We start from the raw sequence: 57,671 nt of genomic DNA, 5'->3' as shown, positions 1-57,671 counted from the left end.
CGCGACGGGCATAGCCCATGTGCAGCACCAGCCATTGCCCGGCGCAGGTCAGTCGATCCAGCGCTTCCAGCAGGCAGTAGACGCTGGGCAGATCCGGCTGCTGGCCGGCCTGCACCAGGCGATGGGCGAGGCGAAAGACGCCGGCCTGCGTCTCGGCACTGTGTCGCAACGGACCATAGCCCGCACGCCAGCGGGCAAACTCCGGATACTGCTCGGCATGCGCCTCGAGTTCTTCAAAGCTGGGCAAAAGCTGATGAGACATGAAAGGATTCCCCGCAAGTCGTTTATGCTCAGTCTAGAACGCCTGCGCCGACTGCCGGGTACCTGTATGCCCAGCAGTGCCGGCAGGCCCTCTTTTCTTACACAAGGAATGCCCCATGGCCCTGCTGACCTTTATCGGTGCCATCCAGCAAGTCACCGGTTCCTGCTACCTGCTCGAAAGCCGTGACGGTGCCCGGGTGCTGCTGGAATGCGGCATGCACCAGGGATGCCGCGATGATGAAGCGCGCAACCGCGAGCCCTTTCCCTTCGACCCGCTGAGCCTTGATGCGGTGGTGCTCTCCCACGCGCACATCGACCACAGCGGCCTGCTGCCGCGCCTGGCCGCCAAGGGTTACCGCGGGCCGATCTACGCCACCGACGCCACCTGCGACCTGCTCGAACTGATGCTGCTCGACTCCGCCAGCCTGCAGGAGAAGGACGCCGAGTGGGAAAGCCGCTGGCGCGCGCGCCTCGGCAAACCCGCGGTACAGCCGCTGTACACCGAGGCGGATACCGAACTGGCCCTGCAACTGCGTCGTCCGCTTGTGTATGGCGCAAAGACCGAGGTCGCCAAGGGCATCAGCGTGACCTTCCACGATGCCGGGCACATTCTGGGTTCGGCGATCGTTGAGCTGGAAGTCCACGATCATGGCCTGACCCGCCGTCTGGTGTTCTCCGGGGATCTCGGCAACACCTGCTCGCCGCTGATGCGCGATCCGGCGATTCTCGATCAGGCCGATGTGGTGCTGATGGAGTCCACCTACGGCGATCGCGATCACCGCTGCACCCCGGACACCCTGGACGAGCTGGCCGATATCCTCGCCCGCGCCCACCGCGAGGGCGGCAACGTGCTGATTCCCTCGTTCTCGGTCGGCCGCACCCAGGATCTGCTGTTCTACCTCGGCCAGTTCTACCAGCAGGGTCGCCTGCCGCAGCAGGCGGTGTTCCTCGACAGCCCGATGGCCATCAAGGCCAACGCCATCTACCAGCGCTACCACGAGCAGTTCGATCCCAAGGACCGCGCCCTGCTGGCGCAAAACGGGGTCAGCCGCATCGAAGACTGGCTGCCGGTGCTGCACTGCACGCCCAAGTCAGACGACTCGATGGCGATCAACCGGGTCAAGAGTGGCGCGATCATCATTGCCGGCAGCGGCATGTGCAACGGCGGGCGCATCGTCCATCACTTCAAGCACAACTTGTGGCGCCCGGAGTGCCATGTGGTCTTCCCGGGCTTTCAGGCCAGCGGCACCCTGGGGCGGGCCATCGTCGATGGTGCGCCGACCGTGCGCGTGCTGCGCCAGCGGATTGCCGTACGCGCGCAGATTCACACCCTCGGCGGCTTCTCCGCCCATGCTGGCCAGTCGCAACTGATCGACTGGGTCAGCCATTTCACCCACCGCCCCGAGCTGTATCTGGTGCATGGCGAGCGGGAAAAGATGCACGTGCTGCAACAGGCGCTGCAGGAGCGCCTGCAGTGGACCGCGACGATCCCGGAGCCCGGCGAGCAGATCGCCCTCTGAGCAGTCCAGAACACGCAGCCCAGAACAAGGAGTTCCACCATGCCTTACGACAACAACGATTACCTGTCCCGCCATTTCCAGACCACCGCCATTGATCTGGGTGACAAGCTCGATGAGCTGATCAGCATGAGCGTGCCGCCCGGCAGCCCCAACCAGGCGCTGTACCGGGAAATGCTCATGACCGTGGTGCGCATGGCCGAGGCGGATCGCAACCGCTGGGACGCCAAGATCATGCTGCAGACCCTGCGCGAAATGGAAAATGCCTTCAGCATGCTCGAGCAGTTCAAGCGCCGCCGCAAGGTCACGGTATTCGGCTCAGCGCGCACCCCGACCGACCATCCGCTCTATCTGCTGGCCCGCGAGCTGGGCAAGCTGTTCACCCATCATGACCTGATGACGGTGACCGGTGCGGGGGACGGCATCATGGCCGCCGCCCACGAAGGCGCAGGGCTTGAGCACAGCCTCGGCCTGAACATCGCCCTGCCCTTCGAGCAGCGCGCCAACGAGGTGGTGCATGGCACCGGCAACCTCTTGTCCTTCCACTTCTTCTTCCTGCGCAAGCTGTTCTTCGTCAAGGAAGCGGATGCGATGGTGCTGTTCCCGGGCGGCTTTGGCACCCTCGATGAGGCGCTGGAAGTGCTGACCCTGATCCAGACCGGCAAGAGTCCGATCGTGCCGGTGGTGATGATCGATGTCGAGGAAGGGCGCTACTGGAAGGACTTCCTGCACTTTGTCCGCCAGCAGCTGGAAGATAACCGCTACATCCTGCCCAGCGACATGAGCCTGATCAAACTGGTGAGCAGCGCCGAGGAGGCGGCGGTGGAGATCACCCATTTCTACCGCAACTACCATTCCAGCCGCTGGCTCAAGGGGGACTTTGCGATCCGCATGAACCGTCCGCTGACCACCCATGCCCTGCAGCAGCTGCACGAGGGCTTCGGTGATCTGTGCGTGGAGGGCGGATTCAGCCAGCAGCCCTACTGCGAGCTGGAGCGTGACGAGCCGGAGTTCTGCCACCTGACCCGCCTGACCTTCCGCTTCAACGGCCGCGATCAGGGCCGTTTGCGCCAGCTGATCGACTTCATCAACCTGCCGCAGAACTGGCAGCGTGAGGGCGCGACCGGTAGTGTCTGACGCATTACGCTGATCGAAGGGTATTCGGAAAGGCCTGCACCGGTATGCACTTCGAATACCCGTCGATTGCTCAACCGTGGTGCTGCAGATACTCGCTCAGCGCTTGCCGGGTGAGGTCATTCAAGCTCATGCGATGCCGATTGGCAGCTAGGCTCGCCGCCAGATGCAAATCGTGACCGACCCGTACATTGAAAGAGCCCTTGCAGGGCGTTTCGGGCTCTTGGCCCAACGCTTGGCAGGTGGCCAGGTAGTCATCCACGGCCTCACGGAAGGCCGCCTGTAACTCGGCCACCGTCTCGCCCTCGTAATTGACCAGCGCACGGATGAAAAGCAGCTTGCCGAACAGGCAGTTGTCTTCAGTGCTGGCCTCGATGGAGCCGTAATAGCCCCGATGTTGCAGCAAGTTGTTCACGGAATCAGTCCTCCTGCCTTGGGGTGTCCAATGACCTGGCGCCGGATATAGGTTTTTAGCTCGTTGCCCGGGTGCGGCTTGTGCAAGCTAATCAGCGCCTGAGGGTCACCGTTATCGAACTTGACCCGGCTGCCCGCACCCTCCAGTTGCCGGTAGCCCAGCCGGCGCAGCAAGGTCACTAGCTCCTGCCACGTAAAGCTGGCCCGCTCGTTGAGCAGCTTTTCCAGTAGCTTTTCATTTTTGGACATAGCCCCTCCTCTTGCAACTGGGGATAGTTGCAAGCCCGATCCCGATCAACCACCTATTTCTGTGACTGGGCCGTGCCTCAACAACACTGAGCGACTGCTCCCCAAATCCATCAACGAAAAAAGCCTGCCACCGAGTACCTCGGGGCAGGCTTTTTCCATTTCGGGCAACCACCTCAGTCGAGCGTAGTGCCGCCGCGCAGCAAGCGGCTGATCCGCTCGCTGGCAAAACCGCGATAGAGCAGAAAGCGCATCTGCCGCGCCTGCTCACGCGAATCGCGCGGTCGCTCGCCGAAGCGGCGCTGCCAGAGCGCGCGCAGGTTGTCATCCCAGTCGATCCCGGCCTGCTCCAGCGCCTGGGCAATCTCGCCTTGCGGCAGGCCACGCTGCTGCAGCTCGTCGCGGATGCGCCGCGGCCCGTAACCAGCGGCGGCGCGGCTGCGCACGAACACTTCCAGAAAGCGCGCATCACTGAGCAACCCTTCCTCGCTCAGCCGCTCAAGCTCAGGCTCGATCAGCGCCGCCTCGGCACCGCGCTGGCGCAGCTTGCGGGCCAGCTCGGCGCGGCCGTATTCGCGCCGAGCCAGCAGGTCCATGGCGGCCCGGCGGATGGCCGCCGGGCTGTCGAGCACAGTGGCCATCGAATCAGAGATCCGGATCCAGATCGTCTTCTTCTGCCGCAACCGGCGCCGGCTGCCCCGGCTGGTTGAGCAGCTGGGCGCGGATGGCCGAATCGAGCGCCTGGCAGACTTCGGGGTTGTCCTCCAGGTAGCGCGAGGCATTGGCCTTGCCCTGGCCGATCTTGTTGCCCTGATAGCTGTACCAAGCGCCGGATTTTTCCAGAAGGCCCAGCTGCACGCCCAGGTCAATGATCTCGCCGTTGCGGTAGATGCCCTTGCCGTAGAGGATCTGGAACTCGGCCTGACGGAACGGCGGGGCCATCTTGTTCTTGACCACCTTGACGCGGGTCTCGCTACCGACGATTTCGTCGCCTTCCTTGACCGCGCCGGTACGACGGATGTCCAGACGCACCGAGGAGTAGAACTTCAGCGCATTACCGCCGGTGGTGGTTTCCGGGTTGCCGAACATCACCCCGATCTTCATGCGGATCTGGTTGATGAAGATCACCAGGCAGTTGGCGTTCTTGATATTGCCGGTGATCTTGCGCAGCGCCTGGGACATCAGACGCGCTTGCAGGCCGACGTGCATGTCGCCCATCTCGCCCTCGATCTCAGCCTTGGGCACCAGCGCCGCCACCGAGTCAACCACGATCACGTCCACCGCGTTGGAGCGCACCAGCATGTCGGTGATCTCCAGCGCCTGTTCGCCGGTGTCCGGCTGGGAAACCAGCAGGTCATCGACGTTCACCCCCAGCTTGCCGGCGTAGTCCGGATCCAGCGCATGCTCGGCATCGACGAACGCGCAGGTCGCGCCCTGCTTCTGCGCCTCGGCGATCACCGACAGGGTCAAGGTGGTCTTGCCCGAGGATTCCGGGCCGTAGATCTCGACGATCCGCCCCTTGGGCAGGCCGCCAATGCCCAGCGCGATGTCCAGGCCCAGCGAGCCGGTGGAGATCGCCGGAACGGCTTGGCGCTCATGGTCCCCCATGCGCATCACCGCACCCTTGCCGAACTGACGTTCGATCTGCCCCAGGGCTACCGCCAGGGCGCGTTTCTTGTTCTCGTCCATTGATATCCTCTCGTGCCGGGCAGCCCTTCGACTGCATTTAGCTGTACAAGTAGCCAGCGATTATTCCACAGGCGACGGTCTGTCGCCTACCGGTTAACGTCCTGCCGGCAGCGGCTCACCGCCGGCCAGCGCCAGCAGTCCCTCAAGAGCCTGCTCGATGGTCTGCCGACGAATCGCGGCGCGATCCCCGGAAAAATGACAGCATAGACTCCCGCACCGCGTCTGGTCGGCCCAGGCCAGCCAGATCGTACCGACCGGCTTGTCGGCCGTACCGCCCCCTGGCCCGGCAATCCCGCTGACCGCCACCGCCAGTTGCGCGCCGCTGCGCTGCAGCGCCCCTTGGGCCATGGCCTCGACCACCTCGCGGCTGACCGCCCCGACCTTCGCGAACAAGTCCGCCGGCACGCCAAGCTGTGCGGTCTTTTGTGCGTTCGAGTAGGTCACGTACCCGGCCTCAAACCAGGCTGAGCAGCCGGCGATCCGGGTGATCGCCTCGGCAATTCCGCCGCCGGTACAGGACTCGGCACAGCTGACCTGCAGCCCACGCTCGCGCAGGCGCTGACCTAGGCGCTCGGCCAGGGCAGTGATCGATGGCATAACAAGGCTCCACAGTGACAGGCGATGAAGGTGGCCCGGGCGATACCGTACACTAGCCGTTTTCTGGATCGAAGCCGAACCGCCATGAGCCAGCATGATTTCTCGGCGCACACGCCGATGATGCAACAGTACCTGAAGATCAAGCAGCATCACCCCGAACAGTTACTGTTCTACCGCATGGGCGATTTTTACGAGCTGTTCTATGCCGATGCGCAGAAGGCCGCCAAGCTCCTGGACATCACCCTGACCGCCCGTGGCCAGTCAGCCGGACAGCCGATTCCGATGGCGGGGATTCCGTTCCACTCGGCAGAAGCCTACCTCGCCAAACTGGTCAAGCTCGGTGAGTCGGTGGCGATTTGTGAGCAGATCGGCGATCCGGCGACCAGCAAGGGGCCGGTGGAGCGTCAGGTTGTGCGCATCCTCACACCGGGCACCGTGACCGACGAGGCGCTCCTTGATGAGCGGCGCGACAACCTGCTGGGCGCGCTGCTCGGTGATGAGCGGCTGTTTGGTCTGGCGATCCTCGACATCACCAGCGGGCGCTTCAGCGTGCAGGAAATCCGTGGCTGGGAGCCGCTGCTCGCCGAGCTTGAGCGCCTCAATCCGGCTGAACTGCTGATCCCCGATGACTGGCCGCAGGACCTGCCAGCCGAGCGGCGCGGCGGCTGCCGGCGGCGGGCCGCGTGGGATTTTGATCAGGCCACCGGCTTCAAGGCGTTGTGCCAGCAGTTTGGCACCCGTGATCTGAACGGCTTTGGCTGTCAGGAACTGACTCTGGCGATCAGCGCGGCCGGCTGCCTGCTGCTCTATGCACGGGAAACCCAGCGCGGCGCCCTGCCTCATATCCGCAGCCTGCGCCACGAGCGGCTGGAAGAGGCCGTGGTGCTGGATGCCGCCAGCCGGCGCAACCTGGAGCTGGACACCAACCTGACCGGCGGGCGCGACAACACCTTGCTGAGCGTGATGGACCGCTGCATGACCGCGATGGGCAGCCGCCTGCTGTGCCGCTGGCTGAATCGCCCGCTGCGCCAGCCGGTGCAACTGGCCGCGCGCCAGCACGCCATCGCCGCGCTGCTTGAGCAGTTCCGCTTCGAGACGCTGCAGCCGCAGCTCAAGCACATCGGCGACCTGGAGCGCATTCTGGCGCGGATCGGCCTGCGCAGCGCCCGCCCGCGGGATCTGGCCCGGCTGCGCGATGCCCTCGCTGCCCTGCCGGCCCTGCAGGAGGCGCTGGCCCCCTTCGACACCCCGCATCTGCAGCAACTCACCGCCAGCGTGCGCACCTATCCGCAGCTGGCCGAGCGGCTGATGCGCGCCATTATCGACAACCCGCCGGCGGTGATCCGCGAAGGCGGGGTGATTCGCCGCGGCTTTGATGCCGAACTCGATGAGCTGCAATTGCTCAGCGAGAACGCCGGCCAGTACCTGATGGACCTGGAAGCCCGCGAAAAGGCCCGCACCGGCCTGCCCAACCTCAAGGTCGGCTACAACCGCGTGCATGGCTACTACATCGAGCTGCCCCGAGTACAGGCCGAGCAGGCCCCGGCCGACTACATCCGCCGCCAGACGCTCAAGGGCGCCGAGCGCTTCATCACCCCCGAGCTCAAGGCCTTCGAGGACAAGGCGCTGTCGGCCAAGAGCCGTGCCCTGGCGCGCGAAAAGCTGCTCTACGAGGAACTGCTCGACACCCTGATCGAGTCGCTGGCCCCGCTGCAGGACAGTGCCGCCGCGCTGGCCGAGCTGGATGTACTGAGCAACCTCGCCGAACGGGCGCTGACTCTGAATCTCAACTGCCCAGTGTTCGTCACGGAGCCGTGCCTGGAGATCACCCAGGGGCGGCATCCGGTGGTCGAGCAGGTGCTCAGCACCCCGTTCGTGGCCAATGATGTGCATCTGGATGACAGTACGCGGATGCTGATCATCACCGGGCCGAACATGGGCGGTAAATCCACCTATATGCGCCAGACGGCGCTGATCGTGCTGCTGGCGCATATCGGCAGCTTCGTGCCGGCCGATGCCTGCCGGCTGTCGATGGTTGATCGGATCTTCACCCGGATCGGCTCCAGTGACGATCTGGCCGGCGGGCGCTCGACCTTCATGGTGGAGATGAGCGAGACAGCCAGCATCCTGCACAACGCCACCGCCCACAGCCTGGTGCTGATGGATGAGGTCGGGCGCGGCACCAGCACCTTCGATGGCCTGTCGCTGGCCTGGGCGGCCGCCGAGCACCTGGCCGCTCAGCGGGCCTTCACGCTGTTCGCCACCCATTATTTCGAGCTGACCGTGCTGGCCGACGCGGAAGCCGTGGTGGCCAACGTGCACCTGGCTGCGGTCGAGCACAACGAGCGGATCATCTTTTTGCACCATGTGCTGCCGGGCTCAGCCAGCCAGAGCTATGGTCTGGCGGTCGCCCAGCTGGCCGGGGTGCCGGGCAGCGTGATCGCCCGCGCCCGCACTCACTTGCAGCGCCTGGAGGACAGCAGCCTGCCCCATACGGGTAGCACGGTGCCGGGCGAGGCGCCTGTCCACCCAGACGGCGTGGCCGAGCACGCCGCCCCCGCCTACCGCCCATCACCCGCGCCTAACCCGGCTGACACGCCAGCACCGGTCACAAGCCCTGCGGCCCCGCTGCAGGCGGATCTGTTCGCCAGCCTGCCCCACCCGATTCTGGAGGCCCTTGGCAGTCTGGAGGCCGACGACCTCACCCCGCGTCAGGCGTTGGAGCTGATATATGCTTGGAAGACCCAGATATAACGCCACTTCGGGCAAGCTGCTAGAATCGCGCCCGCCCTGCCGCGGCGGGCACCTGCCTGAGGAGAGATAAGAACATGACCTTCGTCGTTACCGACAACTGCATCAAGTGCAAGTACACCGACTGCGTGGAAGTCTGCCCGGTGGACTGCTTCTACGAAGGCCCGAATTTCCTGGTCATTCATCCCGATGAGTGCATCGACTGCGCTCTGTGCGAGCCGGAGTGCCCGGCACAGGCGATCTTCTCCGAGGATGAGGTCCCCGAAGACCAGCAGGAGTTCATCGACCTGAACCGTGATCTGGCGGAAATCTGGCCGAACATCACCGAAAAGAAGGAAGCCCTGGCCGACGCCGAAGAGTGGGATGGCATCAAAGACAAGCTCCAGTACCTGGAGCGCTAAGCTCCGCCAAGGTGCCAAAGCCCTGCCTGCGTGCAGGGCTTTTTTGTGTCTGCCCAGCCGCGCCGCCGCCAGACACAACAACGGGCCCGCAAGCCCGTTGTTATCGCGCGGTGGATCAGACCTTGTGGTAGAGCTGCGAGCCCTGGGCCTTGAACTCGGCGGCCTTGGCCTGCATCTCGCGCTCCAGGTCAGCGACGTTGAGATCAACCTCCAGTGCATCGATGCGCTCCAGATTGGCGGCGTACTCGCGCACATCCTGGGTGATCTTCATCGAGCAGAACTTCGGCCCGCACATCGAGCAGAAATGCGCGACCTTGGCCGACTCCTTGGGCAGGGTCTCGTCGTGGTAGCTGCGCGCGGTGTCCGGGTCGAGGCCGAGGTTGAACTGGTCCTCCCAGCGGAACTCGAAGCGTGCCTTGCTCAATGCGTTATCGCGGATCTGCGCACCCGGATGACCCTTGGCCAGATCCGCCGCGTGGGCGGCGATCTTGTAGGTGATGATGCCGGTCTTCACGTCGTCCTTGTTCGGCAGGCCGAGGTGCTCCTTCGGGGTGACGTAGCAGAGCATCGCACAGCCGAACCAGCCGATCATCGCCGCGCCGATGCCGGAGGTGATGTGGTCATAACCGGGGGCAATATCGGTGGTCAGCGGGCCGAGGGTGTAGAACGGCGCTTCGTCGCAGCATTCGAGCTGCTTGTCCATGTTCTCCTTGATCATGTGCATCGGCACATGGCCCGGACCTTCGATCATGGTCTGCACGTCGTGCTTCCAGGCGATCTTGGTCAGCTCGCCGAGGGTTTCCAGCTCGCCGAACTGTGCAGCGTCGTTGGCGTCGGCAATCGAGCCCGGACGCAGGCCGTCGCCCAGCGAGAAGCTGACGTCGTAGGCCTTCATGATTTCGCAAATTTCCTCGAAGTGGGTGTAGAGGAAATTCTCTTTGTGGTGCGCCAGGCACCACTTGGCCATGATCGAGCCACCGCGCGAGACAATGCCGGTGACGCGCTTGGCAGTCAGCGGCACATAGCGCAGCAAGACGCCGGCGTGGATGGTGAAGTAGTCCACGCCCTGCTCGGCCTGCTCGATCAGCGTGTCGCGGAACAGTTCCCAGGTCAGATCCTCGGCGATGCCACCGACCTTCTCTAGCGCCTGATAGACAGGCACGGTGCCGATCGGCACCGGCGAGTTACGAATGATCCACTCGCGGGTTTCATGGATGTGCTTGCCGGTGGACAGGTCCATGACGGTGTCCGAACCCCAGCGGATACCCCAGGTCAGCTTGGCGACTTCTTCCTCGATACTGGAGCCCAGCGCCGAGTTGCCGATGTTGCCGTTGATCTTCACCAGGAAGTTGCGGCCGATGATCATCGGCTCCAGCTCGACGTGGTTGATGTTGGCCGGAATGATCGCGCGGCCACGGGCAATTTCCTCGCGGACGAACTCAGGGGTGATTTCCTTCGGGATAGCCGCGCCGAAGCTATGCCCCGGATGCTGCTGATCGAGCAGCCCCGCCGCACGGGCCTCGGCCAGCTTCATGTTCTCGCGGATGGCGACGTATTCCATCTCAGGGGTGATGATGCCCTGGCGCGCGTAGTGCATCTGGGTGACGTTGGCACCGGCCTTGGCGCGGCGCGGGTTGCGCACATGGGCAAAGCGCATGGCGGAGAGCTCGGCGTCATTCAGGCGACGGTTGCCGAACTCGGAGGTCAGGCCGGAGAGCTTTTCGGTGTCGCCGCGCTCGTCGATCCAGGCGCTGCGCACATCCGGCAGCCCCTTGCGCACGTCGATCTGTACGGCCGGGTCGGTGTAGGGACCGGAGGTGTCGTAAACCAGCACCGGGGCGTTCTGCTCGCCGCCGAAGTCGGTCGGGGTATCGGCCAGGGAAATCTCGCGCATCGGCACGCGGATGTCCGGGCGCGAACCCTCGACGTAGACCTTGCGGGAATTGGGCAGCGGCTGGACGGACTGCTGATCGACCTGGGCGGATTCGCTCAGGTTCTGGTACGGGCTGGCACTCATCGATGCGACTCTCCACGGACAGCGGGAATTGCCGGAGCGAACCTGAGTGGCAGGAGAACCCCCGCCAGACGGCGAGGACATCTTGTTCCCTACGCGGGTACTAACCCGATCAGGTTCAACGGGATTCGGACCCTTCCGATCTCAGCCTGCAACATCAGGCACCCCGACAAGAAACCCGCAGAGTCTAAACGGCGCCGGGCGTGGCGGCCAGCCCTGTCGCAGCGGGCTGCCTGTGCCGCCCGTAGGCAGATCGCCCGCGATGGCGCTGTACTCAATAAACCCCAAGCAGCGCCCGCAGGTTTGGCGTCAGCTCCAGCTGCAGACTGCTGCTGGCCAGTACCAGGGCACTGCCGACCTGCACGATCCGCACACTCAGATACAGATGGCTCTGGCCGATGGCATAGGTGCCAACCAGCATCGAGCGGGCGGCGTGCTGGCGGGCCAGCTGCTCGACTTCACGCGAGAGCAGCAGCTCGCCGACGCTGGCCTCGATGAACAGGCTTTCCCGCAGCTTGACCTCGCGCACCAACATGCCCTCGCGGGCCAGCGTGCCGGCGAACAGCTCCGAGGCCATGCGCCCGAAGGTCGAGGAACTGCCCAGCCGGTCGATATCGACAAACGAGGCGGCGATCAGCGGGCTGTGCTGGAACAGCCTGGGGTGTGCCGCCACCATGCGCCGCGCCTCGCGCTCGATCAGGCTGGCCAGCCGGGCATCGGGGCTGGCCAGTCGATCGACCGTGCGCCAGGCGGTGTGGGGCGAGTAGATCGGCTCGCAGGCTGCCAGCGGCAGGGCCAGCAGTAGACAGGTCAGCAGTCGGACAGGGCGCACGGTTTGCGACTCCAGGGCGTGGGCCGCTTACCAGCGGTCGGTGACGGGGACGATCGGCAGCAGGCTGGGCGGGGCAGACGGCCGGGCATAGTGATCACGGTCAGCGCGGTTGATGTAATAGAGGTTCGAGGCCGAGTAGAGGATGCGCTGATTCTCGATCACCTGGGTGGTGATGATCACCTCGTCATTGCCGGTATAGGTCCAGCTGCCACTGAACAGATCCGCCAGCACCGCACCTGGAATCAGCGCCAGCGCCGGTTCGCTCCAGTGGTTATAGGGCAAGGTAGCCACCGCAATGCCGGCGGCCAGCGCGGTGAAAGCGCCCTGCGGCGGCCGCACGAAGCCGCGCCCGCGATGGCGCACGGTCTGCACCCCGAAGCGCACCTCGGCGGCCTGCTCGGCCACCGTCGAAACCCGTGCCCCGCCTGCAACCAGCTCGCTGGTCAGCAAGGCGTGATAGCCGCGGTGAAACCCATTGCCCTCCCCTCCATCCTCGGGGCCAGCCACATACAGTGGCAGCAGACGCAGGCGCGGGTTTTCCAGGATGCGCTGCGCCTGGTCGCGGGCAAGGATTTCCCAGTGCCAGGCCGCCTGCATGCGCTGCTGCTCGCTGAGGGGATAGGTGGTGGCAATCGGTGCCTGGCTGGTCTTGGTGGCAAAGCAGCCACCCAGCAGCGCGAAGGCACACAGCGCGCCGAGCCGGACAAGTGGACGTGTGCGCACGGCAGTTACCTGACTGGGGAGGATGCCCCGGATTATACACGCCACATCGCGGGGCTAGCCCCACATCGCCCCGTCGTTGTCGAGGATGATGCGCTCGGCCGAAAGGCGGATCACCCCCTCGCCAAACCGGCCACCCACGGGGTTGAAGATGTCGAGGAAGAAGTTTTCACTGCCCTCAGCCCGGGTGTCCGCCAGAATCTCCACGGCAATCACCGCCTGATCCTCGCCCGGATACAGCACCAGGGTGCCATTGACCGGCAGGTAATCTTCGCCGGCGCGGGCGCTGCCATCGCGGGTGGCGTAATCGACACTGACGCGCTGCTGCGGCTCGCTGCGCAGACCATTGAACTGCAGCAGAAAGTAGGTGAGCGTGGTGCCGCGATCGCCCTCGATCACGGTGGTGCTGACCTCATCGGCACGGGTCGGGGCGTCACGGTACTGGGCGCGCTGGGTCTGATCGATCCACTGCTGGTAATGGCTGACCCGCTGCCAGATTGCCAGCTCGCCAAAACTGCTGTTGAGCAGCGTGTCGACATCCGGCTTGATGTTGCCGCGATTGACGGTGGCGGTATAGCTGGCGATGCCGGCCACCTGGTTGCCGATGAAGGCCGGACCGCCACTGTCACCGGGGGTCAGTGAGCCCTCCTCGCGCCCAAGGCCTGTACTGCTGCGACCGATCAGACGGCCCAGCGCATCCTGCGCGGCCTGCCCGTTGTCGAAGTCGGCGAGCAGCTGGCTGCCGGCCAGCGGCGCCCAGCTCAGGTTGACCTGGCTTGTCAGGCTGCCGACATCGGCATCGAACTGGTTGCTGGCCTGCTGGCGGATCGGCGCACCGCTGTCGCTGCGATCAATCCCGGTATCCCCCAGCCCCGGCCGGCCGTAGCCGACCAGCTCAAAGCGCTGACCGATCTCGTCACTGGCGCGGTAAAGGCCGTGGCGCAGGGCCTCACGCGGCGCCGCCTCGGGCAGCCAGACCAGCGCCAGGTCGTTGTTATAGTTCACCGCATCATAGCCGGCATGGAAGATGATCCGCTCGCTGACCAGCGACTGGCGCCCGCTGGCGGTCTCAAAGTGCACCGTGGCACGCTGCGGATCCTTGAAGATGTGGGCGGCGGTCAGTACCGCGCGGCCATCAAACAGCAGCACACCGGTGCCGTAGCTGCCGCCCGAGGAGATGCGTACCACGCCACCCAAGGCATCTACCGCACTGACACTGCCGGTCGGGGGATTGTTCGGGGCATAAGCCAGCGCAACCATGATCCACCTCCACACCCTCTGCCGAAGTACCTGCCGCCGCTCGCGGGTGACGCTCGTGTGCGCGGCCCGTTCGCCGTTCAGGCCTCAGGGTCACAACAAGGGTCATCAAGGCAGGTAGAAAGGGCGCTGCGCCGAAAAACCTGTACAAGCGCAGCGCCATTCGTACAGGTTATGAGCAGAGGCTAGACGCCTATCTGTACAGATCAAATCATCCTGTACAAATATTTTGCGTACTGCGGGGCATCAGGTGGCAAAGGCGCGGCGCAGAGCCCTGCCGCTGCCCGGCAGGATTGGCCGGGCACATGACAGTGGCGCGGAAGATGGCGGGGGACGCAGGCAATGCTCAGGCAAACAGGTCGTCGTTAAGAAGAGTGCGCATGGCCGACAGCTTGACCACGCCCTCACCAAAGCTGCCACCGATCGGGTTGAAGACATCAAGGTAGAAGACCTCATCCGGCTCGCGGCGGCTGTCGCCGATGATCTCCACAGCAATCACCGCTTGGTTCTCGCCGGGGTACAGCACCAGGGTGCCGCTGACGGCCAGGTAGTCCTCACCGGCCACGGCAGTGCCGTCACGGGTTACATAGTCGACACTCAGCCACTGCTGCGGATCGCTGCGCACTCCGGTGAACTGCAGCAGGAAGTAGGTCAGCTGGGTACCGATATTGCCCTCGGCGAGGCTGGTCTTGACCTCCTCGGGACGCGTCGGCGCATCGCGGTACTGGGCACGCTGGCTCTGGTCGATCCACTGCTGGTAGTAACTGACCCGCTGCCAGGAAGCCAGCTCGCCGAAGCTGCTGTTGAAGGTGGTGTCGATGTCCGGATGGGCCAAACCACGGCTGACCGTGGTGATGTAGCTGGCGATGCCGGCCACCTGGGTGCCGATGAACGCCGGGCCACCGCTGTCGCCGGTGGTGATCGAGCCCTCGGAGAGCCCGAAGCCCATATCGCGGAGCCCCAGAAGCTGCCCAAAGGCATCGTTGGTCACCTGGCCGCTGTCGAAGTCGGCCAGCAGCTGACTGCCTGCCAAGGGCTGCCAGCTCAGGCCAATCGCCGCATCCAGGGCATCGATTTCTGCCTCGAAGCGGTTGATCGCACGCAGGCGCATCGGACTGCCGGTGTAGCTGGCATCGATGCCGGTGCTGCCGGTACCCGGGACCCCATAGCCGATCAGCTGGAACGCCTGGCCGACCTCATCGGATTCGCGGTACAGGTCATGGCGCACGGCGGCAACGGGCGCCGCCTGCGGCAGCCAGATCAGGGCCAGGTCGTTGTTGAGATTGATGTTGTCATAGCGCGGATGCAGGGTGAAATTCGAGCTGGTCAGCGACGAGCTGCCGACCGTGGTCTCGAAACTTACCTTGGCCGAGGTATAGCCCTGCAGCAGGTGCGCTGCCGTGAGTACTGCGCGGCCATCCAGCAGCAACACACCAGTACCGTAGTAGCCACCGGCCGATACCCGCACCACACCCCCATATCCCAGCTCTGCCGAGGCCTTGTAACGGGTATCGGTATAGGACAGCGTCGTAGCAACCATCAGTGACCTCGCACAAAGAACACCCTTCCCGAAGGCCGCGACCGGCGTCAAAAAACCCTCAGGAACCAGTGCTCAATTTTGCCAGACAAAGTCACCACGGAAGTACATTTCCAGACGCAGGGTCAGCGCCCAGCGCGGATCAAAGTTGGCCTCACGGGGGAAGTGCAGCTCCGGCACCACGTCAGCGAACACGAAGCCGCGGTGGATATCCCGGCGGTACAGCGCTTGCAGATAGTAGTCCTCGACACGCGGGCTGGACAGGCTCTGCGCCACCGCCACGGCGGCGTAACGGATCGCACTGCGACTGTCGATGATGCGGTTGATCTCGGCCGACTGCGACATTTCCAGCTTGTCGAGCTCCTCCTGCCACTGGAACTGGGTGACAAAGCGCAGATGGTGGACGTCATCCAGCGGGCGGCCGATATCCCAGCGGCTGCGCGCCGAATAGCCGTCACTGTCGAACCAGGACAGGCGGTTATAAGACGACAGCTCCCACGGCCCCTCCCCCAGCGACCAGAGCCGCTCGCTGGTAAAGCGCAGGAACGGATCCAGCGGCAGACGGAACTTGACCCCACCGGTGAAGCGGTTCTCCCAGCCACTGCGCTTGTCGGTGCGCCCGCGCTGCTCAAGGCCCATCACCGAACTGCGCCGGTCGCGCAGATCGCCACGCAGGCGGTTGGCACCCTGCTCGCTCAGCGTACCCTGGGCCTCCTCGGGGTCACTCTCGATGATCAGGCGCAGGCGCTCACGCGTGGTCGGCACATCGAGGCGAAAGCGCAGGTTGAAGTCATGGCTGAAGCCTTCCGATTCGAGCCACTCCATTTCCTCGCTGACCCGCAGGTAAGAGCGGTTTTCGACCGTCAGGCTGTCGTTGGTGCCGAAGAAGCCATCGATGCTGCGGGAGGCATCATCCACCCAGCCTGTCAGGCTGGCATGCACCGGATCAATGCGTGCACCCAGCCACTCGGGCAGATCGCTGACGCTCTGGCGGTCGGCGGCCTGGAGGGCCGGACTGCAGCAGAGTCCGGCACACAGCACTCCCAGTATCGATCGGTTCATGGCCTATCCCCCCTTGCAACATCGGCTATCTGGCTAGTGTAGACCAGAGGGCCGGCCATCACCGCGCTGCAGGCCGGCGGCAGCGCGGTGCGCCTCAACCGAAACTGATGGTCTCGCTACGGTTGAGGAACTCAAGATCCAGCTCGGCTTTGCCCGTCTGCCCGGCGGCCTTCTGCGCGGCACGGGCATGGGCGTCAGCCAGCGGGCCAAGCTGGGTGATGTGCTGCATCGACAGCAACTGGCAGTAAGCCAGCGACAGGGCATCGGCATCGCGCAGCGCACCCAGCGCCTCGGCCGGCAGCGCCTTGAGGGCCGCCTCGTCGATGCAGTAGAGGCCGGCCAGCTCCTGCTCGCCGCTATCCCCCCGCAGCTTGATCGGCCAGCTGCGGATCAGACCATGAGCCTGCAGCACCGCACAGGCCCGCTCGGTGGCCTCGCGGTTGTTCTGCACCTGACTGAGGAAGGCCAGCACATCACTGATGGCCTGCACGGGCTTGCCAGCCTCATCGAAAAACGGCTCGCCTTCGGAGGCACTGAGCAGACCGCTGTCTTCGTCAATGCACAGCACCCGCTGACCCTCGGCGGTTCTGCCCAGACTGAACGGATAGCCCCGATAAGCCGCCGGAATGTAACTGGTCAGCCAGCGACCATCCGGGGCGACCAGCAGGTTCTTGCCCGGTTGCAGCCCCATGATCGCGGCCGGCAGGAAGCCGTCTCCCACCTTGATGAAGCCGATCGGCAGGCTCATCAGCACCTTGGGCAGCTCCTGGGCCACCAGCGGGCACAGCGCATCGCCGCGGGCAAAGGCATAGCTGGTGTAGCGCTGCCAGCGCTGACCGGCATGACGGGAGACAGAGACGACCTGAAGATTAGGCATGAAAAGACAACACCTTGCGCAGTTGAATGGAGCGCCAGTATGCACCGGAAAAACGGGATCTTGAAAACACAGCAAGCGTGAAGATCTTCACAGATCGAAGTGGAGCCCATAAGCAGATTTGAACTGCTGACCTCTCCCTTACCAAGGGAGTGCTCTACCACTGAGCTATATGGGCACTTCGCAAGAACGCTGCAACTTTCTGCTGACCGGGAGGCCGGCGTTGCAACGGCGCGCATTCTAGCGAAAGTATGGGGGATGTCAAACAAAAATAAGGTCACCTCCACCAAGGCGCGTCGCATTAAGGCATGGTTAAGATGATGCACCTAGCGTTGGGCCTCCCACCACAGGAGGCAACACGCCATGTCTGCAGATGACTTCAAGCGCTTCGAGATCCAGAACGGGCAGATCGTGCGGGTCTACGAATTCGACGATGGACGCTGGGAACTCGACCCCATCGAAACCGATGAGCGCTACAGCCTGTCCGGTCGCGATGTGGTCAAGACCGAGTTCGACGATGGCTGGCTGGAAACGTCGATCTATCGTGATCTTGGCGGCAACGGCATCTATCAGGAAGTTTCCGAGACCTACAGTCGCCCAGGCAGCACCAGCACCACCCTCCCCCAGACCACCCTCACCAGCGCTGCGCCGACCCAGAGCATTGCGGCAGCCCGCGCTGAAGACCAGGGGCTGGTCCGGCTCTACATGGCGGTTTTCGATCGTCGGCCGGATGAGGACGGCTTTCGCTACTGGGACCAGCAGCTCGAGCGCGGCATGCGTTTTGAGGAGGTCATCGACAGCTTCCTGATCAGCCAGGAGTTCCAGACGACCTACAGCACGCTCGACAATGCCGGCTTCATCAACCAGCTCTACCTGAATGTGCTCGATCGCCAGGCCGATCAGAGCGGCCTGAACTGGTGGATGAACCAGCTCGACAGCCAGCAGATGCAGCGCCAGGACGTGGTACGCGGCTTCAGCGACTCGGCCGAGTTCATTCGACTGACCGAGGCAGAGGTGAACAGCTTCATTCAGAGCGTTGGCTCTGCAGATGACTTCAAGCGCTTCGAGATCCAGAACGGGCAGATCGTGCGGGTCTACGAATTCGACGATGGACGCTGGGAACTCGACCCCATCGAAACCGATGAGCGCTACAGCCTGTCCGGTCGCGATGTGGTCAAGACCGAGTTCGACGATGGCTGGCTGGAAACGTCGATCTATCGTGATCTTGGCGGCAACGGCATCTATCAGGAAGTTTCCGAGACCTACAGTCGCCCAGGCAGCACCAGCACCACCCTCCCCCAGACCACCCTCACCAGCGCTGCGCCGACCCAGAGCATTGCGGCAGCCCGCGCTGAAGACCAGGGGCTGGTCCGGCTCTACATGGCGGTTTTCGATCGTCGGCCGGATGAGGACGGCTTTCGCTACTGGGACCAGCAGCTCGAGCGCGGCATGCGTTTTGAGGAGGTCATCGACAGCTTCCTGATCAGCCAGGAGTTCCAGACGACCTACAGCACGCTCGACAATGCCGGCTTCATCAACCAGCTCTACCTGAATGTGCTCGATCGCCAGGCCGATCAGAGCGGCCTGAACTGGTGGATGAACCAGCTCGACAGCCAGCAGATGCAGCGCCAGGACGTGGTACGCGGCTTCAGCGACTCGGCCGAGTTCATTCGACTGACCGAGGCAGAGGTGAACAGCTTCATTCAGAGCGTTGGCCAGGCACCCGCCAGCGAGCTGGCGTTCTGATAAAAAGGCGGGTGACCCACCGAGTCACCCGCCCGCTCCTGTCGAGGTTGCTCAGGGTGCCAGCGCCAGACTCTCGGCGGACTCACTGATCCCCAGCAGTACCAGTGCAGCACTCTTGCCCTCCTGCAACTCGCCTAACCAGTAGGCCTTGCCCGCTTCATCGGCACTGCGTTGCAGACGATTGGCATAGAGCAGATCAATAAACGCCTCGCTGCCGACCGGCACCTGCAGCGCCGCAAACTCCGCAGACGCCAGGAAGGACTCCGCCACCTGCAGCAGCGACAGCTCGCTGCGCTGATCCAGCCAGTAGCCAAGCCCCGTACCGTCTGCCCCGCGGTTGAAGGCGGCATCATAAAGACGCAGCAGCGGATCCACCGGCGCCTTGAGCACCTGATCATCCCGCAAGGCCAGGTTCTGGATGCGCATATCCTCGCTGGCGGGCGTTTCCGCCACCTCATAAGGCTGCTCGGCATACTGGGCCAGCAGGTACTCGGCAAAGGCATCCTGCTCGCTACCATCGACTGCAAAGGTCGACTGTCCGGAACGGCCGTCCAGCGCCGTCTGCAGATCGACCCGCTGGCTGTAACGCCCCTCACCCAGCGGATAACCATCCCCGCCATCAGCGAGAAAGCCCAGCGTTACCATGCGCACCTCGGCCGCGGCATCCCCCACCAGACGCGCATTGGCCACAAGCACATCCAGGGTGTTGCCCGCCTCATCGACGATCGCCGCGTTCTGGATCCGGGCGCCCGCCGGCTGGCTCCAGTCGAAGCTGTAGCGGATACCGGACACCTGGGCAAACGCGCCTGGTGTCAGGCTCGGACCGGTGGCCGCCACCGCATGTTCGAGTACCTCGACCAGCGTGGCACGGGTGACACTGATCACGGACAGATCGTTGTTGAAGCGCAGCGAGGAGGCGATATCCAGCTGGGAAATCCCCCCCTCAGGCTTGCCGATCGCAGGATTGGCGCCCGGCGCCTGCTTGTCGATCAGGCCATCGGCGCCCTCGATGACGACGCGCCCGATCGGCTCGCGGATACCCCCGCCATTCTTGATCGACACCATCACGCTGGCATCGGTCTGCCGTGCATACCAGAGATTGGCATCGGCGGTCAGGTTACCGAGGTTGGTCTCCTCGCTGCGCACCGCGCCACGCTCGCCGACTAGATAGACGCTGCTCAGCCCCAGCACATTGCCGTCCTGGGTGGCGACAAAGCCTGCCACGGCATCAACCAAATCACGGGCAATCGCCCCCTTGGTGCCCTCGACGAACGCGGCCTCGGTGCTGCCCCAGAGAGCCGCCACCTGCGCATCGGTGCTGGCGTAGACCCCCGCCGAAGCCTGGGAAATCGAACCGGCCAGCAGCTTGCCGGCCGCATCGAACTCCACATTCAGCTCGCCGACATAACGCCAGCCACCATCGGTGTTGACGATCGCCACATCGTTGCCCGCCGCATCACGGGTGAGGATCGGATAAGCCTTGTAGGGCTGCGCAGCCCCGGGGAACAGACCATCGGCCTGATCCTTCTCGTTGGCCAGCAGTGCGTTGGAGCCACCGGCCATGATGATATCCACCCCACGCAGAAGGCCCGCCAGCTCCTCCTCGAACTGGATCTGCTGCAGATGCGAGGCAAGGATGATCTTGTTGACGCCCTGCGCCTCGAGCTGATCGATCAGCGGCTGCAGCAGATCCGCCAGCGCGCGCATGTCATTGCGCCCCTCACCGACCACCTTGACGCCACCTGGCGAGGAGATACTGGCCAGGATCTGCGTGGTCAGGCCGATGATACCGATCTGCTCGCCCCCCACCTCGCTGACCACCACTGGCGCAAAGCGTGAGGGGGCGGCGCCTTCGAGCAGGCTTTGCGGTGTGGTCACCAGACTGGCACTGGACACGATGCCGGTCGTGGCCAGCGGAGCCAGCGTGCGGTCACCGGACAGGTCCAGGTTGGCGGACAGATAAGGGAACTGCGAACCCACCCACTGAATATCCGCCAAGGTGGTGCCGGAGACCACCGGAGCGACCATGCCTGCCAGAAGCCCGGTCCCCAGATCGAACTCATGGTTGCCCAGGGTCACGGCACTGGCATCCAGCAGATCCATCAGCAGGGTCTCGACACGTCCCGAGGCGGCCTGCAGCCCGCTGAGACTGCCCGCCGGCAGGCCATAGAGCTGTTCTGCGGCACTTTGCAGGGCCGGCTGGATACTGGCATCGGCTGCGGCACTCAGGTACGGCCCGGGCAGCACCAGGTCACCGGAGGAGATAAACAGCGTATTGGCCTGCTGATCCTCCAGATGATCGACGATCGCAACAAAATTCGGCGCATTGAGCAGGTCACCGCCACCGCCTTCCATATCCGAGGCATGCAGCAACTGCAGACGAAAATTCATGGGAGCATCCCCTTCAGGTGATTGATCGCTGCATCAAGCCAGCCGCAGGTGTCAGGGGAATGACAGTGCTGCGTGTACAAAAAACGTCACCGCGATGCCATGGGCATGCCACCGGCTGTTCACAGGCCGGGCATTAAATGCAGGGCACCTTAGCTGCCACAGGGCATTGCCTGCCATGAACCGCCTGAACACCACGGGACTGAGCCAGTCACTCAGCACCCTGAGCACTTCGATTCGCAGCACGCTGCAAAATACGCTCAACACCAGTCTGGGCCGCCTGGACAACAGCCTTGAGCTGTTCAACAACCGCCTGCGCGACATCAATACCGAGCTGCAGGCGCGTCTGCCGCAGATCGGCCGTCCAGTCCCCGAGCCGGTACCCGAGCCCACGCCACAGCTCCCGCAGGGGCCGCTGACCTACCGCCCACAGCCCGGCAGCGACGAAGGCGCCTCGGATGCCTCGACCGCCATCGCCTTGGACAAGCACTTCATGGTGGTGGGCGATGACGAGGGCAGCGTACTGCGGGTCTACCCGCGTGAGGGCGGCGAGGCGGTGGTGGAATGGAATCTGCGGGAAGCACTGAACACCGATGCCGAGCTGGACCTTGAAGCCAGCACCCGCCTGGGGGATACGCTGTTCTTCATCGGCTCCCACAGCAATACGAAAAGCGGCAGCGATGCCGACAGCCGCGAATTCCTGTTCAGCGTCTCGATCAGCGGCCAGGGTGCGGCCACCGCCTTTACCTTCCAGGGTGCTTACAACGGCCTTGAAGCTGATCTGGCACGCTGGGACAGCAGCAATGGCCACGGGCTTGGCGCGCATTACTTCGGTCTGGCCGCCGCCGTGGCCGATGGGCGTGCTCCCGAGCGCAATGATGGCTTTGCCATCGAGGGCATGACCCTTGCCCCGGACAACAGCACCCTGTGGCTGGCCTTGCGGGCACCGCAGAGCATCCCGGACGGGATGGCACTGATCGTGCCGCTGCAAAATGCCGCCGCCCTGCTTGCAGGCAGCGCTGACAGCGCCGCCTTCGCTCCCCCCATCCAGCTTGATCTGGGCGGACGCGGCATCCGCTCCATCGAGCAGGCCGCCGACGGCTCGGGCTACCTGATCATTGCCGGCCCCGCCGGTGCAGCCAGTAGCGAGGTAGCGCACAACTTCCGTCTGTTCAGCTGGAGTGGCGATCCGGCCAGCCGGCCGCTGGAGCATGCCAATGATCTCGACGCCCTGCTGCGAGAAACAGGCGGCAGCTTCGAGGCGCTGGACAGCGTGGCCAGCCTGCAACCGGGCAGCAGCCTGCAGCTGCTGCAGGACAATGGCGATACCCTCTGGGCCGGAGAGACTCGCGCCTCCAAGGATCTGCCGGTCGCTGAGCAGCGCTTTGTCGGTCAGTACCTGACACTGGGCGAGGTCAGCGACTATACCCGCCTGCCTGCTCCGCTGCCCCCCGTACTGCCCGAAGGTCCGGCACCGGTCTACCACCTGCTGATCAGCGAGGTGAATTCCAACGCCAGCGGCGGTGATTTTGTCGAACTCTACAACCACGGCAGCCATGCCATCGACCTCAGCGGCTGGCGCCTGACCGATGAAAAGGCCACCTTCGACCAGGCCATTGCCCTGCCCGATGGCCTGCTGCTGGAAGCCGGCCAGACGCTGGTGATCGCCCTGGTCAAGGACGCCGCCGCCCTGCAGGCCTTCAAGGCAGCCTGGAACCTGGACGACAGCCACGCGGTGATCGGCATCGACGGCCCGGGCCTTGGCAAGCAGGATGCCGTGGTGATCTTTGATGCAAAGGGATACGTCGCCAGCGCCTTCAACTACGACCTCAGCCCCGTACAGGCCAGCGATGGCAGCCTGATCGAGACGGCCGCGTCCGGCACCGGCATTACCTTCATGGACGACCAGCATGCCGGTGCTGCCTACGGCGGCGGTGCCAAGGCCTCGGTCGTGTGGGACGGCCTGAGCACCGAAACCCCCACCTGGCGCAGCGCCGTGGTCGGCGAGCAGCAGGCCTATGGGCAAAGCAACGACCCCAGCAGTATCGGCTCTCCCGGCAGCACCGGCCTGCGCCCACAGGATCCGTCCGTCACACGGATTTCGCAGATTCAGGGCCATGGCGACAGCTCGCCGATAATCGGTCAGAACGTCACCGTCGAGGCCCGCATCACCGCCTGGCTGCCGCACCTCAACACCTTCTACATCGAGGAGGAGCGCCTTGATCACGATGGCGACGTGCTGACCTCCGAAGGGGTGGCCGTGTTCTACGCTGGCACCAATCCGGGGATCGATGCCGAGAGCATCGGCGACCTGGTGCGCTTTGACGCGGCGGTCGGCGAACACTTCGGGCTGACCCAGCTGAGCGCGATCAGCAACTTCAGGATCATCGAAACAGGCAGCACCGCCGATCTTGATCCACCCACCCGCGTATACCTGCCGATCGCCAGCGGCGAAACCCTCGAGCGCTTCGAGGGCATGCGCGTGGAGATTGCCGCCGCCAGTGGCGGGGCACTGCACGTTGCCGACACCTATACCCTCGCCCGTTATGGCGAGCTGACCCTGTATGCCGATGCTGTTCCCTTCCAGTACACCGAGCAACATGCCCCGAGCGCAGCCGGCTACAGTGCCTATCTCGACCAGCTGACGCGCAGCAGTATCCAGCTCGACGATGGACGCAGCAGCCAGAACCCCTCCCTGACTCAGCTCAACGAAGGTACCCGCCTGCTGCGCGACATGAGCGATGACGGCGTGGACAACGGTACCGTGCTGGGCGTGCAGGCCGATGGCAGCGTCAATTTCGTGCGGGTCGGCGATACCACGCAAAGCGTCAGCGGCGTGCTGGGCTACAGCTTTGGCCACTACGAGCTGCATCCCACCGAGCATGTCCAGCTCAAAGCCAATCTGCGTCCGGACAGCGTGCAGGGCCTTGGGGATGCCGAGGTCATTGTCGGCAGCTTCAACGTGCTCAACTACTTCAACTCGGTATTCGGCAGCGCCAGCTTCACCACCCCGGCCGGCAACAGCATTGCCGGAAGGGGTGCCAGCAACGCAGCGGAGTTTGCCCAGCAGCAAGCCAAGCTGGTCGAGGCGATTCTGGCTACCGGCGCTCATGTGCTCGGTCTCAACGAGCTGCAGAACAACGGCGACGGCCCGGATAGCGCCATTGCCTCACTGGTCGGGGCGCTGAACGCGGCCGTGGGCAGCGAGCGCTTTGCCTGGATTGGTGGACATGCCACTGGCAGTGATGCCATCCGCGTCGGCATCCTCTACGATCAGAACGTGGTCCAGCCGCTGGGGCTGGCTGCCACCCCGGATACTGGCCTGTATGACGCATTTGCCAGCGCCAACCGCCTGCCGGTCGCACAGACCTTTGCCTATCGTGACGATGCCAGCAAGCAGTTCACCCTCGTGGTCAACCATCTCAAGAGTAAAGGCTCGGCAGCCGGCTTGCCGGGTGATACCGACCAGGGCGACGGGCAAGGCAACTCCAATGCCACCCGTGTCGAGGCGGTCAAGCAGCTGGATGCCTGGCTGAACAGCAACCCCACCGGTGCCACCGATGGCGACTACCTGTTGGTCGGCGATCTGAACGCCTATCGCCTGGAGGATCCGGTAACCACCCTGGAAGCCGCTGGTTACACCCACCATGGCAGCGCCGATGGTTACAGCTACGTATTCGACGGCCTGAGGGGCTCGCTGGACCATATCCTCAGCAAAGGTCTGAGCACAGCGGAGGTGACCGGTGTCAGCCATTTCAACATCAATGCCGACGAGCAGCTTGCCCTGGACTACAACGATGAATTCGGGGATGGCTCGGTTACCGCTGACCTCGACCGCAACGATCCGTACCGCTCCTCCGACCATGACCCGGTACTGATCGGCCTGAAGCTGCAACGTGAGGATGGTAGCCCTGCCCCGGTGGCCACCCCGCCAGGCGAGACACCGGTGCCACCGGCACCGCTCACACCGGAAACCGGCACTTCCATGCAAAGCGCGGTATTCATCAGCGAGCTGCACTACGACAACGCCGGCACCGATGTGGATGAAGGTCTTGCCATCAGTGGCACCGCCGGCACTGACCTCACGGGCTGGAGCGTGGTGCTCTACAACGGCACCAACGGTACTGTCACCCCTTACGGCACCCTCGCACTCAACGGGATGATCGACAATGAGGGTCAGGGCTTTGGCGAGCTGTGGTTCGGCCTGCCAGTCAATGGTCTGCAAAACGGCGCCAATGATGGTCTGGCGCTGGTCGATGCGGACGGCCAGGTGGTGCAGTTCCTCAGCTATGAAGGCCGCTTCACGGCCACCAGTGGCGCTGCAGCAGGCATGACCAGCCTCGACATCGGCGTCAGTGAAGATGGCAATACCGCCATCGGCCACAGCCTGCAACTGGTGGGCAGCGGTCGCTACTATGAGGACTTCAGCTGGGTGGGCGCGCGCGAGGCCTCGCCGGGCAGTCTGAACAGCGACCTGCTGTTTGTCTGATCCTCGGCACTGGCCAGCGGGTGCATACGCTGGCCAGTGCCGGACTCAGTGCATCACAACCGACACCGCCGGCCCGGGTGCCTCCTGCATCCAGGCCGGCCAGGCCTGCAGTGACCACTCGGCACGCCGGTACTGATCGGCGAGGATGTTCAGCCACTGACGCAGCAGCGCATCCGAAAGGGTCAGCCGAGCTATCGGCTCCTCTCCCTCCTTGAAGCTCAGCCGCAGATACTGTGCATGGCGGCCAAGCTCGACGGTAGTCACCAGCCTGGCGGCAGCCTGCGCTGACTCAGGCACCTCGACCGGCCGCTCGGGGGTTGCGCGGTGATGCTCGCGGACCGCCTGCTGGGCAAACGCCTGCAGGGTGTCAGCCTGCCCTGCCTGCCCGGCGGCCTGAGCGTGAGGCAGGCCTTGCTGAATCAGCCACTCCCACAGATGCGGCAACAGGCGGTCGAGCAAGCGGCGGGTCAGCCACAGCACGCAAGCCTGCCCATCCGGCAGCTCACCACTCAGGCGGATGCGGTCGTCACGCTCTGCATAGAGCGTGGTGATGCGTTGCAGTTCGATCATGTCCGTCTCATACAAGCAAAGCCCCCACGCCACAGGACGCAGGGGCTTGTTAACAGTCAGGGCCAGATCACACTCAATCAGGTCGCAGTGCCATCGAGATCCAGCAGACCAGTCCCTCCGACGCCCACCAGCACCAGCGCGAACTCCCCCGACCGCAGAATAGCATCGCCATTCAGATCAAAAGCATATCGCCGGCAACGCCAAGCAGCGTGATCTCGGGCTCAGGTTCAATACTCGCTTCGTCCCACGAGGGCTCACGCGCCGAGGTCAGGCGAAAATCCGGCGATGCAGAGGGCGCCTCGTTGCCCGCAATACGGGCCATCGCGGCATCTACCGAGTCCTGGGTACCGTCGACATCATCGATCGCTGCGGCCGCCTCGGCTTCATTGAAGCTGTCCGGATTGGCGGCGGTGTAGGCCTCGGCTACCGCCACCTTGTTATCCACTACCTGCCGATCACCCGGTGAGGCGGCACCGAGAAAGGCCACCAGCAACTGATCCACCGGCACTCGACCGGCATTCACCTCACCCACCCAGTAATCACGGCCCGCCGGCTCGGCTGCCCGCTCGAACAGGTTTTCATAGATGCGCGCCACCGTCTGAGTCACGCTCAGACCGCCATAGATGCGGGCATATTCGGGCTGCTCGTTGACGAAGTTGGCCCGCAGGTTTTCCAGCGTCAGACCGGATGCGGGATTGTTCAGCTCGCCCAGCCAGTACTCAAGCCCCGCCTTGTCGGCCGCACGGCCCAGATAGGCCACATAGAGCTCCTGTACCTGTTTGGATGTCACGGCCATGCGTTGCGACCCTCTGTCAGAAAAAGGACGGCACCATCACCGATAGATGCGCCAAATAGTTGGACACCTTGCCCGCTCGCACGGTTTCAGGCAACTACCGGCGAGCCCGATCGCCGCACAGCGGCGGGCAGCTTTTCGGGTATTCTTTGCGCCCCGCGCATAACGGATTCCCTTGATGAACTGGAACCTGATCTTCAACTTTACCCGCCAAGACCTGATCGACCGGCACTCGGCCTCGATGCTCGGCGCGGCATGGACCTTCCTGCTGCCACTGGTGAACATCCTGATCTTCACCCTGGTGTTCTCCAACATCATGGGAGCGCGTCTGGGTGGGCAGGCGCAGGATCTGGGTACCTATGGCTACAGCATCTACCTGGTCAGCGCCTTGCTGGCCTGGAACTGCTTCTCTGCCACTCTCAACCGCACCACCCAGGTCTTTCATGACAAGGCCCACCTGATCGGCAAGGTACGGCTGTCACTGTGGTCGCTGCCGGTGTATGTCTCGCTGAGCGAGACCGTGCATTACCTGATCGCCACCGGCTTCTTCATGCTGTTCCTGCTGGCCATCGGGTTCGACTTTTCATGGTCGCTGCTCTGGTGGTTGCCGATCTTTGTCTGTCAGCAACTGCTGGCCTACGCGCTGGGGCTGGGCTGTGCGATCCTCTCGGTGTTCATCCGCGACATCAAGGAAGTAGTCGGCGTGCTCACCCAGCTGTGGTTCTGGCTGACACCCATCGTCTACACCAGCAATATCCTGCCGGACTACCTTCAGACGGCAATGGCCTACAACCCCTTCTATCCGCTGGCCAACGCCTATCGCGCCACGCTGATCGAGGGCACCGCTCCGCACCTGCCACCGCTGCTGATGCTGGGGGGAATCGCTGCCCTGCTGCTGACCTTGGTGATCTGGGTGGGCCGGCGCCTGGAGCGGGATATCCGCGACTTCCTGTGAGCCGACCTGCGCAATGATCTTCAGCTCGCTGTCCTTTCTGCTGGTCTTTCTGCCGGCAGTCTATCTGGCCTTTCTGCTGCTGCGCAGCCTGCGCCTGGAGCAGGCGGTCACGGCCTTGCTGGTGGTCGCTTCACTGGTCTTCTATGCCTTCTGGGACTGGCGCTACCTCGGTCTGCTGCTCGCCTCGATGGCGGGCAACTACTGGCTGGGCCAGCAACTGGCCAGACAGCGCCAACGCCGCTGGCTGGCGCTGGCGGTCACGGCCAACCTGTTGCTGCTGGGCTATTTCAAGTATGCGGCCTTCCTGCTCGGCTTCCTGCCTGCGGCCGGGGAATGGCAGATTGTCCTGCCGCTGGCGATCTCCTTCTTTACGTTCCAGCAGATCGCCTGGCACTGCGACCTGTACAGTGGCCGCCTGCAGGGTACTGGCCGACCGCTGGAGTACGCCTTTTTCATCAGCTTCTTCCCGCAGCTGATTGCGGGCCCCATCGTACATGCCCGTGAACTGCTGCCGCAGATTGCCCGTGGCTGGAGCCGCCGGCCGTTGACCTGGCAACTGGGCATGGCACTGCTCAGCGTGGGCCTGCTGAAAAAGGTACTGCTGGCCGATCCTCTCGCGCCCGGTGTCGAGGCGCTGTTCGGGCGGGCCGCCGCCGGTGAGGCACTGGGCAGCGCCGAGGTGCTGCTGGCCAGCGTGGCCTATGGACTGCAGCTTTATTTCGACTTTTCTGGTTATGCCGACATGGCGGTCGGTCTGGGATTGATGTTCGGCATCCGCCTACCGGTCAATTTCCGCTCCCCCTATAAAAGTGCCTCCATCGTCGAGTTCTGGCGGCGCTGGCACATCACCCTGTCGCACTTTCTGCGCGATTATCTGTACATCCCACTGGGCGGAAATCGGCATGGCCGCGCGCGGCGCAGTGCCAACCTGCTGATCACCATGCTGCTGGGTGGTCTGTGGCATGGCGCAGGCTGGCAGTTCGTCGTCTGGGGTGCTCTGCATGGCGCCCTGCTGAGCCTCAACCATCTCTGGGCGCGTTACAGTCTCTGGCGCCTGCCCCGCCTGCTGGCACTCCCCCTGACCTTGCTGTGCGTGATGCTGGCCTGGATTCCGTTTCGTGCCGACTCGCTGGATACCGCCCTGCGGATGTACGCCGGCCTGCTGAACTGGCAGGGTGGCTGGCCCTTCGAGGGCAAGGTACTGCTTGATGAATGGGCGGCGCTGCAGGTCACCCACAGCCTGCCCTGGGCCTGTGCCGTACTGCTGGTGATCGCCCTGACCCTGCCCGGCAGCCGGCGACTGTGCCTGCGTCTGGGCAGTCGTGGGCGTGGTCTGCTGGTCGGGGCCAGCCTGTTCCTGGTGCTCAAGGCACTGAGCGGGCAGGCCGATCGCGCGTTCCTGTACTTCAACTTCTGAGCGGCCGTACCGCAGAGCAGCACAGCATGCCCCGCATACCTCCTGCACGTCGCAACCGGCGCTTTCTCCTTGCTCTGCTGAGCGGCCTGGTCGGCAGCGGACTGCTCTGGGCAGTCCTGCTGGCCGGACAGCTTGGCAGCCCACCGGCTGCCACCGCCTGGGTCGAGCAGGCCTACGCCCACAAGCTGGCTCGTGCGGCGGCCATTGACGGACCGCGCCTGCTGATCGTGGGTGGCTCAGGCGCCATGTTCGGACTCGATTCAGCACGCCTTGAGGAGGCACTGGGCCGCCCGACCATCAACCTTGGCGTGAATGCCGGCATCCAGTCGCTGTTCATCAGTGCCTATGCCCGGCAAGCCATCCGTCCGGGCGACTGGGTGTTGCTGCCGCTCGAATACCCGCTCTATCACGATTACCAGCGCATCAACTATGCCACTCTCGACTACTGGTTGAGCCATCCGGGTGCCCGTCAGCTGGGCCTGACCGCCTGGCAGGCGGCGCAGCTCTACTGGCAGATCTCGCTGGCGCGCCTGCTGCGCGGCTACCGGCCCGTTCCGGCAGAGATCAGCCATGGTCTGTATGGCCCGCACAACCTGGATGAGCGGGGCGATCAGCGCGGCAGTGAAGCGATCAACCAGGCGGTGTGGATGCGCGAAGCCGTCGAACGCAGTGCGGCCGAGCGCTACAGCGAGGGCGTTTCGGACTTCCAGGCCAGCTGGTCACGCTGGCGTGAGCTGGCCGAACACATCGACGGCCTGGGTGGCTGTGCGGTCTTCATCCCGGCCGCCCTGCTGCAACACGCGCAATACCTCAAGGGCCGCGAGCGCGACTACTACCAGCGCCTGCCTGAGCGGGCCCGCCGCGCCGGACTGCGCTACGTGGGCGAGCCCCATGCGTTCTTCTACCCTCAGGAGGACTTCTTCGATACCAACTACCACCTCAACGCCGAGGCCCGCACCCGGCACACCGAGCGGGTCATCGCGCTGGTGCAGCCGGTGTTCAGGGCCTGCCGCTGAGGGTGGCTTGCTGCATCACCTCCGCGAGGACTGCAGATGTCCGCTCAATCTCCGCTGGGCTCAAGGTCGGGTGCACCAAAAACATCAGGCTGGTCTCGCCCAGCTCACGGGCCACCGGCAGACGTTCGGCCGGGCGCCAGCCGGTGTCGTCGAAGGCCTTTTCCAGATACACCTCGGAACAGGAGCCGGAGAAGCAGGGCACGCCGCGCGCGGCGATCGCGTTGAGGATGCGGTCACGATCCCAGCCCTCGGCCAGTTGCTGCGGTTCGACGAACACATAGCACTTGTAGGCGGCATGCAGGCTGCCCTCGGGCGTCACCGGCACGCGCAGCCCCGGCAACGGGCGGGCACGGGCCCAGATCTTCTCGGCATTGGCCAGGCGCCGGGCCTGCCAGTCGGCCATGCGGCGCAGCTGGATGCGGCCGATCACCGCCTGCACCTCCATCATCCGCCAGTTGGTGCCGAAGCTCTCGTGCAGCCAGCGGAAGCCCGGCGCATGCTGGCGCTCGTAGACCGCTTCCCAGCTCTTGCCGTGATCCTTGAACGACCACATCGCCGACCACAGCGCGCGGTCGTTGGTGGTGACCATGCCGCCCTCGCCACCGGTGGTCATGATCTTGTCCTGGCAGAACGACCAGGCGCCGACATGGCCGATGGAGCCGACCGAGCGGCCCTTGTAGCGGGCGCCGTGGGCCTGGGCGCAGTCCTCGATGACCTTCAGGTCATGCTCGGCGGCCAGTGCCATGATCGGATCCATGTCGCACGGCCAGCCGGCCAGATGCACGCAGATGACCGCGCGGGTACGCGGGGTCAGTACCGCGCGGATGGTTTCGGCGGTGATATTCTGCGAGTCGCGATCCACCTCGGCAAATACCGGCACCGCACCGGCATTGACGATGCTCGACACCGAGGCCAGGAAGGTGCGCGGGGTCACCACCACCTCGTCACCGGCTCCGATGCCCAGCGCCTGCAGGGCCAGATCCAGCGCCACCGTGCCGTTGGCCAGGGCAATTGCGTACTCGCTGTCCGCCCAGGCAGCGAATTCCTTTTCAAACGCGCGGCACTCCTGCCCGGTCCAGTAGTTGACCTTGTTGGAGAGGATCACATCGCGCACGGCATTGGCTTCTTCCGCAGAGAAGGAGGGCCAAGGAGAGAACGGCGTATTCAGCACTTCAAGTTGCCTATGTTGCGGTAAAAGACGCTCTGTCGGTACTTGTGCAGGCCGCGACAGAGCACGCGAAGAACAAGAATCAGCGCAGTGCCCGTGCCGGAACACCCACTACCGTCAAGCCATCGGGCACGTCAGCCACCACCACTGCGCCAGCACCGGCTTGTACGCCACTGCCGATGCACACCAGCTGGCGCACGCTGGCGCCGATGCCGATCCAGCTCAGGTCACCGACCCGCACCCCGCCAGCCAGCCGGGCACCGGGACTGACATGTACGGCATCGCCCAACAGGCAATCGTGATCGATGCTGCAGCCGGTGTTGAGAATGGCGCCCATGCCAACTATGGCATCGGCATTCACCACGGCTCCGGCAAACATCACTGAGCCGGCGCCCAGCCGCGCATGACGACTGAGCGTAGCGGCTGGATGCACCAGCGTGACAAGGCGTGCGCCGGCAGCCTGCAGCTCGAGCAGCTTGGCTTGCCGAATGCGATTGTTGCCAATGGCCACCAGCACACCATCAAACTGCGTCAGTCGCTCCAGCAAGCAGGCCGTATCACCTGCCACCGGCCAGGCACCGTTGTGCTGACGCGGTGGCCAGGCATCATCGAAGAACTCCACCACCGACCAGCCGCAGCACTCGGCGGTATCGGCGACCACCTTGCCATGGCCACTGGCGCCAAGAATTGCCAGGCGCCTCACGACGGCTTCCCAGTGAACTTGCTCATGGTCGCCTCACCCTCGGCGCTTATGCCCTCGCGCACCACCACCTTTTTCAGGGTCAGGAAGATGATCTTGAGGTCCAGCCAGAACGAGCGGTTGTCGACGTACCAGACATCCAGCTTGAACTTGTCTTCCCAACTCAGCGCATTGCGGCCGTTGACCTGCGCCCAGCCACTCACCCCGGGGCGCACTTCGTGGCGGCGGTACTGCTCGGGGCTGTACAGCGGTAGGTACTCCATCAGCAGCGGGCGCGGGCCGACCAGGCTCATGTCGCCCTTGAGCACGTTCCACAGCTCCGGCAGCTCGTCGAGGCTGCTGGCGCGCAGGAAGCTGCCGAACGGCGTCATCCGCTCGGAATCCGGCAGCGGGTTGCCGTTGGCATCCACGGCATGGCGCATGGTGCGAAACTTGATCATCTCAAAGGGCTTGCCGTGAAGCCCCGGGCGCACCTGGCGGAACAGCACCGGCGAGCCGAGCTTGCGGCGGATCTGCCAGGCAATGATGACGATGACCGGGGCGAGCAGCAGCAGACCAAGGCTTGATGCAAGGATGTCGAACCAGCGTTTACTCATGGCCATTGCGCTCCATAAAAGTCCAGCAGACGTTGCCAGTATGCCGCACGCTCGAATCTGGCCTCGATGCGCTGACGGGCCTGTATCCCCATCTGATTCAGCGCAGCACCGGGCATGCTATGGACTTCCCGCATGATCCGGCCGAGCGCAGGCACATCACGGGGCGGCACCAGCCAGCCGTTCCGGCCCGGGGTGATGACCTCATTGCAACCACTGATATCCGTAGCAATGACCGGCCGCTGCATGGCACCAGCCTGCAGCACCACATTGGGGAATCCCTCGCGGTAACTGGGCAATACCAGCACATTGGCCAGCATCAACGCGGGCCGGACATCTTGCTGAAAGCCCAGCAGATGGACTCTTCCATGCGCTGCGAGCCTGTCGAGTACCTCGGCAGACACTGGAGCCGACTCATCGACATCCCCCACGATTAGCAAATGAGCCTCGGGCATACCCTGAAAAAAAGCCTCGGCCAGCTCGTCGATGCCCTTGTCGCGATTGAGCCTGCCGACAAAGCAGAAAACAAAGGCCTGCTCGGGAATCCCCTGCTTGCGACGCAAGGCGACGGCAGCCTGGCGTACATCCTCATGCCAAGGGGCAAAGAAGCAGGTGTCCACTCCGGCGATATTGCCAAAACCAATCACCTCCAGCGGCTTGCTGGTAATCGCATACTTCTGCAAATCACGCCGGACCCCCTCTCCCTCCGGGACAACCCGGGTTGCACAGGCGCAGATCAGCCGATCGATCTGGATCAATAGACGCTGTCTGAATCCACTGGCCGTGGGAAAGATCAACCCGGTAAAGGTATGGATACGTACCGGAACCCGGCATATAAACCCTGCAAGCATGGCAATAAGCCCGGCTTTTGGCGTGTAAGAGTGGATCGCGTCTGGACGCAGTTTCAGCAGCAGCCAGATCATGCGCACCAGCGACAGAAGATCATGCAGAGGACTGATGCCGCGGCGCATGGAAACCGTCTGCACAGGTACCCCTTCGCGGGCGGCAATCTCCTCACAGGATCCATCAGGCGAGGTCACCAGCGTCAGTGCAAAGTGCTCCCCCAGAAAGCCTGGCTGGCCACGCAGAATCGTACTCAGGGTCTGTGGAACGGTCGTCACCAGTACCAGATGCTTGTGCTTCACTTGAGAGGAATCCTCCATCACCGAGACGCCGCCTGCTCGAGCACCTGGCGCAGTATCGATGCCTGGGCCTGCAAGGAATAGCGGCTCTGGACCGCCTGCCAACCCGCCGCCCCGAAGCGCTGGCGCACCGCAGGCGAGGCAGCCAGCGTATGCAATGCCTCACACCATTGCGCGGTCGAGGAAGCCAGCAGACCTGAGCCACTTCCCTTCACGATATCCACATTCACCCCTACAGGTGAGGCCACCACAGGTACGGCGCACGCCATGTACTGGATCAGCTTGTAACCGCATTTTCCCTGCTCCCAGGGTGTATCCAGCAGCGGCATGATGCCGATATCCATCTGGCGGATCAGCTGCGCCTCGCTTTCCTCACGCCATGGCACGACGTCGACATCGATCCCGTGCAGCTCCGCGGCAATCTGCGGCGAAGCACCGACCAGCAGCAGACGGGCGGCATGGCGCTGGCAGATCGTTGCCAGCGCATCACGGATGGAGACCACATACTTCTGGGTCGATGGGGAGCCCATCCAGCCGATCGTCAGAGCGGCGTGATCATCACCCTGGCGTGGACCATAACGGTGATGATCAACCACGGTCGGAATGATGGAAACCCGGGCAGCGCCCGCCGCCCTGGCACGCTGTGCCAGATACTCGTTACCCGCAACCACATGGGCCGCCGCCTGCATTACCACATCGATCTTGCCCGCCATGAAGCGACGCACCAGCGGATTACCGGACAGGTCATAGCGATGGAATACCGCATCGTCATAGTCCACGACAAAGGGCTTGCCCAGCCGGCCCAGCAAACGCTCGAACCATGCCGGAGCCCCGGGAAACAGTTCGCACTCGATCCACAGCAGGTCATACCGATAACTGCCCAGCAACTGCAGGAGCCTGCGCATGTAGGAGGTCAGCACCTGCGCAGGGCTGCGGGTGCCATGGGCATACAGCGTCTGCAGATAGTGATCATCAAACAGATTCAGGACCGTCACCCGAATACCGGACGCCTCGAGCTCGGGCAGGTACTGGAGCGTGCGCAAGCGGCTGCTGGCCCCAAGCCGCGAGTATCTGGACAGCAACAATACATTCATCAATGACAGCTACCTTGTTTCATCGCGCAGGATCCAGCGTGGCCACCAGCGCAGGAGCATGGCATAGGCGGCAGCGGTTTCCTTGATGCTGCCCCAGGAGCCGCGGAGTGTCGCCAGCAGAGTGCGGTTAAGCGGCTCGACCAGCAGCGTCACCAGCAACACCGACAGCGCGGCAGGGCGGGAAAAATGCTTGAACACATACAGCAACCGACTGCGTAGCGAGTAGAACAGTCTTCGGGCCTTGACCTGGCTGGACGTGCCTCCGCCGGCGTGAAAGGCCTGCACATCAGCAAGATACAGACTGGACCAGCCGGCTTTGCCCAGACGCTGGGAGAGATCCAGATCCTCCAGGTACACAAAGAAACGCTCGTCGAATCCGGCTACCTGCTCGAATGCAGCACGACGTACCAGATAAAAGGCGCCGATGACATGATCAACCGGACGGCTGCTCTGGTGATCCCAATCGGCCATCACATAACCGCAGCGCAGCAGGAGGCGATCAATACCCAGTGCATGGCTGAGCATGCTGGCCGGCGTGGGGAATCGTGCACAGCTGCGGGCTATCCGGCCTTGCTCATCAACCAGCTGCACGCCACAGACAGCGGTGCGGGCCTGTTCGGGACGATCCATACAATCGAGCGTGCGCGCAAGGGTCTGCTCATAGAGCAGAGCATCGGGGTTCAGAAACAGGACGAATTCTCCCTGCAAACCCTGCGCGCCCAGATTGCAGGCACGGGCAAAGCCCAGATTGGCGCCGGTACGCAGCAGACGTACATCGGTGCTGTGCTCGAACGGCATCTCGGAGCCATCTGCCGAGCCGTTGTCGACCACCACAATCTCTCCAACAAGACCATCGGCAAAGCGGCGAATGGAATCGATACAGTCGGACAACTGTTGCCCCGCATTCCAATTCACGATAACGATATCAACTCTTGCCTGACGCATATAAAAACCCGACCAGTGTTGCCCCAGAGAAACCATGGGATTATCAAGGAAAATTCTCTACGCAAAATCCCAGCTATCGAAGTCATCTGCAAATAACGGATCCACATATATCATGTGATAGTTGACATAGATCCCTAATCCCAGAAGCACTGCAAAGGCCAGCGCACGAAACCCATGCGGAAGACGGCAGGCCATGAGCAAAAGCGGGAACATGGATATCTCCATGAATCGATGCGCAAAAACCGGAGCCCAAGCCAGAAAGAAGTAATTAGACAAACCAAAAAATGAGATCCAAAGCAAGATACGCGTCAAGCTATCAAGCCTTCTGTAACAGATCAGCCCAAGCATGACGACCAAAATGAAGGCAATACTGCGCGAGGAAAAAAGGTTCACCTGCCCCTCAAGCCCATTTTCAAAGTATGCTGAAATTAATGGATTAAGCAACGCTGTAAGGTGCAGACCAAAACCCATGCAGAATGAAATAGTCGTCAGAAGAACAGCAGGGATGATCATCCGATCGCTGCGCACAAAAAATTTTATATAAAAGAACGGCAGCAGGATGAGAATGCTTGACTGAAAAAAGGCCCCAATTAATAAGAGCAGCAATGCCTTAATGCTAAGTCCACCCGCTGCACTTTCCCGAGCAGCCAGGAAAACCCCTAACATAGCCAAACCTATTGCAATCGAAATCCTGATCTGAGTCATCTCATGCAGGGGCAAAAGGATCAGGACATACAGTAGAAGGCAAAAAAATCCAGCCGGGCCACGGCTTATGATCCAGAACTTCAGGTAAAGTGAAGTTGCGGCGCACACCAACAAGAAAATGAGAAAGTCATCCCCAGCCAGAAAGATCACCAGCTTCGTGAGCCATACAAAACCCAGCTCAAACCTGGTATCAAAATTCGGCTCAGCAACAAGCTGCTCAAAAAACTCCAGGTAGTATCTGTAGTCTCTGTCAAACCCATACACTCTGAAGCCAACCAAAGGTACAAGCAGACAAAAAGCCAGAAGCCAAAAAGCCTTCCGGAGAACTGCCAGGATCTCTGATGTACTCATCATCGCGCCGAGAGCTCCCGGACACCCCAGAACGCCAGCACCATGCAATCAAGCAGGACGCGCAGCATCCAGGCCGTGGCAGCGCCCAGCACCCCCAGCGGCGGAATCAGCAGCAGCAAAGCCAATACGAATAACGGCAACTCCAGCAAATGCAACAAGGCTGTACTGCGAACCTGAGCGCGGGCATGCAACAGGGCATAAAACATCGAGGCCAGTGCATTGAAAAATACACCAAGGCACAGCATGCGCCCGACCTGCACCGCCTCATCAAGATCATCGCCCAGTTGTGCACCTACCCAGAGGTCAAGAATGTGAGGCAAGAGCATCGCCAGCAGAGACATCCCGACCAGCATCAAAACCGCGACCCGTCGCAGCCAGCGCCAGAACAGGGCTGCCGCCTGCCCCGCATCCACCATGACCAGACGGGCAATCACCGGAAACGCCACCGTCGAGATCGCACCAACCAGAATCAGTGACTGAATGGCCAGCTCATAGGGGATCACATACAGCGTCACCGCCGAAGCGGACAGCAGAAAGCCGACAAAAAAGCGGTCAGCCTGTACCAGAAACGGACTGATGACCCCGCTCAGGGTCACCCAGCCACCAAAGCGCAGCAGCGTTGCCGCCTCATCCCTGCTGAACACTGCCGATGACGCCGGTACCGGCAGGCAACCGTGCGCCAGATGACGGAACACCAGTAACGCCAGCATCCGTGAACCGACCAGTGTTGCCATCAGCCAGGGCAGTTCCTGGGTGTACTGCGCCACCCAGAACGGCCCGGCAAAGTTGGCAACCCCCAGCGCAATACGCAGGATGCTGATCCACTTGAAGTTCAGGAAGGCCTCATTCACCCCGCGGTAGACCACGCTGAGCGCCTGCAAGGGCAAGGCAACACCCAGCAGCAGCAGTGCTGTACGCAGCTCCTGCACGCTGACCGCCTCATGGGGAATCGCCGCGGCTGCGCCAGCCAGGGCCGCCAGCGCGATCAAGGCCAGCCCCAAAAGCCCGAGCAGCATCGTGATGGTCACCGCCGTGGTCAATGCCACAGGAATGTGCGATTCATTCACCGAATCACGCAAGGCCGAGATCCGCTGGGTCAGCGCCCGGCCCATGCCCAGATCGAGAATGCCGGCATAACCGATCAGCCCCCAGGCCAGGGCCAAAAAGCCGAAGCGCTCAGTGCCAATGGTGCTGATCAGCGCAGGCACCGTCAGGGCAGCCACCAGCAGCGGCAGGCCAAGACCCAGGAAATTCCAGAGGATATTCCTGAGATTCATCAGGCATGCTCCCGGCGTACATCACAGCAGCAGACAGCGCGCATCAGGCCGCAAAGACCTCGGCATCGGCCAGCAGTACGCCCTCACGATCCTTGTCAGACAGCTTCAGCGCCACGCCGGACGGCCAGGCGATGGCGATACGGGGATCGTCGTAGCGGATACACCGCTCATCGGCCTTGGTGTAGTAGGCCGTGGTCTTGTACAGAAAATGCGTGTTGTCCTGCAGTGCGACAAAGCCATGAGCAAACCCTGCGGGTATCCACAGCATGCGATGATTTGCCGCCGACAGCTCGACGCCTACCCACTCACCAAAGGTCGGTGAGCCCTGACGGATATCCACCGCCACATCAAAGGCTGCACCTGCCACCACACGCACCAGCTTGCCCTGGGCATTGGGCGGCAGCTGATAGTGCAGGCCACGCAGCACACCCTGCTGCGAGCAAGAGTGGTTATCCTGCACAAACTCACCCGGCGATGGCAGGCCTGCGGCAGCCAGTGCTGCCTCGAAGCGAGCCGCATTGAAGCTCTCCATGAACCAGCCGCGCTCGTCGGCAAACAGCGTCGGTTCGACCACCACGACCCCTGGGATCCGAGTCTCGATCAGCTTCATGGATGCACCTCACGCAACAGCGCCATCAGATATTGCCCATAACCGGTCTTCTGCAACTGCTGCGCCTGCTCCTGCAACTGCGCGGCGCTCAGCCAGCCCTGATGGAAGGCAATCTCCTCAAGGCAGGCTACCTTGAGCCCCTGGCGCTGCTCGATGGTATGGACAAAATGCCCTGCCTCTAGCAGTGACTCATGGGTGCCGGTATCCAGCCAGGCAAAGCCACGGCCGAGCATCTCGACGTTCAGACGCTGCGCCTCAAGATAGATACGGTTGACATCGGTGATCTCCAGCTCGCCGCGGGCGGAGGGACGGATCGAGCGGGCGATATCCACCACCTGATTGTCATAGAAATACAGGCCGGTCACCGCATAGTGGGATCTGGGCGATCTGGGCTTCTCCTCGATGCTGATGGCCCGCCCGGCAGCATCGAATTCCACTACACCAAAGCGCTCGGGATCGGCCACCCGATAGCCAAAAATGGTCGCGCCCTGCTCGCGCTGGCTGGCAGCTTGCAAGTGCGCCGAGAAATGCTGGCCATAGAAAATGTTGTCACCGAGGATCAGGCAGACATTATCAGTGCCGATGAACTCCTCACCGATGAGAAAAGCCTGCGCCAGACCATCGGGCGAGGGCTGCTCGGCATACTGCAGCGAGATGCCAAAACGGCTGCCGTCTCCCAGCAGGCGACGAAAGCCTGGCAGATCATCCGGGGTCGAAATCAGCAGGATCTCGCGAATCCCCGCCAGCATCAGCACCGACAGCGGGTAATAGACCATCGGCTTGTCGTAGATCGGCAGCAACTGCTTGGATACCCCGAGAGTGATCGGGTGCAAGCGACTGCCAGAACCTCCGGCGAGGATGATTCCCTTGCGCTGACTCATAGCGGCACTCCTTTGAGCTCATCAAGCATGCGCCGCACACCGGACTGCCAGGCAGGCAGCTGCAGACCGAAGGTGCGGGTGAATTTACAGGTATCAAGGCGCGAATTATGGGGACGCGGCGCGGGCAGCGGATAGGCTGAGGTCGGGATCGGGCGGATCTCGCGCACCTGCAGTGGCTGACCAAGGGCACGCCAATACTCGATGACCTGACACGCATAACCGTACCAGCTCACCTCGCCGGCTGCCGCCAGATGGTAGGTGCCACTGCGCTCGGGGGCAGCCGGCAAGCTGCGCAGGGCATGGGCCGTGGCATCGGCCAGCAGCTCGGCGCCGGTCGGCGCACCGTACTGATCATCGATGACCTGCAGCGTCTCGCGCTCACGCGCCAGACGCAGCATGGTGCGGGCAAAGTTGTTGCCATGGCCGCCATACACCCAACTGGTCCGCAGGATCAGATGCTGGCAGCCACTCTGACGGATCGCCTGCTCGCCTAACCACTTGCTCAGGCCGTACCGATTGAGGGGGGCGGTAGCATCCTCCTCACGCCAGGGCCGTGTGCCGGAGCCATCAAAGACATAATCGGTCGAGTAATGCACCAGCCAGCCACCCAGCGCCTGCATCTCCTCGGCCAGCAGGCGTGGCGCCTCGGCATTGATCAGTGTGGCCAGCTGCGGCTCGGCCTGCGCCTTGTCCACCGCCGTATAGGCTGCAGCATTCACGACTACGTCCGGGCGCAGATCACGCAGCGTCGACCGCAGGCCGGGCAGATCACTCAGATTTCCGCACAAGCCTGCCTCCCCATGGCGATCCAGCGCTACCACCTCCCCCAACGGGGCCAGCGCGCGCTGCAACTCCCAGCCCACCTGGCCTTGCTTGCCAAGCAACAGAATCTTCATGGGCTGAGCATCCGCGTGGTGTAGTGCTGATCGAGCCACTGCTGATAGGCACCGCTCTTGACGTTGGTCACCCACTCGGGATTGTCCAGATACCACTGCACCGTCTTGCGGATACCGCTCTCGAAGGTCTCCTCGGGCACCCAGCCCAGCTCGCGCTGGATCTTGCTGGCATCGATGGCATAACGCAGGTCATGCCCCGGACGATCCTGCACATAGGTGATCAGCTCGCGATAATGCCCGCCCGCCAGCCCGCGGGCGCGCATCGCGTCACGCACGGCGGGATTGGCCGATAGCGGGCGCAGCTCGTCAAGCAGCGCGCACAGCACCTGTACAACCTCGATATTGCGCTTCTCGTTGTGGCCACCGATGTTGTAGGTTTCACCGATCTTGCCGCCGGTGAGTACCCGATACAGCGCCCGAGCGTGATCCTCCACGTACAGCCAGTCGCGTACCTGATCACCGCGCCCGTAGACCGGCAAGGGCTTGCCCTCCAGCGCGTTGAGGATCATCAGCGGAATCAGCTTCTCGGGGAAGTGGCACGGGCCGTAGTTATTGGAGCAGTTGGTCACCAGGGTCGGCAGACCATAGGTGCGCTGCCAGGCGCGCACCAGATGGTCGGAGCTGGCCTTGCTGGCACTGTAGGGGCTGCTGGGCGCATAGGGGGTCTGCTCGGTGAACAGCCCCTGCGCGTCCAGATCGCCATACACCTCATCGGTGGAAATATGATGGAAGCGAAACGCCTGACGCCGCACCCCCTCCAGCGTCTGCCAGTACTGGCGTACCGCCTCCAGCAGACTGCAGGTACCGACAATATTGGTCTCGATAAAGGCGGCAGGCCCGGAGATGGAACGATCGACATGGGACTCGGCAGCCAGGTGCATTACCGCATCGGGCTGATGCTCACGCAGCACCCGTTCGACCTGCACCTGATCACAGATATCCACCCGCTCGAAGGCATAACGCGGACTGAAACGGGCCTCGGCCAGCGACTCCAGGTTACCGGCATAGGTCAGCTTGTCGAGATTGACCACACTGTCGCCGGTGTGGCGGATCACATGACGAATCAGGGCCGAACCGATAAAGCCGGCCCCACCCGTGACGAGAATCTTCATAGCAAAGGCATCCTTGAAAGACACGGCAGACCGAGCAGACCAGTGATGACCTGCGGCCGCCAGCAGGCGTTGGCCAGCGCCCGGAAATCGATCAGCGCGGCTGCAGCCGACCACGCAAAAGGTCGCGCAGCAGCACCACCAGCGCGCCCAGCAGCAAACCAAGCACGATGCCTACCGCAACGATCAGCGCACGTCTGGGCTTGATCGGCTGCAGTGGCTCGCTGGCCAGCTGGTCGATGCGCACCAGGTTCAAACGGGTAAAGTCGACCTTGAGGGCCCGCAGGCGACCCGCCTCCTCACGCAGCTCACCCAGCTCCTTGAGAAACAGGTCATCATTCTCACGTGCCTGGAAAGCCTGCACAGTACGGTTCTGTTCCAGCAGGCGCAGTTCCTTGTGGATCTCGGCAATGCGTGGCTCGGTGAAGTCATCGGAGGTGCGTTTACGCAGCGCGTTGCGCTCGGCGCTCAGCGCTTCGGTCCCCATGAAGTGCAGGGGAATATCCTGATTATTGACCTCGGTACGGATCACACTGCCCTGGACCGTACGCGGCGTCTCACCCAGTGAAGTCGGATTAGTCGGCTTGTGAATGCCCAGAGCACGCGCAATGGCAATCGCCTCTTCCAACTCTGCCAGACGGTCATCACGGCGCGTACGCAGCATCTGGCGCAGCGCCTCAAGTTCATCTTTAAGCAGGGCGCGCTTGATGGTATCGCCCTCCAGCAGTCGGGCGATCTCGGCCTCTTTGACCGCATCGTAAGCCGCACGAGCCGCCTGGATACGCCGATCCAGTACCGACAGACGGTTATTCACTACGGTGCGAAAGTCCTCTTCGATACGAGCCCGCTCACGCGCAATAGCGAACTCGACCAGACCATTGACCAGCGCCACGCCATCGACTCCGCGTGGGTAGGTCAGGCTGAGACCGACAAAGGACGTCAGTGCATCCTGCTTTTTCGGATCAGGCTGCAGCATGGTGAAGGCGCGATCGTTGAAGTACTCGAAGGCCTGGGCGAAGGTACGGCCAGGCTTTGCAAGGGCATTGCTCAGGGCCTCGCTGGAGCGGACGAACTCGTAGCGGTTCTCGTAGGAGGCCAGTGCCGCGCCGACCCGCTTGAGGGCATCCTCGGGAGACAGCTCGTAGACATCCGTGCCGTTGAGCTCATCCAGATCCTTGATGGCGGCCGGGCGCAGCAGGCTGCGCACTTCATAATACGGGGTGGCCAGCACCGCATAGAGGATGGCGCACGCCGTGATCAGCAGCGTGACCAGCAACAGCAGACGGCGGCCGTTCCACAGGCTGACACACAGGGCGCGAAGGTCGATGGCTTCATCCTGACGGGTGTAGGTGCCGACGGGTTCTGTCACGATCACTCTCTTGCTGAGTCTGCATGTCAAGGCGGGGCCGCCATGTTAAGCATGGTCCGTAACGCAGGCAAGGCAGGAAAGCTCAGACATCTCGCTGCGCGAATGCCGAATAAATAAAAACCCCGCCTCCCAGGCGGGAGACGGGGTCTTGCTTACAACATACAGCGCTCACCGAGGTCAGGAGAGCCGATGAACGGTTCCCCTGACCTTGCATCAGACCAGCGCGTCGAAGGGCTGCTCGGACACACCCACCAGGGCCAGCTCGGAACCGGTGTCGGCCGGCTCGTCCATGGCGCCTTGCTCGGTGCCTTGCTCCTCGACCGGCGACTGCATGGCCAGCAGCGCTTCCAGCGACAGGTTGGCGGCAGCATCTGCAGTCAGTGCGACCTCCACCTCGTCACCCGCTGCAGCGTCAGCGGCCTGGGCATCCGCCAGCTCAACGCCGGCAGCTGCGTCAGCTGCCTGAGCGTCAGCCAGGGCAGCCAAGGCAGCATCGTCAGCCAGCAGGGTTGCCAGTGCCTCAGCCGCCTCAGTAGCCGCCTCTTCGGCAACCAGCAGGGCCGCATCGGCCTCGTTGGCGGCGAGGAAGGCAGCACCTACGACGACTTCTGCAGCAACCAGTGCAGCGTCGGCCGCATCGAGTGCCTCGACGGCCTCGATTTGTGCAACTTCTGCCAGCTCCAGCTCCGCCTGAGCGGCGGGCACGCCTTCGGCTGCAGCACCGACCGCCAGCTGGGCGGCTTCTACCACCTCAAGGGCAGCTGCGTCGTCGGCTTGAGCGGCGGCCAGCTTGGCGGCCGCCAGTTCAGCGGCTGCCTCAGCGGTTTCCAGCGCAGCAGCGGCAACCGGAATAGCTGCAGTGAATGCGGTTCGAGTCGACGATGGCACGGATCAGCGCATTCGGAACCTCCCGGTAGTTGGCCAAAAGCTGCCGGGTATCCTTCGGCAGACAGTAGCCGCCGTAACCGAAGGAAGGGTTGTTGTAGTGCGTGCCGACTCGCGGATCCAGGCTGATGCCCTCGACAATCGCCCGGCTGTCCAGCCCGTGCGCTTGTGCGTAGCTGTCCAGCTCGTTGAAGTAGGCCACACGCATGGCCAGATAGGTATTGGCGAACAGCTTGATCGCCTCGGCCTCGGTCGGCCCGGTCAGCAGCATGGGCCAAGCCCCACGACCGCGATGATGCCGCGCTCCAGCGCCGCTGAAGTCATCTCAGCAGACGGCATCGACCACCCCGCGAAAATGCTCGATGGTGCGGATCAGGCCTTCGCGCAGCGCAACCGTCGGCTCCCAGCCAAGCCGTGCCCGAGCCAAGGCGATGTCCGGCTGACGCTGACGCGGGTCGTCCGCCGGCAAGGGGCGGTATTCGAGCGTCGAGGCGGATCCGGTCAGCTCCAGCACCTCATGCGCCAGCTCGCGCATGCTGAACTCGCCCGGATTGCCCAGATTGACCGGCCCGGCAAAGCCGGGCGGGGTTGCCATCATGCGCAGGAAGCCCTCAAGCAGATCATCCACATAGCAGAAGCTGCGTGTCTGTTCGCCATCACCGTACAGCGTGATCGGCTCGCCGCGCAGCGCCTGGACAATGAAGTTGCTCACCACCCGGCCATCGGCCGGGTTCATGCGCGGGCCGTAGGTATTGAAGATTCGTACCACCTTCACATCCAGCCCGTACTGACGGTGATAGTCGAAACACAGGGTCTCGGCACAGCGCTTGCCTTCGTCGTAGCAGGCACGCGGGCCGATGGGGTTGACGTTGCCCCAGTAGCTCTCCGGCTGGGGATGCAGCGCAGGATCGCCATACACTTCGGAGGTGGAAGCCTGCAGCAGAGGAATCTTCAGGCGCTTGGCCAGGCCCAGCAGGTTGATCGTGCCCATCACCGAGGTTTTGGTGGTCTGCACCGGATCGCGCTGGTAATGCACCGGAGAGGCCGGACAGGCCAGGTTGTAGATGGCGTCCACCTCGACATACAGCGGGAAGCAGACATCATGACGCAGGAACTCGAAGCGCGGATGGGCGAGCAGATGGCGGATATTGCGCTTGTCGCCCGTGAAGCAGTTATCCACGCAGAGCACTTCGTGGCCCTGCGCCAGCAGACGCTCGCACAGGTGCGAGCCGAGAAAGCCCGCCCCGCCCGTCACCAAGACCCGCTGCCCCGTAGAGGCTCTGCCGGTCACGCTCCCACCCCCTTCGCAGAAGCCTGCAAGGCTGACAGCACCCGCTGCCGGGCCTGGCCGATCTGCCGTTGCAGCTCGGCACGGTCCTCGCCGAAAAAGACCCGCTGCTCACCCAGCGCCTTGTTGCACGCCGCCACCAGCTCGCAGGCCTCCAGCATGTCGAGGCTGAGCTGCTGGCACAGGCCACGCAGCAGAATGCGTGCCTCCCGTGCGGTCAGCTCGGGGAAGAACAGCGGCCACAGCGCCTCGCGCACGCGGGTCTTCTCCTCATCCACCCCCTCGCGATTCTGGGTGATGTTGCCCTCATGACGGCGATAGAGCAGCAGCTCCTCCTGCAGCCCATGGAACACAGCCCCCTGACGCAGCATCTCGACATAGAAACGGTGGTCATGATCACGGGGGAAGTTGGCGTCGTAGCGCAGGGCGTGACGGTGGACGAACTCGCTGCGCAGCATGGCTGTCGGGTTGAGAATGGCCGCATTCACGACCAAAAGGCGCGACTTGATCAGCCCGTCAGTCTGCGGATAACGCATGGGGACACGGCGCCCATCCTTGAGCAGTTTGATTGAATTACTGCCGCAGACGGTGACCTGCGGGTTGGCCTGCATGAAGGCATACTGGCGGGCAAAGCGCTCCGGCAACGCCACATCATCCGAGTCCATCAGCGCCAGATAAGGCGCCCTGGCTTGCGCGATCGCGACATTGCGCGCATTGCTGACCCCCATGTTGAGGGGCAGGTCAATGCAGCGGATACGGGCATCCCCATAGCTGGCCACGCAGGCGCGTACCGGCTCGGACACCCCATCGAGCACCACCAGCAGCTCGAAGTCGGTGAAGGTCTGCGCGAGGATCGACTCAATGGCTTCGGCCAGAAACGGCAGCCGGTCACCGACGGGGAAAATGACAGAGATCTTGGGGGACATACTGTTCCTTTCAGGCTATGACCAGACTTGAATTGGACAAGCAGGCAGCATGACCTGCCACGGCTCCTGCATGCCAGGATAACGGCTCACCCTCGACCTACCAGGGCCGCTGCGCGACCATTCATGCCTGCGGGGCAAACACCCGGCCCAGCTGGGCCGTCCAGGTCCAGCCATCCTGCACGTGCTGCCAGCCGCGCAGGCCGCGCGCCTGAGTGGCCTCGTAGTCGGCCACGGCACCACGCATCAGCTCGATCAGGTGCTCCTCGCACGGCTCGCTCCAAAGCCCCGGCAGATGGGGGAAGCAGCGCGTATCGGCGGCAACCAGCCCTTTGCTGCGAATCAGCCAGGCGTTATCGGCATTACAGAAATCCAGATGCCCGCTGTAGTCGGTGACGATCACCGGCAGCCCCGTGGCCATGGCTTCAAGGATCGGCATGCCAAATCCCTCCAGGCGCGTCGGCAATACAAAGCAGTCCGCCTCCTGATACAGCTGCGCCATCTCGGCATCTCCGGCACGCAGGCGGGTATCGAGCCACACGCGCTCGGGGTCGCGAATCAGGCTGCGCAGCTGCGAGGCATCATGCACACCGGTCTTGAGGCGCAGGCGTACGCCGGGTGTGGCGGCAAAGGCACGCTCGAAGGCGCGGATCAGCATCGGCAGGTTCTTGCGGGCCGTGTGCTCGGCCACACAGAGGAAGGTAAACCACTCCCCACGGGCACGCGGCACATAGCGGTACACCTCGGGATCAAATCCATGCCCCAGCACCTCGACGGGCACCGTCACGCCGTGACGCTTGAACACCGATGCAACGAAGTGGCTGCAGGCATATACCCGATCGTTGCTGTTCAGCGCCTGCACACAGGATGCCGGCAGCCCGTCCACATCATGGAAAAACCAAGGGGTGACCTCATGCGCCAGACGCCGCTGATGAGCCTCGCGCACCGAGCAGAACTTGATCTGCTGATCGAACATCCGGCGCTCGGGCCGATAGTCCACGCAGCGGGCAATCCACTCCGGCCAGCGGCCCAGCATCGGCTCCTGCTTGAACGGCAGCAGTCGCGCCTCGATGCCCGGACAGGCCTGCAGGTGGCGCAGCAACGCCTCGCCGACCCGCCCCATCGAGGTAGGCCCGCCGATCAGGCTGTTGAGCAACAGACGCTGGCGGGGACGCGACGCCTCTACGACAGGCTGACGGGGCTGCAGCGGTGAGGAAAACCGTACCGGCCGCGCCTCCCGTTCGGGTATGGCGCAGTCGACGCCCTGCGACAACAACAGAGGGCGCAGCGTCGCCAGCAGCTCAACGGCAGGCTCAGCCGCTACAGGCTCGCCGGACGCTGACGCGGTGAGCGGTGCGGCGAATGCAACAGCACGCACGGTCAGGTTGTCGCGCTCAAGGCAGCTTGCAGCGACTTCGGGGCGCTCGGTCAGGATCAGATCCACATCCCGGCACCAGCGCTGCCCGGCCGAGACTTGATCACCGAGCAAGGCCACCACCTTGCTCCCGAGGCGGCGTGCCTCAGCGCTGAGCAGCATGTCCAGCACCTCGCCCGTCGCTTCACACAGCACCAGATCGGGGCGCAGGCGCTCGCAGGTGCTGACAAAGGCATTGAACAGACTCAGCGACTCGTCAGACCCCATCTGCAGGCGCTGCGTGTCACGGGTCACATGAACGCGATGACTCAGGGCCGCATCATTGATCGTGACCCACCCACCGCGCTGAGCCACGACAGCCGCCCAGCTGGCCTGCAGGGACAGGCGGCCTTCCGGACGCCCGAACACGGTGGCGCCCAGGATTTCCACCTCCCAGCCGAGCCTGGCCAGCTGCTGCAACAGCTGGCGCGCCCGAATCGCTGCAGGGCTGGAGGTATCCAGCAGGCAACGAGGGCTGACCCATAGCAGACGCGGCAAACGGGCGGGTGTAGCGGGATCAGATCGGCTCATGACACGGGTTCCTTGCAGAGTGCCGCCCTTCAGCGGGCCACTGCCTCGCGTTCGGGCCGTAGCTGCTTGTGCCCGCGCAGCGTCGCCGCAGGATCACGATCCCCCGCCCGCTGGGCGATCAGCGGTGCGAAGGCGTCGAGCAGGCGCTGGGTACTGACCTCAATGCGGTGGTGCTGGCCCTGTTGCAGGGCGCGCTCGGCGTAGCGCTGGTAGAACGCCGGATCGTCATGGAAGCGCTCGATGCAGGCGATCAGCGGTTGCAGCAGTTCCGGGCTCGGCAGCTTGGTGTAGGGCGCTTCGTAGCAGTCGGCCGGGAAGTCGACCTTGAGGCCGCCGTTACCGATCACCTCCGGCAGGCCACCGCGGTTGCTGACCAGCGCCGGGATGCCGTTCATCATCGCCTCGGCCGCCACCCGGCCAAAGCTCTCCCACCACAGGCTTGGCGCCAGCAGCAGGCGGGCGCGGCCGTAGATCGGGCGCATGTCGGTGGTGTTGGGGGTGACGATGACATTGCGCAGCGACTCGCGCGGCTCACCCAGCGCGCTGCTGATCTGGCGCACCAGCTGGTGCCAGTTGCCACGGGATTCGACCACCTCAAAGGTGATGTCGGGCCGGCGCTTTTCCAGCTGCAGCGCCAGCTGGATGACAATCCCGGCCCCCTTGGCCAGCGACGGGTTGACCAGCAGCACATGCTGGCGGCTGTGCTGGCTGGCCAGTACCGGCGCCGGGTCGATGAAGGCGCCGACCGGTACGGCACGAAAGCCCTGCCTCTCGGCATACATGTCGGACGTGGCCTGGCTGTCGGTGATGATCAGATCGACATCCCGGCACCAGCGCGTGGCCTGATAGTTGCCGTTGGCCAGATAGGCTGCGACCGGAATGCCACGGGCATGAGCCTCATCGGGGATCAGCATGTCGAGGGTCTGGCCGCCGTAGAAGTACACCAGATCCGGCTTGAAGGTCTCCAGCAACTTGAGGTAAGCGGTATACCAGGTGCCCTCCTCCTGTGCGGTCATCTGTTGGCGGACAATGCTGCGGGTCGCCAGCAGACGGTGTACCAGCGGGCCATCATTGACGGTAACAATGCTGTTATGGCGCGCCTCGAAGGTCGACCAGTGCGGCCGCAGACGCAGTGTGCCCTTGTCGGCATCAAAGATGGTTGCCCCCAGCACCCTCACCTCCCACCCCTGAGCGACCAGCTGCAGCAGCATCTCGCGCACGGCCATCGACGCCCCGCTGGAGGTATCGAGCAGGCAGAACGGGTTGGCCCACAGCAGGCGGGGTTTGCGAGCGGCGGCGCTGGCGGATGCCTGGGCGTTCGTCTGGCCCGTCGCCTTGCGGCGGGCGGCGGCGGGCTTGGCCTTGGGCGTGGTCTGGGCGTTACGGGCAGAGGTGGCCGGCTTGGCGGTCTTGCGGTCCATGATGGGGTGTCCTGTGATTGAGCGCGGGCCAGCATAATGGCTCAGGCCCGGCAGACCAACATCCCCGGCGCACGGCGATGGGCAGCGCAGGCCGGGGCTCAGTGGGCCAGGCGGCGGATCAGGTTCTGCTGCAGGGCGTTGAGGCGGTCGAACGAGGCCGGATCATCGATCAGCGCCTTGAGGCGGGTCAGCTCGCTGGCCAGGGTGAACAGCAGCTCGCGATCGTCCGCGCGCGGCACCAGCGACTCGATCCAGCCGACGACCACCAGACGCTCCCCGGCGGTCACCGGGCAGACCTGATGCAAGGTGCCGGTCGGGTAGACCAGCAGCTGCCCGGCCTCGCCCTTGACCCGCACCTTGTGGTGACCGTGATCGAGCTCCAGCTCACCGCCCTGGTAGCTGTCCGGCGCACTGACAAACAGCGTAAAGCTCAGGTCAGAGCGCTGGCTGCCCATCACCGCCTGATCGACATGCCAGCCGTAGGCATCCCCCACCCCGTAGCGCGCGGCACGCAGGTTGAGCAGCGCACGGGGCCAGGCCAGCTGGCGCAGCGGCTCATGGTTGAGCAAGAAGGTGCGCAAGCCACGAAACAGGCCGCCCAGCGCCGGGTCGGCCTCGGTCACCTGCTGGTTGCACTTGCGCTGGCGGGCGCTACCGTAGGCAGTGGCCGTGCCATCCTGCCAGTCGGCCGCTGCCAGGGCGGTGCGCAGGCGTTGCAGGTCATCGGGGGACAGGGCGTTGATCAGGTGCATGGGGGAACTCGCAAAATGATTGCAGGATAGCCTGCCACTGGGCAGGTGAGCGTACCGTATGGAGTGCCTCGGCATGGCGCGTCAGCACCTGCTGCCAGGCCTCGTCCAGCTCGCCCGGCCAGATGAGCGCGCCAGTCAGGGCAGACAGCGGCAAGCCTTCGCGCAGCTCGGCGGCGCTGCAGACCACCAGCGCCCGCTCGACGCACTGATGGCGCAGCAGCATGGCCACGCGTTGCGCCAGCGACCCGGTAACCGGCCAGGCGGCGGCATTGACCGACAGCTGCTCACCGCACAGCCAGCCGAGCGCCGGTCGTGCAGACCGCGCCGCCAGCCAGTCTGCACAGGCCACACGCTGAGCCTCAGGCAAGACCAGCAGCAGCACCGGAATGGCTGCCGGCTCAGCGCCCAGCGCCGCCAGCCCCATCTGCAGCAGCTGCTCGCGACTGACATCCAGAGCCGGTACCGCGTTGATCTCGATAAAGCAGCCGCCCACGGCTTGCCAGGGCTGGCTGATGTCCGGGGTGATGTAGTCCAGACCGAGCATGCGCAGGCCCAGCGTGCGCGCCACGGTTTCAGCCGCTGCACGGATCTGCGGATGGACCTGTATGGTTCGAATTGGACTCAAAGAACACCCGCGAGCGCTGCCCCCAGCCGAACTGCCACAAACGCAGCGCAGCATCGAACGGCAGCACCGGTACGCCACGGTGCCGGGCGGCACTCATCAGGATGTGCGCCTGGTAGTCCGGGTGGCGCTGTCGACACTGCTGCCACAAGGCCTGCAAGGCCGGCTCTGCCATCGCGGGGGAAAAGTCCGCCTGCACACTGCGCAGTGCGGTCTGCAGCGCAAGCTGCAGGGCGCTCTGGCTGAGCTGCGGATCGTGAAACCCCACCCACAGCTGCACGCCCTCCTCTCCGGCGGCGGCACCGGCCTCATGCAGATAACCACGCACCTCGTTGAGGGCCGCCAGCGCCCAGCGCACCGCCTGGCGGGCCAGCCGCTCAAGGCCGGCCAGGCCAGGCTCGCCCGGTGCCACCGCCGGCAAGGCGCTCTCCTGCAGCATGGCGCCGGCTGGCGATGGGTCTGGCTCAGCCCCCAGCCAGTGAGGGTAATGGCGCTGCAGCGCAACCGCCGCCGACGCGGCCTGCTGGCACTCTGCAGGGGTGGCGCGCAATTGCCCCACCACCACCGGCTCCGCCGCCAGCGGACTGGCGCCGTGGTAGGCCTGTGTCCAGCTCAGTTGCATGGGCGCCTCTCTGCCTGCGCCTGCGCGGCCTGCCACTGCTCGATCAGCGGCAGGGCCACCCAGGGCTTGACCAGCATCACCACCTGATCCCCCGGCTGTGCGGCGGCCAGTGCCCGGGTGATGGCAGAGGCCGGATCCGGGTCGGTGATGATCGCCTGCGCGGCAACACCGCGGGCCTGCAGATAGTCCCGCCCATGCTCGAGCATCGCCGCCAGCGGATCGGATGCCGACCGCCAGTCGGCCGAGAGACGGGTCACCTCGTGGCGACCGCTGAGCACATACTGCCCGAACAGCGGCAGTGCGCCTTCCAGCAGATGCTCCAGGTGCTGACGGAAGCGGTTGCCGACCATCATGTTGACCAGCCAGCGCCGGCCACGGGGGGGACGCTGGCGCAGCAGCGCCAGCAGACCATTCACCCCGTCGGGGTTATGGGCAAAATCGACCAGCAGCTCGAACGGCAGCCCCTCGATCAGGTTGTAGCGCCCGGGATTGTCCCGAACGCTGAGGCCAAAACCTGCCAGTGCCCGGGCGATAGTGGCCGGCTCGATGCCTTGCGCCCAGGCCAGCGCCACGGCAAACAGCGCATTCTGCTCGTTGTAGGGCAACTGGCCCGCGAGGGTCGCGGGGATGGCGGCCAGCGCCAGCAACGGGGTCTGGCGGGCGCCTTCGGCCAGCACGATCCACGGCTGGCCGGCATGAGGCTGAACAAACACCCCCTCGCCCCCCACCGCCAGATGGGCCTGCAAGGCTGGGGAGTGAGCGGTACGGGACACCAGCAGGTGGCGGCTGCAGGTGGCACGCGAACGCATTGCCAGGCACAACGGATCATCGGCATTGATCACCACCGCGTGGCGGGCGCGCTCGAGCACCTCGGCCTTGAGGGCGGCCATCTGCTCCAGGGTGTCGATGCCATCGGCGCCGATGTGGTCATCCTGCACGTTGAGCAAGGCGGCGACGTCGTAGGCGTCGCAGGGGTGACCAAAGACCAGCAGTCCCTTGCGCGGCAGCTCCAGCACGGCGGCCTCCACGGCCGGGTCGTCCAGCAGCAGGCGCGCACCGGGCAGGCCGGAGAGGTTGTCGCGGCTGATCAGCGCCTCCCCCACCCAGGTGCCGGCGGTGGTGGTCACCCCGCAGGTGCGGCCGCTGGCCTGCCAGATGTGGTGCAGCATGCGGGCCGTGGTGCTTTTGCCGTTGGTACCGGTGATGGCGGCGGTGGGGATGCGGCCATCACCGCCCTGCATCAGCCAGTCGACAATCTCGCCATTGATGTCGCGCTGCGGATCACCGAGCCAATGCACGCGAAAACCCGGCTGGGCATTCACTTCGCAGATCGCCCCGCCCACCTCGCGCCAGCTGCGGGTGATGTCCGGGCAGAGAAAGTCCACCCCGGCAATGTCCAGCCCGATGATCCGGGCGGCCCGCTCGGCCAGCAGACGGTTGTCGGGGTGAAGCTGTGCCGTGACATCCTCGGCGGTGCCGCCGGTGCTGATGTTGGCAGTCTTGCGCAGGTAGACAAAGCGCCCGGCAGCGGGCACCGATGTGTGGCTCAGCGCCTGCTCGGCCAGGCAGCGCCGGGCCTCGGGGTCATCGAGGTGCAGGCAGAGCAGCAGGCTGCGCTTGTCGTGGCCGCGGCGCGGGTCGGCGTTGGCCTGCTCGACCAGCGCCTGCAGGCTGTGCTGGCCATCCCCGGTGACCCCGGCGGGGATGCGCCGGGTGGCCATGCGCAGCCGGCCACCGACCACCAGCAGGCGGTAGTCGGCCCCCTCGATGTGCTTCTCGACAATCACCGCCCCCGGGCTCAGGGCCTGGGCGGTGGCAAAGGCGGCCTCAAAGGCCGCGGCATCGCGCAGGTCAGGCGCGACGCCGCGGCCCTGATCCTCACTGGCGGGCTTGACCACCACCGGCCAGCCGAGCTGTTCGGCGATCTGGCGGGCGGCCTCCAGGGTGGCGACCTGCGCGCCGGCGGGCACCGGCAGGGCATTCTCGGCCAGCCGCCGGCTGGTCTGGATCTTCTGCCGGGCCAGACGGGTGGCGATCACCCCGGTGGCATCGGTGAAGCTGCTGTCGAGCCGGCGGCTGTGCCGGCCCCAGCCCAGCTGGATCAGCCCGTCGCGCTGCACCAGCGGAATGCCCCGCGCCCGGGCGGCCTGGGCAAAACGCAGGGTATTGGGTGGCAACCCGCCGCCCTGCTGGCGGATCAGCCAGGCCTGACGCTCGGTGTGCAGCGCGCGGACGGTCTCGCTGGGGATGGCAGGATGGCTCCAGAGCAGCAACAGGCGCAGGGCGTGATTGAGGGCCTCACGGCAGGTCGCCTCGCGCTGCCAGGGCAGCGCCAGCTCGACGCCGCCCGGTTGCTCGCTCAGCAGCCGGCCAGCACCCAGCGCATCGCGGCTCCATTGCTGCAAGGCACAGGTCAGCGCCAGCACCCAGTGGCCCGGCGTGCCGGGCGTACTGCCGGGCACCGTGTGCGCAGCGGCCGGGTGCCTGCCCGTTGCCTGCTGCGCCGCGGGGCTGGGGATGGAGATGGGCGCTGGCTGGCACCAGGCGTGGGGCCAGTCGCAAGCCTCGGGGCGCGGCAGCACCTCGGGCGGGCACAGCGCCAGCGCCTGCTGGCGCCAATGCGCCTCGGTGGCGGGCCAGTCGTCGGGATGGCCGTCCCAGCGCAGGCTCAGACGGGCGGTGGGTTCGGCCAGACCGGCGTGGCCACCACGAAAGAACTGCAGGCGCTGGATATGAAAGGCAGAAATCATCAAGGGTATTCCCAGAAGGCATGGACACGAGCGGGCGCCCAGGGAGCAGTCCCTGAGCGCAGCGCTGTCGTGGTCTGTCCCCTGCTGGCCCTGGCTGACTCAGTAGAAGAGGAAGTCGGCCGCCGTCACAGGCCCGCTGGCGCCAAGGAGCATGCCCAGCAGCTCCAGCTCCCCCTCACCCACTACGCCGTCTGCTGCCGTGGAGACGAAGTGGTAGATGCCGTAGGTGCCACCGTCATCCACCAGCACAAAGTAGGCTTCGGCGCCTTGCGCCTCGTTCTGCAGCGTACCGATGGCCGTGCTCACCGTGGTGTAGTCACGCAGATTGCCGGCGTTGGCGCCGGTGATGAAGGCGCCGGCGATGGTGCCGTTCAGATCGAAGGTGCCGGTCGCCACATCCGCGAAGGCGCTGCCTGGCGTCTGCACTACCCCCACACCGCCCAGCACCACACTGCTTGCCGCGCCACTGACCGTGAACTGGTCGGTGCCGCCGACAAACTGATACACACGATCAACCGCCTCATGGGCTGGCACGGCTTTCGTCAGGATGACGCCATCACCCTCGGCCGCGCGCACGGTGTCAGTGACGCTGTCCACGCCCAGATACAACATATCGACCCCGGTACCGCCGGTGAGGATGTCACTGCCCATAGCACTGTAGAGGGTATCGTTACCCGCGCCGCCAGACAGCTCAGCCCCACTGGTCATGGTGCCGCCGTAGACCCTAATCCAATCGTTGCCATCCCCCCCCGTGATGACGACCGGTGCAGACGGCTCCCCAAAGTAGTACCAATCGTTGTACAGATCGATCCCGTCATCACCGGCACCCATGTCAATCACCAGCTGTGCATCTTGCAGGCGCGGATTGAACAGCCACAGGTACTCGCCGAACTCGGTGCCCTTGATGCTCAGCACCTCGGTCTCACCGCCCGCCGTCCCCTGCACCGTCAGGGAGTCGTAGTAGTGATCTCTAAACTGCGCCACCGAGAACAGCGCCTCCTGCCCTTCGGCGATCTCGATCCGGTCCAGCCCCCACAACCTGCCGCCACCGTAGACATTACCGTCTGCATCGGTCTCGAAGGTGGTCAGCGCACGAAAATCGGTGGAGCTCTGCACGCGGAAGGTATGGGTGGCATCGGGACCGTTGTAGAGGTAAACCGCCTCGCCCGCCTGCACATCGCCGGTATTGAACAGGTAGACATTGTCGCCGGCGCCACCCTCCAGACGGTCCGCCCCGGCGCCGCCGGTGAGGGTGTCGTTACCCACGCCGCCGGTGAGGGTGTCGTTACCCACGCCGCCGGTGAGGGTGTCATTACCGCTGCCGCCGGCAAGGTCGTCGTTACCCACGCCGCCGGTGAGGGTGTCATTACCGCTGCCGCCTACGATCGTCGAAGCGCCGCTCGCAAAACCCTGGATGATGAAGCCTTCTGTCTGGGCGCTCAGGTTCAGCGTCAGGCCATCCGCGGCCAGGGCCACCTCTTCGATGTTGACCAGCTGTGTGTCGCGCGCATCGTCGAAGCTGCCCTCCATTTTCAGCACGTCATAACCGCGGCCAAGGTTCAGGCTGCCGACGCCCTGGGCCGGGTTCTGCAGGGTGACGATGTCGGCACCGCTGCTGCCGCGCACGTTCTCGATGTTGCGCAGCAGGTAGGTGCCTGCGTTGCCGAGGGTGATGCTCTCGATCCGCGAAGTGCCCTGGTAGAGGATATTCTCGCTGCCGTCAGTGAAGGTAAGGCGAGCGCCGTTTTTGAGGTTTTTGACTGCTATGCCCATCTTGCTTCCTGCCTTGATGATAGACCGGCGCACCGGTGTGCTGACGGGGTGCCCAGGGTGCGGCACGCTCGCCGTATTGTTTACCAGCATCACGCACAGACCCCGCCTTCGGGAAGACGGGGTCTGGCGTATTACGACGAATGGAGGGGTACGGCCTGCGGCGGCATCTGCCGGCCGCGAAGGCCGTCACCGCCCAGGCTCACCTCACACCATCACGAAATCACCCGCAACGAAGGCGCCCGTCGTGACGTTCTCGAAGGTGCCCACCAGGGTGATATCACTCGCCTGCACATAGCTATCGCCGGTAGCCCGATAGAGGTAGGCGTTGCCGTTATCGTAGGCGAGCAGATACAGCGCAACGCCAGTCTCGGCAACGTCAGTCTCGAACTGCAGCGAGGTAATGCTAGTGCCCTCGCTAACGCTCGCTGTCGTGTAGAACATCTTGAGCAGCTCGCTGCCATTGGTTGCGCCTGACAGATCAGCCCGGTCCTGGTCCAGGTCATTCAGCGCGATTACATCAAGGGTGTTACCCACCAGGTTCATCTTGTAGTCAGCCGTCGGCGTGTTACCCGTGTTTGTCGCGCTGAAAGCATGCTCGAAAAATGCCGCAGGATTATCCACGGCTGTTTCTGCCAGCGTGAGGCTCGCATCCAGACCCACCCGGTCGGCCTCGATGAAGCTGAAGTCCTTCACCACATCCCGGTCTGCTGCCGTGCTGACCCCTTTGAGGCTGAACAGATCATCGCCGCTGCCGCCGGTCAGGGTGTCGGCGCCGCTGCCGCCGGTGAGGGTGTCGTTGCCTTCACCGCCGTTGAGGGTGTCGGCGCCGCTGCCGCCGGTGATCGTGTCATTGCCGGCCAGGCCATTGACGACTAGCGCACTGGTCACGCCGGTGAAGTCCAGCGTGTCGTCACCGCTGGTGCCGTTGTAGGTGATGATGTCCTCGCCGTTGGCGGCATCGATCTCGTTGATGTCGTCAACGCTGAAGGTTCCGCTGAGGATCGAGTCGAAGGTGGTCGGCAGGGTGATGTCGTCGTTCGCGACCAGCGCCGCTACGGCGGCGGATGTGCCATCGATCGCGGTCAGTGCCGTGGCATCGACGGTGCCGGTGCCGTTGCCGTCAAGAATCGCCTGCAGATCGGCGGCGTCTGCGGTGCCTTCCTCCAGGGT

General features: G+C 64.0%; 49 protein-coding genes, 1 tRNA gene, 1 pseudogene and 1 riboswitch (1 of these 52 running past the window's edge). Of the genes and pseudogenes, 9 read left to right on the top strand and 42 right to left on the bottom strand.

The genetic code is table 11. From position 1 onward, the window contains the following. Positions 1–262, bottom strand: partial view of a xylulose 5-phosphate 3-epimerase gene (locus MXC11_RS06185; RefSeq protein ID WP_250006625.1) — the 5' end (the start) only. It extends 2,102 nt beyond the left edge of the window; only the first 262 of its 2,364 coding nucleotides appear in the window; its start codon is at positions 260–262; its stop codon lies beyond the left edge, outside the window. A 115-nt stretch (positions 263–377) separates the two neighbouring features. On the opposite strand from MXC11_RS06185, the gene MXC11_RS06180 reads away from it, so the two are divergent. Together MXC11_RS06180 and MXC11_RS06175 are read left to right on the top strand one after the other, a co-directional pair. Further along, a complete protein-coding gene (locus tag MXC11_RS06180; protein ID WP_250006616.1) occupies positions 378–1,781 on the top strand; it encodes an MBL fold metallo-hydrolase RNA specificity domain-containing protein in 1,404 nt (467 codons plus the stop codon). Positions 1,782–1,820: 39 nt separating this feature from the next. Continuing rightward, complete coding sequence (locus MXC11_RS06175; RefSeq protein WP_250006614.1) at positions 1,821–2,915, top strand: LOG family protein; 1,095 nt, start codon at positions 1,821–1,823, stop codon at positions 2,913–2,915. 70 nt (positions 2,916–2,985) lie between these two features. Here the strand turns inward: MXC11_RS06175 and MXC11_RS06170 are convergent, their stop codons facing one another. The 5 genes from MXC11_RS06170 to MXC11_RS06150 all read right to left on the bottom strand — a co-directional run bounded on the left by MXC11_RS06170 (position 2,986) and on the right by MXC11_RS06150 (position 5,858). Further along, the gene (locus MXC11_RS06170; RefSeq protein ID WP_250006612.1) at positions 2,986–3,327 is read right to left on the bottom strand and encodes a type II toxin-antitoxin system HicB family antitoxin; all 342 of its coding nucleotides are present in this window, start codon (positions 3,325–3,327) and stop codon (positions 2,986–2,988) included. Next, a complete protein-coding gene (locus tag MXC11_RS06165; protein ID WP_250006610.1) occupies positions 3,324–3,575 on the bottom strand; it encodes a type II toxin-antitoxin system HicA family toxin in 252 nt (83 codons plus the stop codon). Before MXC11_RS06165 ends, MXC11_RS06170 begins: the two co-directional genes overlap by 4 nt. Before the next feature lie 173 nt (positions 3,576–3,748). Beyond that, positions 3,749–4,213, bottom strand: a complete 465-nt coding sequence (recX, locus tag MXC11_RS06160; RefSeq protein WP_250006608.1) for a recombination regulator RecX — start codon at positions 4,211–4,213, stop codon at positions 3,749–3,751. A gap of 4 nt (positions 4,214–4,217) precedes the next feature. Next, positions 4,218–5,261, bottom strand: coding sequence for a recombinase RecA (gene recA / locus MXC11_RS06155; RefSeq protein ID WP_250006606.1), 1,044 nt, complete (start codon positions 5,259–5,261; stop codon positions 4,218–4,220). Positions 5,262–5,354: 93 nt separating this feature from the next. Continuing rightward, the gene (locus MXC11_RS06150; RefSeq protein ID WP_250006604.1) at positions 5,355–5,858 is read right to left on the bottom strand and encodes a CinA family protein; all 504 of its coding nucleotides are present in this window, start codon (positions 5,856–5,858) and stop codon (positions 5,355–5,357) included. Between the two features lie 84 nt (positions 5,859–5,942). On the opposite strand from MXC11_RS06150, the gene mutS reads away from it, so the two are divergent. Together mutS and fdxA are read left to right on the top strand one after the other, a co-directional pair. Further along, positions 5,943–8,612 (top strand): DNA mismatch repair protein MutS, encoded by a 2,670-nt coding sequence (mutS, locus tag MXC11_RS06145; RefSeq protein WP_250006602.1) that lies wholly within the window; start codon positions 5,943–5,945, stop codon positions 8,610–8,612. 74 nt (positions 8,613–8,686) lie between these two features. Then, the gene (gene fdxA, locus MXC11_RS06140; protein ID WP_250006599.1) at positions 8,687–9,010 is read left to right on the top strand and encodes a ferredoxin FdxA; all 324 of its coding nucleotides are present in this window, start codon (positions 8,687–8,689) and stop codon (positions 9,008–9,010) included. Positions 9,011–9,125: 115 nt separating this feature from the next. On the opposite strand, the gene thiC is transcribed toward fdxA, so the two are convergent. From thiC to MXC11_RS06100, 8 genes are all read right to left on the bottom strand, one after another. Continuing rightward, positions 9,126–11,027 carry a phosphomethylpyrimidine synthase ThiC gene (gene thiC / locus MXC11_RS06135; RefSeq protein ID WP_250006597.1) on the bottom strand — a complete coding sequence of 634 codons (1,902 nt, stop codon included), beginning with the start codon at positions 11,025–11,027 and terminating at the stop codon, positions 9,126–9,128. A gap of 69 nt (positions 11,028–11,096) precedes the next feature. Next, positions 11,097–11,203: riboswitch (TPP riboswitch) on the bottom strand. Between the two features lie 95 nt (positions 11,204–11,298). Beyond that, positions 11,299–11,856, bottom strand: a complete 558-nt coding sequence (locus MXC11_RS06130) for a FlgO family outer membrane protein (RefSeq protein WP_250006595.1) — start codon at positions 11,854–11,856, stop codon at positions 11,299–11,301. 27 nt (positions 11,857–11,883) lie between these two features. Next, positions 11,884–12,579 carry a hypothetical protein gene (locus tag MXC11_RS06125; RefSeq protein WP_250006593.1) on the bottom strand — a complete coding sequence of 232 codons (696 nt, stop codon included), beginning with the start codon at positions 12,577–12,579 and terminating at the stop codon, positions 11,884–11,886. 54 nt (positions 12,580–12,633) lie between these two features. Continuing rightward, a complete protein-coding gene (locus MXC11_RS06120) occupies positions 12,634–13,836 on the bottom strand; it encodes a trypsin-like serine protease (protein ID WP_250006590.1) in 1,203 nt (400 codons plus the stop codon). 343 nt (positions 13,837–14,179) lie between these two features. Next, entirely contained in the window at positions 14,180–15,373 is a 1,194-nt protein-coding gene (locus tag MXC11_RS06115) for a trypsin-like serine protease (RefSeq protein ID WP_250006588.1), read from the bottom strand. Between the two features lie 72 nt (positions 15,374–15,445). Further along, complete coding sequence (locus MXC11_RS06110) at positions 15,446–16,432, bottom strand: hypothetical protein (protein ID WP_250006586.1); 987 nt, start codon at positions 16,430–16,432, stop codon at positions 15,446–15,448. Between the two features lie 94 nt (positions 16,433–16,526). Then, positions 16,527–17,309 carry a SapC family protein gene (locus tag MXC11_RS06105; protein WP_250006584.1) on the bottom strand — a complete coding sequence of 261 codons (783 nt, stop codon included), beginning with the start codon at positions 17,307–17,309 and terminating at the stop codon, positions 16,527–16,529. A gap of 100 nt (positions 17,310–17,409) precedes the next feature. Then, positions 17,410–17,484: transfer RNA gene (locus tag MXC11_RS06100), tRNA-Thr, on the bottom strand. 185 nt (positions 17,485–17,669) lie between these two features. Between MXC11_RS06100 and MXC11_RS06095 the strand changes: the two genes are divergently transcribed. Then, complete coding sequence (locus tag MXC11_RS06095; RefSeq protein WP_250006582.1) at positions 17,670–19,052, top strand: DUF4214 domain-containing protein; 1,383 nt, start codon at positions 17,670–17,672, stop codon at positions 19,050–19,052. Between the two features lie 51 nt (positions 19,053–19,103). Here MXC11_RS06095 and MXC11_RS06090 read toward each other — a convergent pair whose 3' ends face one another. Then, complete coding sequence (locus MXC11_RS06090) at positions 19,104–21,443, bottom strand: 5'-nucleotidase C-terminal domain-containing protein (RefSeq protein WP_250006580.1); 2,340 nt, start codon at positions 21,441–21,443, stop codon at positions 19,104–19,106. A 175-nt stretch (positions 21,444–21,618) separates the two neighbouring features. Between MXC11_RS06090 and MXC11_RS06085 the strand changes: the two genes are divergently transcribed. Continuing rightward, positions 21,619–25,929 carry an ExeM/NucH family extracellular endonuclease gene (locus MXC11_RS06085; RefSeq protein ID WP_250006578.1) on the top strand — a complete coding sequence of 1,437 codons (4,311 nt, stop codon included), beginning with the start codon at positions 21,619–21,621 and terminating at the stop codon, positions 25,927–25,929. Between the two features lie 45 nt (positions 25,930–25,974). On the opposite strand, the gene MXC11_RS06080 is transcribed toward MXC11_RS06085, so the two are convergent. Both MXC11_RS06080 and MXC11_RS06075 read right to left on the bottom strand, forming a co-directional pair. After that, the gene (locus tag MXC11_RS06080) at positions 25,975–26,499 is read right to left on the bottom strand and encodes a hypothetical protein (RefSeq protein WP_250006576.1); all 525 of its coding nucleotides are present in this window, start codon (positions 26,497–26,499) and stop codon (positions 25,975–25,977) included. Between the two features lie 172 nt (positions 26,500–26,671). Next, on the bottom strand, positions 26,672–27,295 hold the full coding sequence (locus MXC11_RS06075) for a DUF4214 domain-containing protein (protein WP_250006574.1): 624 nt from the start codon (positions 27,293–27,295) through the stop codon (positions 26,672–26,674). A 175-nt stretch (positions 27,296–27,470) separates the two neighbouring features. On the opposite strand from MXC11_RS06075, the gene MXC11_RS06070 reads away from it, so the two are divergent. The 3 genes from MXC11_RS06070 to MXC11_RS06060 are packed head-to-tail and all read left to right on the top strand — an operon-like array spanning position 27,471 to position 30,680. Beyond that, entirely contained in the window at positions 27,471–28,247 is a 777-nt protein-coding gene (locus MXC11_RS06070) for an ABC transporter permease (RefSeq protein WP_250006572.1), read from the top strand. Between the two features lie 13 nt (positions 28,248–28,260). Further along, positions 28,261–29,664 carry an MBOAT family O-acyltransferase gene (locus tag MXC11_RS06065; protein ID WP_250006570.1) on the top strand — a complete coding sequence of 468 codons (1,404 nt, stop codon included), beginning with the start codon at positions 28,261–28,263 and terminating at the stop codon, positions 29,662–29,664. A 26-nt stretch (positions 29,665–29,690) separates the two neighbouring features. After that, positions 29,691–30,680, top strand: coding sequence for a hypothetical protein (locus MXC11_RS06060; protein ID WP_250006568.1), 990 nt, complete (start codon positions 29,691–29,693; stop codon positions 30,678–30,680). Here MXC11_RS06060 and MXC11_RS06055 read toward each other — a convergent pair. From MXC11_RS06055 to MXC11_RS12160, 25 genes and pseudogenes are all read right to left on the bottom strand, one after another. Further along, positions 30,664–31,851, bottom strand: a complete 1,188-nt coding sequence (locus tag MXC11_RS06055) for a DegT/DnrJ/EryC1/StrS family aminotransferase (RefSeq protein ID WP_250006566.1) — start codon at positions 31,849–31,851, stop codon at positions 30,664–30,666. The genes MXC11_RS06060 and MXC11_RS06055 overlap by 17 nt on opposite strands. A gap of 79 nt (positions 31,852–31,930) precedes the next feature. Further along, the gene (locus tag MXC11_RS06050; protein WP_250006564.1) at positions 31,931–32,551 is read right to left on the bottom strand and encodes an acetyltransferase; all 621 of its coding nucleotides are present in this window, start codon (positions 32,549–32,551) and stop codon (positions 31,931–31,933) included. Beyond that, the gene (locus MXC11_RS06045) at positions 32,548–33,144 is read right to left on the bottom strand and encodes a sugar transferase (RefSeq protein ID WP_250006562.1); all 597 of its coding nucleotides are present in this window, start codon (positions 33,142–33,144) and stop codon (positions 32,548–32,550) included. Before MXC11_RS06045 ends, MXC11_RS06050 begins: the two co-directional genes overlap by 4 nt. Beyond that, complete coding sequence (locus MXC11_RS06040; protein WP_250006559.1) at positions 33,141–34,286, bottom strand: glycosyltransferase family 4 protein; 1,146 nt, start codon at positions 34,284–34,286, stop codon at positions 33,141–33,143. The genes MXC11_RS06045 and MXC11_RS06040 overlap by 4 nt, the downstream gene beginning before the upstream one ends. A gap of 17 nt (positions 34,287–34,303) precedes the next feature. Continuing rightward, positions 34,304–35,377, bottom strand: a complete 1,074-nt coding sequence (locus tag MXC11_RS06035) for a glycosyltransferase family 4 protein (protein ID WP_250006557.1) — start codon at positions 35,375–35,377, stop codon at positions 34,304–34,306. Positions 35,378–35,386: 9 nt separating this feature from the next. Further along, positions 35,387–36,322, bottom strand: a complete 936-nt coding sequence (locus MXC11_RS06030) for a glycosyltransferase family 2 protein (protein WP_284060410.1) — start codon at positions 36,320–36,322, stop codon at positions 35,387–35,389. A 57-nt stretch (positions 36,323–36,379) separates the two neighbouring features. Further along, complete coding sequence (locus MXC11_RS06025; RefSeq protein WP_250006553.1) at positions 36,380–37,381, bottom strand: EpsG family protein; 1,002 nt, start codon at positions 37,379–37,381, stop codon at positions 36,380–36,382. Continuing rightward, a complete protein-coding gene (locus MXC11_RS06020; RefSeq protein ID WP_250006551.1) occupies positions 37,378–38,655 on the bottom strand; it encodes an oligosaccharide flippase family protein in 1,278 nt (425 codons plus the stop codon). The genes MXC11_RS06025 and MXC11_RS06020 overlap by 4 nt, the downstream gene beginning before the upstream one ends. A 43-nt stretch (positions 38,656–38,698) precedes the next feature. After that, the gene (gene rfbC / locus MXC11_RS06015; RefSeq protein WP_250006549.1) at positions 38,699–39,265 is read right to left on the bottom strand and encodes a dTDP-4-dehydrorhamnose 3,5-epimerase; all 567 of its coding nucleotides are present in this window, start codon (positions 39,263–39,265) and stop codon (positions 38,699–38,701) included. After that, positions 39,262–40,146 (bottom strand): glucose-1-phosphate thymidylyltransferase RfbA, encoded by an 885-nt coding sequence (gene rfbA, locus MXC11_RS06010; protein ID WP_250006547.1) that lies wholly within the window; start codon positions 40,144–40,146, stop codon positions 39,262–39,264. The genes rfbC and rfbA overlap by 4 nt, the downstream gene beginning before the upstream one ends. Continuing rightward, positions 40,143–41,042 (bottom strand): dTDP-4-dehydrorhamnose reductase, encoded by a 900-nt coding sequence (gene rfbD / locus MXC11_RS06005; RefSeq protein WP_250006545.1) that lies wholly within the window; start codon positions 41,040–41,042, stop codon positions 40,143–40,145. Before rfbD ends, rfbA begins: the two co-directional genes overlap by 4 nt. Then, positions 41,039–42,154, bottom strand: coding sequence for a dTDP-glucose 4,6-dehydratase (rfbB, locus tag MXC11_RS06000; RefSeq protein ID WP_250006543.1), 1,116 nt, complete (start codon positions 42,152–42,154; stop codon positions 41,039–41,041). Before rfbB ends, rfbD begins: the two co-directional genes overlap by 4 nt. Positions 42,155–42,245: 91 nt before the next feature. Next, positions 42,246–43,520 (bottom strand): Wzz/FepE/Etk N-terminal domain-containing protein, encoded by a 1,275-nt coding sequence (locus tag MXC11_RS05995; protein ID WP_250006541.1) that lies wholly within the window; start codon positions 43,518–43,520, stop codon positions 42,246–42,248. Between the two features lie 213 nt (positions 43,521–43,733). Beyond that, positions 43,734–44,408, bottom strand: a complete 675-nt coding sequence (locus tag MXC11_RS05990; RefSeq protein WP_250006539.1) for a hypothetical protein — start codon at positions 44,406–44,408, stop codon at positions 43,734–43,736. Continuing rightward, positions 44,389–44,676: pseudogene (locus MXC11_RS05985) on the bottom strand (UDP-glucose 6-dehydrogenase); the annotation flags it as partial. The pseudogene MXC11_RS05985 and the gene MXC11_RS05990, both read right to left, overlap by 20 nt. Before the next feature lie 54 nt (positions 44,677–44,730). Continuing rightward, positions 44,731–45,696: a UDP-glucuronic acid decarboxylase family protein gene (locus MXC11_RS05980; RefSeq protein ID WP_250006537.1), complete on the bottom strand. Its 966-nt coding sequence runs from the start codon at positions 45,694–45,696 to the stop codon at positions 44,731–44,733. After that, positions 45,693–46,619, bottom strand: a complete 927-nt coding sequence (locus MXC11_RS05975; RefSeq protein WP_250006535.1) for a glycosyltransferase family 2 protein — start codon at positions 46,617–46,619, stop codon at positions 45,693–45,695. The genes MXC11_RS05980 and MXC11_RS05975 overlap by 4 nt, the downstream gene beginning before the upstream one ends. A gap of 121 nt (positions 46,620–46,740) precedes the next feature. Beyond that, the gene (locus tag MXC11_RS05970) at positions 46,741–48,561 is read right to left on the bottom strand and encodes a glycosyltransferase family 4 protein (protein WP_250006533.1); all 1,821 of its coding nucleotides are present in this window, start codon (positions 48,559–48,561) and stop codon (positions 46,741–46,743) included. A 29-nt stretch (positions 48,562–48,590) separates the two neighbouring features. After that, a complete protein-coding gene (locus MXC11_RS05965) occupies positions 48,591–49,982 on the bottom strand; it encodes a glycosyltransferase (RefSeq protein ID WP_250006531.1) in 1,392 nt (463 codons plus the stop codon). A gap of 98 nt (positions 49,983–50,080) precedes the next feature. Beyond that, on the bottom strand, positions 50,081–50,734 hold the full coding sequence (locus tag MXC11_RS05960; protein ID WP_250006529.1) for a Fe2+-dependent dioxygenase: 654 nt from the start codon (positions 50,732–50,734) through the stop codon (positions 50,081–50,083). Continuing rightward, positions 50,703–51,302, bottom strand: a complete 600-nt coding sequence (locus MXC11_RS05955; RefSeq protein WP_250006527.1) for a hypothetical protein — start codon at positions 51,300–51,302, stop codon at positions 50,703–50,705. The genes MXC11_RS05960 and MXC11_RS05955 overlap by 32 nt, the downstream gene beginning before the upstream one ends. A gap of 4 nt (positions 51,303–51,306) precedes the next feature. After that, positions 51,307–51,978 (bottom strand): hypothetical protein, encoded by a 672-nt coding sequence (locus MXC11_RS05950; protein WP_250006525.1) that lies wholly within the window; start codon positions 51,976–51,978, stop codon positions 51,307–51,309. Then, entirely contained in the window at positions 51,969–54,728 is a 2,760-nt protein-coding gene (locus MXC11_RS05945; protein WP_250006523.1) for a Mur ligase family protein, read from the bottom strand. The genes MXC11_RS05950 and MXC11_RS05945 overlap by 10 nt, the downstream gene beginning before the upstream one ends. A gap of 99 nt (positions 54,729–54,827) precedes the next feature. Next, positions 54,828–56,501, bottom strand: coding sequence for a calcium-binding protein (locus MXC11_RS12165; protein ID WP_284060409.1), 1,674 nt, complete (start codon positions 56,499–56,501; stop codon positions 54,828–54,830). A 204-nt stretch (positions 56,502–56,705) separates the two neighbouring features. Further along, the coding region (locus MXC11_RS12160) for a calcium-binding protein (protein WP_284060408.1) at positions 56,706–57,671 on the bottom strand (966 nt) is incomplete at its 5' end.

The organism is Pseudomonas eutrophicaquae (assembly GCF_023544715.1).
Taxonomy (GTDB): domain Bacteria; phylum Pseudomonadota; class Gammaproteobacteria; order Pseudomonadales; family Pseudomonadaceae; genus Geopseudomonas.
The sequence above is the reverse complement of the archived record's forward strand: the minus strand, read 5'-3'. Positions and strand labels throughout refer to the sequence as shown.

Excerpts from the sequence above, each read along its gene's own strand:
- MXC11_RS05960 (WP_250006529.1), bottom strand. The coding sequence starts at position 50,734 with ATGCACCTGATCAACGCCCTGTCCCCCGATGACCTGCAACGCCTGCGC.
- MXC11_RS06110 (WP_250006586.1), bottom strand. The coding sequence starts at position 16,432 with ATGAACCGATCGATACTGGGAGTGCTGTGTGCCGGACTCTGCTGCAGT.
- MXC11_RS05965 (WP_250006531.1), bottom strand. The coding sequence starts at position 49,982 with ATGGACCGCAAGACCGCCAAGCCGGCCACCTCTGCCCGTAACGCCCAG.
- MXC11_RS06165 (WP_250006610.1), bottom strand. The coding sequence starts at position 3,575 with ATGTCCAAAAATGAAAAGCTACTGGAAAAGCTGCTCAACGAGCGGGCC.
- fdxA (WP_250006599.1), top strand. The coding sequence starts at position 8,687 with ATGACCTTCGTCGTTACCGACAACTGCATCAAGTGCAAGTACACCGAC.
- recA (WP_250006606.1), bottom strand. The coding sequence starts at position 5,261 with ATGGACGAGAACAAGAAACGCGCCCTGGCGGTAGCCCTGGGGCAGATC.
- MXC11_RS06075 (WP_250006574.1), bottom strand. The coding sequence starts at position 27,295 with ATGGCCGTGACATCCAAACAGGTACAGGAGCTCTATGTGGCCTATCTG.
- MXC11_RS06025 (WP_250006553.1), bottom strand. The coding sequence starts at position 37,381 with ATGATGAGTACATCAGAGATCCTGGCAGTTCTCCGGAAGGCTTTTTGG.
- mutS (WP_250006602.1), top strand. The coding sequence starts at position 5,943 with ATGAGCCAGCATGATTTCTCGGCGCACACGCCGATGATGCAACAGTAC.
- rfbC (WP_250006549.1), bottom strand. The coding sequence starts at position 39,265 with ATGAAGCTGATCGAGACTCGGATCCCAGGGGTCGTGGTGGTCGAACCG.
- MXC11_RS06020 (WP_250006551.1), bottom strand. The coding sequence starts at position 38,655 with ATGAATCTCAGGAATATCCTCTGGAATTTCCTGGGTCTTGGCCTGCCG.
- rfbB (WP_250006543.1), bottom strand. The coding sequence starts at position 42,154 with ATGAAGATTCTCGTCACGGGTGGGGCCGGCTTTATCGGTTCGGCCCTG.
- MXC11_RS05975 (WP_250006535.1), bottom strand. The coding sequence starts at position 46,619 with ATGTCCCCCAAGATCTCTGTCATTTTCCCCGTCGGTGACCGGCTGCCG.
- recX (WP_250006608.1), bottom strand. The coding sequence starts at position 4,213 with ATGGCCACTGTGCTCGACAGCCCGGCGGCCATCCGCCGGGCCGCCATG.
- MXC11_RS06095 (WP_250006582.1), top strand. The coding sequence starts at position 17,670 with ATGTCTGCAGATGACTTCAAGCGCTTCGAGATCCAGAACGGGCAGATC.
- MXC11_RS06045 (WP_250006562.1), bottom strand. The coding sequence starts at position 33,144 with ATGAGTAAACGCTGGTTCGACATCCTTGCATCAAGCCTTGGTCTGCTG.
- MXC11_RS06080 (WP_250006576.1), bottom strand. The coding sequence starts at position 26,499 with ATGATCGAACTGCAACGCATCACCACGCTCTATGCAGAGCGTGACGAC.
- MXC11_RS06060 (WP_250006568.1), top strand. The coding sequence starts at position 29,691 with ATGCCCCGCATACCTCCTGCACGTCGCAACCGGCGCTTTCTCCTTGCT.
- MXC11_RS06105 (WP_250006584.1), bottom strand. The coding sequence starts at position 17,309 with ATGCCTAATCTTCAGGTCGTCTCTGTCTCCCGTCATGCCGGTCAGCGC.
- rfbA (WP_250006547.1), bottom strand. The coding sequence starts at position 40,146 with ATGAGTCAGCGCAAGGGAATCATCCTCGCCGGAGGTTCTGGCAGTCGC.
- MXC11_RS12165 (WP_284060409.1), bottom strand. The coding sequence starts at position 56,501 with ATGGGCATAGCAGTCAAAAACCTCAAAAACGGCGCTCGCCTTACCTTC.
- MXC11_RS06065 (WP_250006570.1), top strand. The coding sequence starts at position 28,261 with ATGATCTTCAGCTCGCTGTCCTTTCTGCTGGTCTTTCTGCCGGCAGTC.
- MXC11_RS06030 (WP_284060410.1), bottom strand. The coding sequence starts at position 36,322 with ATGCGTCAGGCAAGAGTTGATATCGTTATCGTGAATTGGAATGCGGGG.
- MXC11_RS06150 (WP_250006604.1), bottom strand. The coding sequence starts at position 5,858 with ATGCCATCGATCACTGCCCTGGCCGAGCGCCTAGGTCAGCGCCTGCGC.
- MXC11_RS06175 (WP_250006614.1), top strand. The coding sequence starts at position 1,821 with ATGCCTTACGACAACAACGATTACCTGTCCCGCCATTTCCAGACCACC.
- thiC (WP_250006597.1), bottom strand. The coding sequence starts at position 11,027 with ATGAGTGCCAGCCCGTACCAGAACCTGAGCGAATCCGCCCAGGTCGAT.
- MXC11_RS06115 (WP_250006588.1), bottom strand. The coding sequence starts at position 15,373 with ATGGTTGCTACGACGCTGTCCTATACCGATACCCGTTACAAGGCCTCG.
- rfbD (WP_250006545.1), bottom strand. The coding sequence starts at position 41,042 with ATGAAGATTCTGTTGCTTGGCAAGCAAGGCCAGGTGGGCTGGGAGTTG.
- MXC11_RS05950 (WP_250006525.1), bottom strand. The coding sequence starts at position 51,978 with ATGCAACTGAGCTGGACACAGGCCTACCACGGCGCCAGTCCGCTGGCG.
- MXC11_RS06120 (WP_250006590.1), bottom strand. The coding sequence starts at position 13,836 with ATGGTTGCGCTGGCTTATGCCCCGAACAATCCCCCGACCGGCAGTGTC.
- MXC11_RS05970 (WP_250006533.1), bottom strand. The coding sequence starts at position 48,561 with ATGAGCCGATCTGATCCCGCTACACCCGCCCGTTTGCCGCGTCTGCTA.
- MXC11_RS06070 (WP_250006572.1), top strand. The coding sequence starts at position 27,471 with ATGAACTGGAACCTGATCTTCAACTTTACCCGCCAAGACCTGATCGAC.
- MXC11_RS06035 (WP_250006557.1), bottom strand. The coding sequence starts at position 35,377 with ATGAATGTATTGTTGCTGTCCAGATACTCGCGGCTTGGGGCCAGCAGC.
- MXC11_RS06085 (WP_250006578.1), top strand. The coding sequence starts at position 21,619 with ATGAACCGCCTGAACACCACGGGACTGAGCCAGTCACTCAGCACCCTG.
- MXC11_RS05945 (WP_250006523.1), bottom strand. The coding sequence starts at position 54,728 with ATGATTTCTGCCTTTCATATCCAGCGCCTGCAGTTCTTTCGTGGTGGC.
- MXC11_RS06180 (WP_250006616.1), top strand. The coding sequence starts at position 378 with ATGGCCCTGCTGACCTTTATCGGTGCCATCCAGCAAGTCACCGGTTCC.
- MXC11_RS06090 (WP_250006580.1), bottom strand. The coding sequence starts at position 21,443 with ATGAATTTTCGTCTGCAGTTGCTGCATGCCTCGGATATGGAAGGCGGT.